The 56,504-nt window shown below is 74.4% G+C and carries 55 protein-coding genes (1 of these 55 cut by a window edge); 16 read left to right on the forward strand and 39 right to left on the reverse strand.

Annotated features, from left to right (window positions below; genetic code table 11):
- Positions 1-45: 45 nt before the first annotated feature.
- Both EDD33_RS10385 and EDD33_RS10390 read left to right on the forward strand, forming a co-directional pair.
- On the forward strand, positions 46-681 hold the full coding sequence (locus EDD33_RS10385; RefSeq protein ID WP_170169782.1) for a TetR family transcriptional regulator: 636 nt from the start codon (positions 46-48) through the stop codon (positions 679-681).
- A gap of 10 nt (positions 682-691) precedes the next feature.
- Entirely contained in the window at positions 692-1,561 is an 870-nt protein-coding gene (locus tag EDD33_RS10390) for an LLM class flavin-dependent oxidoreductase (protein WP_123390654.1), read from the forward strand.
- A 4-nt stretch (positions 1,562-1,565) separates the two neighbouring features.
- On the opposite strand, the gene EDD33_RS10395 is transcribed toward EDD33_RS10390, so the two are convergent.
- A complete protein-coding gene (locus EDD33_RS10395) occupies positions 1,566-3,029 on the reverse strand; it encodes a S8 family serine peptidase (protein ID WP_123390655.1) in 1,464 nt (487 codons plus the stop codon).
- A gap of 63 nt (positions 3,030-3,092) precedes the next feature.
- A complete protein-coding gene (gene rpe, locus EDD33_RS10400) occupies positions 3,093-3,761 on the reverse strand; it encodes a ribulose-phosphate 3-epimerase (RefSeq protein ID WP_123390657.1) in 669 nt (222 codons plus the stop codon).
- Positions 3,762-3,787: 26 nt separating this feature from the next.
- Here rpe and EDD33_RS10405 point away from each other — a divergent pair, with 26 nt between their 5' ends.
- Positions 3,788-5,059 carry a YeeE/YedE family protein gene (locus EDD33_RS10405; protein ID WP_246003458.1) on the forward strand — a complete coding sequence of 424 codons (1,272 nt, stop codon included), beginning with the start codon at positions 3,788-3,790 and terminating at the stop codon, positions 5,057-5,059.
- A gap of 4 nt (positions 5,060-5,063) precedes the next feature.
- Here EDD33_RS10405 and EDD33_RS10410 read toward each other — a convergent pair whose 3' ends face one another.
- From EDD33_RS10410 to def, 4 genes are read right to left on the reverse strand one after another with little or no spacing between them, the layout of a single operon-like run.
- Positions 5,064-6,422 (reverse strand): RsmB/NOP family class I SAM-dependent RNA methyltransferase, encoded by a 1,359-nt coding sequence (locus EDD33_RS10410; RefSeq protein ID WP_123390659.1) that lies wholly within the window; start codon positions 6,420-6,422, stop codon positions 5,064-5,066.
- Positions 6,419-6,844, reverse strand: coding sequence for an MmcQ/YjbR family DNA-binding protein (locus EDD33_RS10415; RefSeq protein ID WP_123390660.1), 426 nt, complete (start codon positions 6,842-6,844; stop codon positions 6,419-6,421). Before EDD33_RS10415 ends, EDD33_RS10410 begins: the two co-directional genes overlap by 4 nt.
- A complete protein-coding gene (gene fmt / locus EDD33_RS10420) occupies positions 6,841-7,800 on the reverse strand; it encodes a methionyl-tRNA formyltransferase (RefSeq protein ID WP_123390662.1) in 960 nt (319 codons plus the stop codon). Before fmt ends, EDD33_RS10415 begins: the two co-directional genes overlap by 4 nt.
- Positions 7,801-8,346: a peptide deformylase gene (gene def / locus EDD33_RS10425; protein WP_123390663.1), complete on the reverse strand. Its 546-nt coding sequence runs from the start codon at positions 8,344-8,346 to the stop codon at positions 7,801-7,803.
- Positions 8,347-8,446: 100 nt separating this feature from the next.
- Here def and EDD33_RS10430 point away from each other — a divergent pair, with 100 nt between their 5' ends.
- Positions 8,447-9,712, forward strand: coding sequence for an MFS transporter (locus EDD33_RS10430; RefSeq protein WP_170169783.1), 1,266 nt, complete (start codon positions 8,447-8,449; stop codon positions 9,710-9,712).
- On the opposite strand, the gene EDD33_RS10435 is transcribed toward EDD33_RS10430, so the two are convergent.
- The 11 genes from EDD33_RS10435 to carA form a co-directional block, all read right to left on the reverse strand.
- Positions 9,709-11,787, reverse strand: a complete 2,079-nt coding sequence (locus tag EDD33_RS10435) for a primosomal protein N' (protein ID WP_246003459.1) — start codon at positions 11,785-11,787, stop codon at positions 9,709-9,711. The genes EDD33_RS10430 and EDD33_RS10435 overlap by 4 nt on opposite strands.
- A 67-nt stretch (positions 11,788-11,854) precedes the next feature.
- Complete coding sequence (metK, locus tag EDD33_RS10440; protein ID WP_123390666.1) at positions 11,855-13,057, reverse strand: methionine adenosyltransferase; 1,203 nt, start codon at positions 13,055-13,057, stop codon at positions 11,855-11,857.
- A 73-nt stretch (positions 13,058-13,130) separates the two neighbouring features.
- On the reverse strand, positions 13,131-14,363 hold the full coding sequence (gene coaBC / locus EDD33_RS10445; RefSeq protein ID WP_342773611.1) for a bifunctional phosphopantothenoylcysteine decarboxylase/phosphopantothenate--cysteine ligase CoaBC: 1,233 nt from the start codon (positions 14,361-14,363) through the stop codon (positions 13,131-13,133).
- A gap of 55 nt (positions 14,364-14,418) precedes the next feature.
- Complete coding sequence (rpoZ, locus tag EDD33_RS10450) at positions 14,419-14,754, reverse strand: DNA-directed RNA polymerase subunit omega (RefSeq protein ID WP_056543292.1); 336 nt, start codon at positions 14,752-14,754, stop codon at positions 14,419-14,421.
- A 43-nt stretch (positions 14,755-14,797) separates the two neighbouring features.
- Complete coding sequence (gene gmk, locus EDD33_RS10455) at positions 14,798-15,370, reverse strand: guanylate kinase (RefSeq protein WP_123390670.1); 573 nt, start codon at positions 15,368-15,370, stop codon at positions 14,798-14,800.
- Complete coding sequence (mihF, locus tag EDD33_RS10460; protein ID WP_123390672.1) at positions 15,367-15,684, reverse strand: integration host factor, actinobacterial type; 318 nt, start codon at positions 15,682-15,684, stop codon at positions 15,367-15,369. The genes gmk and mihF overlap by 4 nt, the downstream gene beginning before the upstream one ends.
- Before the next feature lie 129 nt (positions 15,685-15,813).
- Positions 15,814-16,257, reverse strand: coding sequence for a hypothetical protein (locus EDD33_RS10465; protein WP_123390674.1), 444 nt, complete (start codon positions 16,255-16,257; stop codon positions 15,814-15,816).
- An 8-nt stretch (positions 16,258-16,265) separates the two neighbouring features.
- Positions 16,266-17,102 carry an orotidine-5'-phosphate decarboxylase gene (gene pyrF / locus EDD33_RS10470; protein ID WP_123390675.1) on the reverse strand — a complete coding sequence of 279 codons (837 nt, stop codon included), beginning with the start codon at positions 17,100-17,102 and terminating at the stop codon, positions 16,266-16,268.
- Entirely contained in the window at positions 17,099-18,172 is a 1,074-nt protein-coding gene (locus EDD33_RS10475; protein WP_123390677.1) for a quinone-dependent dihydroorotate dehydrogenase, read from the reverse strand. Before EDD33_RS10475 ends, pyrF begins: the two co-directional genes overlap by 4 nt.
- Positions 18,169-21,498, reverse strand: coding sequence for a carbamoyl-phosphate synthase large subunit (gene carB, locus EDD33_RS10480; protein ID WP_123390679.1), 3,330 nt, complete (start codon positions 21,496-21,498; stop codon positions 18,169-18,171). Before carB ends, EDD33_RS10475 begins: the two co-directional genes overlap by 4 nt.
- On the reverse strand, positions 21,498-22,646 hold the full coding sequence (gene carA, locus EDD33_RS10485; protein WP_123390680.1) for a glutamine-hydrolyzing carbamoyl-phosphate synthase small subunit: 1,149 nt from the start codon (positions 22,644-22,646) through the stop codon (positions 21,498-21,500). The genes carB and carA overlap by 1 nt, the downstream gene beginning before the upstream one ends.
- 114 nt (positions 22,647-22,760) lie before the next feature.
- Here carA and EDD33_RS10490 point away from each other — a divergent pair, with 114 nt between their 5' ends.
- The gene (locus EDD33_RS10490; RefSeq protein WP_123390682.1) at positions 22,761-25,301 is read left to right on the forward strand and encodes a LuxR C-terminal-related transcriptional regulator; all 2,541 of its coding nucleotides are present in this window, start codon (positions 22,761-22,763) and stop codon (positions 25,299-25,301) included.
- An 80-nt stretch (positions 25,302-25,381) separates the two neighbouring features.
- Entirely contained in the window at positions 25,382-26,236 is an 855-nt protein-coding gene (locus tag EDD33_RS10495; RefSeq protein ID WP_123390683.1) for a class I SAM-dependent methyltransferase, read from the forward strand.
- 12 nt (positions 26,237-26,248) lie between these two features.
- Here the strand turns inward: EDD33_RS10495 and EDD33_RS10500 are convergent, their stop codons facing one another.
- From EDD33_RS10500 to pyrR, 3 genes are read right to left on the reverse strand one after another with little or no spacing between them, the layout of a single operon-like run.
- Positions 26,249-27,529, reverse strand: a complete 1,281-nt coding sequence (locus EDD33_RS10500) for a dihydroorotase (RefSeq protein ID WP_123390685.1) — start codon at positions 27,527-27,529, stop codon at positions 26,249-26,251.
- Complete coding sequence (locus tag EDD33_RS10505; RefSeq protein ID WP_123390687.1) at positions 27,526-28,461, reverse strand: aspartate carbamoyltransferase catalytic subunit; 936 nt, start codon at positions 28,459-28,461, stop codon at positions 27,526-27,528. The genes EDD33_RS10500 and EDD33_RS10505 overlap by 4 nt, the downstream gene beginning before the upstream one ends.
- Positions 28,458-29,084: a bifunctional pyr operon transcriptional regulator/uracil phosphoribosyltransferase PyrR gene (gene pyrR / locus EDD33_RS10510; RefSeq protein WP_123390689.1), complete on the reverse strand. Its 627-nt coding sequence runs from the start codon at positions 29,082-29,084 to the stop codon at positions 28,458-28,460. The genes EDD33_RS10505 and pyrR overlap by 4 nt, the downstream gene beginning before the upstream one ends.
- A 121-nt stretch (positions 29,085-29,205) precedes the next feature.
- Between pyrR and EDD33_RS10515 the strand changes: the two genes are divergently transcribed.
- From EDD33_RS10515 to EDD33_RS10525, 3 genes are read left to right on the forward strand one after another with little or no spacing between them, the layout of a single operon-like run.
- Complete coding sequence (locus EDD33_RS10515; protein WP_211332508.1) at positions 29,206-30,426, forward strand: MFS transporter; 1,221 nt, start codon at positions 29,206-29,208, stop codon at positions 30,424-30,426.
- 9 nt (positions 30,427-30,435) lie between these two features.
- Positions 30,436-31,401 (forward strand): aminotransferase class IV, encoded by a 966-nt coding sequence (locus EDD33_RS10520; RefSeq protein WP_123390693.1) that lies wholly within the window; start codon positions 30,436-30,438, stop codon positions 31,399-31,401.
- A complete protein-coding gene (locus EDD33_RS10525; RefSeq protein ID WP_211332509.1) occupies positions 31,398-32,135 on the forward strand; it encodes a sulfotransferase-like domain-containing protein in 738 nt (245 codons plus the stop codon). Before EDD33_RS10520 ends, EDD33_RS10525 begins: the two co-directional genes overlap by 4 nt.
- A 6-nt stretch (positions 32,136-32,141) precedes the next feature.
- Here EDD33_RS10525 and EDD33_RS10530 read toward each other — a convergent pair whose 3' ends face one another.
- From EDD33_RS10530 to efp, 8 genes are read right to left on the reverse strand one after another with little or no spacing between them, the layout of a single operon-like run.
- Positions 32,142-32,918 (reverse strand): enhanced serine sensitivity protein SseB C-terminal domain-containing protein, encoded by a 777-nt coding sequence (locus EDD33_RS10530; protein ID WP_123390694.1) that lies wholly within the window; start codon positions 32,916-32,918, stop codon positions 32,142-32,144.
- The gene (locus EDD33_RS10535; RefSeq protein ID WP_123390696.1) at positions 32,915-34,270 is read right to left on the reverse strand and encodes a dihydrolipoyl dehydrogenase family protein; all 1,356 of its coding nucleotides are present in this window, start codon (positions 34,268-34,270) and stop codon (positions 32,915-32,917) included. Before EDD33_RS10535 ends, EDD33_RS10530 begins: the two co-directional genes overlap by 4 nt.
- The gene (locus EDD33_RS10540; RefSeq protein WP_123390698.1) at positions 34,267-34,896 is read right to left on the reverse strand and encodes a hypothetical protein; all 630 of its coding nucleotides are present in this window, start codon (positions 34,894-34,896) and stop codon (positions 34,267-34,269) included. Before EDD33_RS10540 ends, EDD33_RS10535 begins: the two co-directional genes overlap by 4 nt.
- The gene (locus EDD33_RS10545) at positions 34,893-35,696 is read right to left on the reverse strand and encodes a DUF1206 domain-containing protein (RefSeq protein ID WP_123390699.1); all 804 of its coding nucleotides are present in this window, start codon (positions 35,694-35,696) and stop codon (positions 34,893-34,895) included. Before EDD33_RS10545 ends, EDD33_RS10540 begins: the two co-directional genes overlap by 4 nt.
- Positions 35,693-36,769, reverse strand: a complete 1,077-nt coding sequence (locus tag EDD33_RS10550; protein ID WP_123390701.1) for a GNAT family N-acetyltransferase — start codon at positions 36,767-36,769, stop codon at positions 35,693-35,695. The genes EDD33_RS10545 and EDD33_RS10550 overlap by 4 nt, the downstream gene beginning before the upstream one ends.
- A 59-nt stretch (positions 36,770-36,828) precedes the next feature.
- On the reverse strand, positions 36,829-37,506 hold the full coding sequence (locus EDD33_RS10555) for a hypothetical protein (RefSeq protein WP_123390702.1): 678 nt from the start codon (positions 37,504-37,506) through the stop codon (positions 36,829-36,831).
- Between the two features lie 3 nt (positions 37,507-37,509).
- A complete protein-coding gene (gene nusB / locus EDD33_RS10560; protein ID WP_123390704.1) occupies positions 37,510-37,920 on the reverse strand; it encodes a transcription antitermination factor NusB in 411 nt (136 codons plus the stop codon).
- Complete coding sequence (gene efp, locus EDD33_RS10565; RefSeq protein WP_123390706.1) at positions 37,920-38,483, reverse strand: elongation factor P; 564 nt, start codon at positions 38,481-38,483, stop codon at positions 37,920-37,922. Before efp ends, nusB begins: the two co-directional genes overlap by 1 nt.
- A gap of 114 nt (positions 38,484-38,597) precedes the next feature.
- On the opposite strand from efp, the gene EDD33_RS10570 reads away from it, so the two are divergent.
- From EDD33_RS10570 to EDD33_RS10580, 3 genes are read left to right on the forward strand one after another with little or no spacing between them, the layout of a single operon-like run.
- On the forward strand, positions 38,598-40,115 hold the full coding sequence (locus tag EDD33_RS10570; protein ID WP_123390708.1) for a family 14 glycosylhydrolase: 1,518 nt from the start codon (positions 38,598-38,600) through the stop codon (positions 40,113-40,115).
- Between the two features lie 46 nt (positions 40,116-40,161).
- On the forward strand, positions 40,162-41,442 hold the full coding sequence (locus EDD33_RS10575) for an alpha/beta hydrolase (RefSeq protein ID WP_123390710.1): 1,281 nt from the start codon (positions 40,162-40,164) through the stop codon (positions 41,440-41,442).
- A gap of 14 nt (positions 41,443-41,456) precedes the next feature.
- A complete protein-coding gene (locus EDD33_RS10580) occupies positions 41,457-42,101 on the forward strand; it encodes a class I SAM-dependent methyltransferase (protein WP_123390711.1) in 645 nt (214 codons plus the stop codon).
- Here the strand turns inward: EDD33_RS10580 and EDD33_RS10585 are convergent.
- The 6 genes from EDD33_RS10585 to EDD33_RS10610 all read right to left on the reverse strand — a co-directional run bounded on the left by EDD33_RS10585 (position 42,078) and on the right by EDD33_RS10610 (position 47,395).
- Positions 42,078-43,187, reverse strand: a complete 1,110-nt coding sequence (locus tag EDD33_RS10585) for a prenyltransferase (protein WP_123390713.1) — start codon at positions 43,185-43,187, stop codon at positions 42,078-42,080. The two genes, EDD33_RS10580 and EDD33_RS10585, sit on opposite strands and share 24 nt — an antisense overlap.
- Positions 43,184-43,906: a class I SAM-dependent methyltransferase gene (locus EDD33_RS10590; RefSeq protein WP_123390715.1), complete on the reverse strand. Its 723-nt coding sequence runs from the start codon at positions 43,904-43,906 to the stop codon at positions 43,184-43,186. The genes EDD33_RS10585 and EDD33_RS10590 overlap by 4 nt, the downstream gene beginning before the upstream one ends.
- Positions 43,900-45,162 (reverse strand): glycosyltransferase family 4 protein, encoded by a 1,263-nt coding sequence (locus tag EDD33_RS10595; protein ID WP_123390717.1) that lies wholly within the window; start codon positions 45,160-45,162, stop codon positions 43,900-43,902. The genes EDD33_RS10590 and EDD33_RS10595 overlap by 7 nt, the downstream gene beginning before the upstream one ends.
- 118 nt (positions 45,163-45,280) lie before the next feature.
- Positions 45,281-46,276 (reverse strand): NAD(P)/FAD-dependent oxidoreductase, encoded by a 996-nt coding sequence (locus EDD33_RS10600; RefSeq protein WP_123390719.1) that lies wholly within the window; start codon positions 46,274-46,276, stop codon positions 45,281-45,283.
- Between the two features lie 37 nt (positions 46,277-46,313).
- Complete coding sequence (locus EDD33_RS10605; RefSeq protein WP_123390721.1) at positions 46,314-46,877, reverse strand: hypothetical protein; 564 nt, start codon at positions 46,875-46,877, stop codon at positions 46,314-46,316.
- The gene (locus tag EDD33_RS10610) at positions 46,874-47,395 is read right to left on the reverse strand and encodes a hypothetical protein (RefSeq protein WP_148077052.1); all 522 of its coding nucleotides are present in this window, start codon (positions 47,393-47,395) and stop codon (positions 46,874-46,876) included. Before EDD33_RS10610 ends, EDD33_RS10605 begins: the two co-directional genes overlap by 4 nt.
- Positions 47,396-47,563: 168 nt before the next feature.
- Here EDD33_RS10610 and EDD33_RS10615 point away from each other — a divergent pair, with 168 nt between their 5' ends.
- Positions 47,564-48,238: a potassium channel family protein gene (locus EDD33_RS10615; RefSeq protein WP_246003460.1), complete on the forward strand. Its 675-nt coding sequence runs from the start codon at positions 47,564-47,566 to the stop codon at positions 48,236-48,238.
- Positions 48,239-48,259: 21 nt separating this feature from the next.
- Here the strand turns inward: EDD33_RS10615 and EDD33_RS10620 are convergent, their stop codons facing one another.
- The 4 genes from EDD33_RS10620 to uvrB are packed head-to-tail and all read right to left on the reverse strand — an operon-like array spanning position 48,260 to position 52,456.
- Positions 48,260-48,703: a VOC family protein gene (locus EDD33_RS10620; RefSeq protein ID WP_123390724.1), complete on the reverse strand. Its 444-nt coding sequence runs from the start codon at positions 48,701-48,703 to the stop codon at positions 48,260-48,262.
- Between the two features lie 24 nt (positions 48,704-48,727).
- Positions 48,728-50,005, reverse strand: a complete 1,278-nt coding sequence (locus tag EDD33_RS10625) for an MFS transporter (protein ID WP_246003461.1) — start codon at positions 50,003-50,005, stop codon at positions 48,728-48,730.
- A gap of 37 nt (positions 50,006-50,042) precedes the next feature.
- Complete coding sequence (locus tag EDD33_RS10630; RefSeq protein ID WP_123390726.1) at positions 50,043-50,333, reverse strand: DivIVA domain-containing protein; 291 nt, start codon at positions 50,331-50,333, stop codon at positions 50,043-50,045.
- Positions 50,330-52,456 carry an excinuclease ABC subunit UvrB gene (gene uvrB, locus EDD33_RS10635; RefSeq protein ID WP_123390728.1) on the reverse strand — a complete coding sequence of 709 codons (2,127 nt, stop codon included), beginning with the start codon at positions 52,454-52,456 and terminating at the stop codon, positions 50,330-50,332. Before uvrB ends, EDD33_RS10630 begins: the two co-directional genes overlap by 4 nt.
- 88 nt (positions 52,457-52,544) lie before the next feature.
- Between uvrB and EDD33_RS10640 the strand changes: the two genes are divergently transcribed.
- The 3 genes from EDD33_RS10640 to gabT all read left to right on the forward strand — a co-directional run bounded on the left by EDD33_RS10640 (position 52,545) and on the right by gabT (position 56,096).
- Positions 52,545-53,786 (forward strand): phospholipase D-like domain-containing protein, encoded by a 1,242-nt coding sequence (locus EDD33_RS10640; RefSeq protein WP_211332510.1) that lies wholly within the window; start codon positions 52,545-52,547, stop codon positions 53,784-53,786.
- Complete coding sequence (locus EDD33_RS10645; protein WP_211332511.1) at positions 53,783-54,658, forward strand: SCO6745 family protein; 876 nt, start codon at positions 53,783-53,785, stop codon at positions 54,656-54,658. The genes EDD33_RS10640 and EDD33_RS10645 overlap by 4 nt, the downstream gene beginning before the upstream one ends.
- A gap of 67 nt (positions 54,659-54,725) precedes the next feature.
- On the forward strand, positions 54,726-56,096 hold the full coding sequence (gene gabT / locus EDD33_RS10650) for a 4-aminobutyrate--2-oxoglutarate transaminase (protein WP_123390730.1): 1,371 nt from the start codon (positions 54,726-54,728) through the stop codon (positions 56,094-56,096).
- Between the two features lie 214 nt (positions 56,097-56,310).
- Here the strand turns inward: gabT and EDD33_RS10655 are convergent, their stop codons facing one another.
- Positions 56,311-56,504 carry the 3' portion of a LysR family transcriptional regulator gene (locus EDD33_RS10655; RefSeq protein ID WP_246003462.1) on the reverse strand. Its footprint extends 739 nt past the window's final position, so 194 of the gene's 933 nt are visible here — the last part of the coding sequence; its start codon lies off the right edge, out of view; its stop codon occupies positions 56,311-56,313.

Consider the following 56,504-nt stretch of genomic DNA (forward strand, 5'->3'; position numbering starts at 1 on the left):
AGGTGCCGCGGAGAGCTGTCGGTGGTGCGCGGCATCATCGAGCCCGTGCCACACCTCATCGACGGCGACGAACGCGCCGCCGTGCTCGCCGCCGCGTGCGACCGGATCCTGGAGCAGCAGGGCCCGGCCGGGCTCACCGTGCGGGCGATCTCGCGGGCCAGCGGCATCAGCACGTCGTCGATCACGCACCACCTGCAGGACCGAGAGCGACTGGTCCGCGTCTGCGCCCACGTCTCGGCCACGGCACGCACGACGGTGCTGACGGCTGCGGTCATCGAGCACGGTCCGCTGGGCGTGCTGCCTCGCGACCACCACGACCTCCCGGCCACCCGCACCTGGCTGGGCTGGCTGGAGGTGGGACGGACCGATCCCTCCGTCGGTCGGTGGTTGCAGGGTCCGCGGCGGCAGCAGCTGGCCGTGCTCGCGCGGTCGCTCGACCACCGGGTTCCGCCCAGCTCGCTGGTCGGGCTGGAGGCCCTCGTCGAGGGGCTGCGGGTCTCGCTGTGCCTGCCCGGCAGCACGCTCGACGTGGACGCGGCGCAGGCGTGCCTCGCCGATCGTCTCCTCGAGCTGACCGGCTCCGTCGTCGAGCCGGGGCGGCCGTGGGTGGCCCGGGAGGACTGGGCGTTCCCCTACGTGCCCGGGGAGCGACGGGTGTCGCCGTACTTCGTGGACTCCTAGGCTCAGCCCCATGCGATTCGGGCTGACGATCCTGCCGGACCTCCCGTGGGCGGAGGCAGCGCCGCGGTGGCGGGCCGCCGAGGAGCTGGGGTTCGACCACGCCTGGACCTACGACCACCTGGTGTGGGGCGGGCTGCCGGAGTCGCCGTGGTTCGGGACCACCCCCACGCTGACGGCCGCCGCACTGGTGACCAGCCGGATCGGGCTGGGGACGTTCGTGGCCTCGCCCAACTTCCGGCACCCCGTCGCGCTGCACCGCGACGTGCAGTCGCTGGACGACGTCTCGGGGGGTCGCTTCCTGCTGGGCGTCGGCACCGGGGGCGACCTGGACTCGCGGATCCTGGGCGCCGAGGACCTGAGCGTGCGGGAGCGCGTCGACCGGTTCCAGGAGTTCACCGACCTGCTGGTGCGGCTGCGCAGCGAGGACCACGTCGACGCCGACGGCCGCTGGTTCAGCGCGCGCGACGCGCGCACGTTGCCGCCGCTGCGTCACGTGCCGCTCCTGGTGGCCGCCAACGGACCCCGGTCGCTGCGGTACGCCGCGCGCACCGGCGACGGCTGGATCACCACCGGAGGTCGGGCCCAGACGCTGGACGAGTGGTTCGACGGCCTGGCCGCGGCCCGTGCGACGCTCGAGGCCGAGCTCGAGCGGGTGGGGCGGGACCCGCGCCACGGGGCGGCGTACCCGCGCTACCTCAACCTGGACTCCTCGCCCCGGTTCTCGCTGGAGAGCGCGGAGCTGTTCGAGGAGATGACCGGTCGCGCGGCGGAGCTCGGGTTCACCGACGTGATCACGCACTGGCCGCGGGCGCAGGCGCCGTACGCAGGCCGGGAGGCCACCCTGGAGCAGGTGGCCTCCCGGCTCGCCGGACTGCGGTGACTCCCTAGCGCACCGCCTGCGCCGCGGCGACGACGTCGACCAGGCCGTAGCCCTTGTCGACGCTGGTCGTGCCGAGCGCACCGTTCTCGTAGGCGGCGCCGTCGGCGTACTTGTACGCCGTGGTCTTGAGCGCCTCCTCGACCTGGGCCGGGGTCGCCTGCGGGTTGGCCTGGAACAGCTGGGCCACGATGCCGGCGACGTGCGGGGCGGCCATGGAGGTGCCGCTGATCGTGTTGAAGGTGCCGATGTCGGTCAGGCCGGGACCGTTCCCGGGGTCGAACCCGGTCGAGCAGATCGGCAGGTAGGGGCGGCAGGAGGAGGTGATGTTCTCACCGGGCGCCGAGATGTCGGGGTAGGTCGCCTGGTCACCGGTGCGGCCGCGCGAGGAGTACTCCGAGACCGTGCCGTCGCGGGTGCCGTTGTCGAGGTCGAAGTACGACGCGACCGAGAGCACGCCGGGGGTCGGGTCCTGGCCGGGCGGGTTGGAGAGGTTCTCCGAGCCGTCGCCGCCGTCGTTGCCGTTGGCCCAGACGGTGAGGACACCTTCGGCCGCGAGCGCGCGCTGCAGCTTGACCGTGGCCGACTGCGGGTCGAAGGTGCCGCCGCCGGTCGGGCCGTAGGAGTTGTTGGTGACCTTGATCGGCGGGCAGGTCGCGGCGGGGACGCCGGCGCCGCAGGGCGCCTCGTGGTTCTCCAGCACCCAGTTCAGCGCCGCGTCGGCACCGAGGATGACCAGGGCGGCACCGGTCGAGATCGAGACCAGCTTGGCGTCCTTGGCCGCGCCCTGGAGCTTCTCGCCCGAGCTGAGCGTGGTGGGACGCCCGGCCACGATGCCGTTGACGTGGGTGCCGTGACCGCCGACCGAGAGGGTGTCGGTGTCGACGAAGCCGGGCACGCGCTGCACGGTGCACAGCGACTCGGTGGGGTCGCACAGCGTCTTGAGGTTGGCCACGACGGCGCTGGAGCCGTCGGCCTCCTCGAAGTACGGGTGGGTCGGGTCGACGCCGGAGTCGATGACCCCGACCGAGACGCCCTTGCCGGTCAGCGGGCTGCCGTCGGCGCCGGTCTGGGTCTGCTGCGCCTCGATGCCGCGGGTGGCGGTGTGGGAGGTCTCGTCGAAGAACCGGATCGGCTGCTCGCCGGCCTCGACGTACTCCACGCCGGGCCGGCTGCGGACGTCCTCGATCTGGGCCTTGGTGCCGCGGGCGGCGACGACGCCGATCTTGTCGAACGAGCCGACGCGGCTCAGGCCGGCGTCGGCGACCGCGGACCGCGCGGCGGCGAGCTCGGTGCCGTGCACGAGCACGGTGCTCGCGCCGGTCAGGCTCGGCAGCGTCGTCGCGAGGTACGGCGAGACGTCGGCCGACGACGCGGGGTCGGCCGCCGAGGCTGCGGTGGGGGCGGACAGGCCGAACGCGAGCACCGCTGCTGCAGCGCCGGCGAGAGTCGTGGTGGAGCGACGACGCACGGTTTCTCCCTCGGGTCGGCCACCGTCGAGCACGATCCCCGAACGGTCGGAGGCCCGGGTGGCTTACTCCCCCAACGAGGCAGCGTGCGCCAGGTCACGCAGCTCGCGCACCACCGCGTCGGGGTCCTCGGCGGAGTAGACGGCCGACCCCGCCACGAAGACGTCCGCCCCGGCCTCCGCGGCGCGCTCCACGGTCTCGGCCGACACGCCGCCGTCGACCTGCAGCCACAGCTCCAGCCCCGCGGCCGAGACCAGCTCGCGGGCGCGGCGGATCTTCGGCAGCACGAGGTCGAGGAACTTCTGGCCGCCGAAGCCCGGCTCGACGGTCATCAGCAGCAGCATGTCGAGCTCGCCGAGCATCCCCTCGGCCGCCTCCAGCGGCGTGGCGGGCTTCAGCGCCATCGAGGCCCGGGCCCCCTGGGCGCGCAGCTCGCGGGCCAGCCGCACCGGGGCCGCGGCCGCCTCGAGGTGGAAGGTCACCGAGCCGACGCCGGCCTCGGCGTACGCCGGCGCCCAGCGGTCGGGGTCCTCGATCATCAGGTGCACGTCGATCGGCAGCGTGCTGTGCTGCGCCAGCGCCTCGACGACCGGCAGCCCCAGGGTGAGGTTGGGCACGAAGTGGTTGTCCATCACGTCGACGTGCACCCAGTCGGCGCTCGGGATGCGTGCCACCTCGTCGGCGAGTCGGGACAGGTCGGCGTTCAGGACGCTGGGGGTGATCTGGATGCCCATGGTGACGCCGATCCTAGGCTGGCGGGGTGACCTCCACCCTCGACCGCACGCCTCCGGTCCGTCCGGCGTCCCAGGCGCCCACCGCAGGACCACCCCAGCTCGGCATCGCGCTCGCCGGCCTCGTGGGCGCGCTCGCCCTGGGCACGCTGGTCTGGCAGCGCTCGGGCCAGGTGCCCGCCGTGCTCTTCGGGATCGGCGCCGCGCTCGGGTTCGTGCTGTTCCACAGCCGCTTCGGCTTCACCTCGGCCTGGCGGCAGCTGGTCTCGGTGCGCCAGGGCGCCGGCCTGCGCGCCCACATGCTGATGATCGCGGTCGCGGCGACGCTGTTCGCCCCGATCCTGGCCAACGGCGTCGCCTGGAACGACGTCCCGGCCGCCCCGTCGCTGGCCCCGCTGGGCTTCGGCGTCGTGGTCGGCGCATTCCTGTTCGGCGTCGGCATGCAGCTCGGCGGCTCCTGCGCCTCGGGCACGCTGTTCGCCGTGGGCAGCGGCCAGACCGCGATCCTGATCACGCTGGGCGGCTTCGTCGCCGGCTCCACCCTCGGGGCGCTGCACTCCCCCTTCTGGACCGACGACCTGCCCAGCCACCCGCCCGTCTCGCTCACCACGGTGCAGCCGTTCGGCCACCTCGGCGCCTGGGTCCTCACCATGGCGGTCGTCGGCGCGATCGTCGGGCTGACCTACGCCCTGGCCCGCGGCCGGGGTGGCCGGGGGGCTCGGCCGGTGCCCCCGGTCGACCGCGCCCCCGTCGCCCGCGGCGCGGCCCGGGCCGTGCGCGGCTCGTGGCCGTTGTGGGTGGGCGCGCTGCTGCTGGCCGGGCTCAACGCACTGACCCTGTGGGTGTCCGGGGGCGCGTGGGGCGTGACCTTCGCCTTCAGCCTCTGGGGCTCCAAGCTGCTCGACGCCCTCGGGGTCGACGTGATGTCGTGGACGTTCTGGCAGGACCCCGCCAACGCCGCGAAGTACCAGGCCGGCTTCCTGGCCGAGAAGACCTCGGTGATGGACCTCGGCATCATCCTCGGCGCCCTCGTCGCCTCGGCGCTGGCCGGCGCCTTCGTGGTGCACCGTCGCATCCCCGGTCGGCTCGCGCTCGGCGCGGTCGTCGGCGGGATCATGATGGGGTACGGCGCGCGGATCGCCTTCGGCTGCAACATCGGCGCCTACTTCGGCGGCATCGCGTCCTTCAGCCTGCACGGCTGGCTCTGGGGTGCGATGGCGCTGCTCGGCACCGTGGCCGGGCTGCGGCTGCGCCCGCTGCTGGGGATGAGCAACCCCCGGCCGACCGACTCGGTCTGCTAGCGGGTCAGGTCGGCTGGTCGGGCTCCCGTCGCCGCAGCACCGCGAGGAACATCGCGTCGGTGCCGTGGCGGTGGGGCCAGAGCTGGACCGCGCCGGGCAGGTGGGCGCTGGCGGCGTCGGAGACCTCGGGCAGCAGCGGCGCCGCCTCCTCCAGGCGTACGTCGGACCGGTCGGCCAGCACCTCGGAGACGACCCCGGCCGTCTCCTGCACCACCGGCGAGCAGGTGGCGTAGACGACCACCCCGCCCGGCCGCACCGAGTCGAGCGCCGCGTCGAGCAGCGCCCGCTGCAGCGGCACCAGCGCGTCGAGGTCGGAGGGTTGCCGGCGCCACCGGCTCTCCGGGCGGCGGCGCAGCGCCCCGAGCCCGGAGCAGGGCGCGTCGACGAGCACCCGGTCGAAGGACCCCTCGGCCCACGCGGGCCGGGTGCCGTCGCCGACGACCACGTCGCCGGTCGTGGCCCGCAACGCCTGCCGCACCAGGAGGGCGCGGTGCGGGAGCCGCTCGTGGGCCAGCAGGCGCGCGCCGCGCCGGTCGGCCAGCGCGGCCAGCAGCGCGGCCTTGCCGCCGGGGCCGGCGCAGAGGTCGAGCCAGCGCTCGTCGCGGCCCGCGACCTCGGCCCGGGCCAGCGCGAGTCCGACGAGCTGCGACCCAGCGTCCTGCACGCCGGCACGCCCGTCGCGCACGGCCGGCACCTCGCCGGGGTCGCCGCCGTCCATCGCGACGGCCAGCGGCGAGGTCGCGAGCGGGGTGCCGCCCGCCACCGTCCCGAGCAGCTCCTCGACGGAGGCGAGACCAGGACGCGCCACCAGCGTCACCGCCGGGCGCTCGTTGTCGGCGGTGAGCAGCGCCTCGAGCTCCTCGGGCCGGCCCAGCGCCCGCGCCAGCTCGACGACGATCCAGGAGGGGTGCGAGGTGCGGACGTCCAGCGGGGCGTCGAGCTCGTCGAGCCAGGCCTCCAGGGAGCGGGTCGAGAGCCGCCGCAGCACCGCGTTGGTGAAGCCGGCCGGCTTGTGTCCCACCCGGGTGCGGACCAGCTCGACGGTGGAGGCCACGGCCGCGTGGTCGGGCACCCGCATCGCCAGCAGCTGGTGGGCGCCCAGGCGCAGCGCGTCGCGCACCGCGGGGTCGGGCGGCCTCCCCGTCAGGTGGTCCAGCAGCGCGTCGTACGTCCCCTGGCCGCGGAGCGTGCCACCGACCAGCTCGGTCGTGAACGCCGCGTCGCGGCCGGTGATCGCACGCTCGCGCAGCAGCCGGGGCAGCACCAGGTTGGCGTAGGCGTCGTCCTCGCGGACCGCCACCAGCACGTCGTACGCCGCGAGCCGGGGTGCGTCGACCTTGGCCCGGGGGCTGCTCCGCGTCACGCGTCGTGCTCGCGGACGAGCCGGGGCGGCGCCGCAGTGCGCCACGCGTCGGTGAGCAGCTCGGCCAGCTCGTCCCGGGTGACCTCGCCGATCCGGGACAGCCGCACCAGCACCGAGGTGCTGCTCCGGAAGTGGTCGATGTCGAAGAACGGCCCGTCGTCCTCGACCAGCGCGGCCTTGGCGCCGGCGTCGGGGGTGCGCAGCACGAGCAGGTCGTCCCACTCCTCGCCGGTGTCGGGGTCGGTGGCGGTGGCGTGCGGGCGGCGGTAGAGCACGAAGCCGCGGCCCCGGTCGTCCTCGCGACGCGTGGCGTGGGACTGCACCAGCCAGGTCGGGACGTCGCCCCACGAGGTGCCGAACCAGGTGCCGGGCAGCGCCTCGCAGATCTCGTCGACGTCCTCGGGACGGGCCGCGCGGCTCACGCGACCGGCCCCCCGAGCCGGGTGCCGGGCTCGAGGCGTACGCCGCGGGCCCAGTCGGCCGCGTCCATCTCCTGCTTGCCGAACGGCCGGACCCGCCCCAAGCGGACCGGGCCTGTGCCGGTGCCGACGAGGACGTCGCGCTTGCCGACCTCGAGCACGCCCGGCTCCAGGCCGGGCCGCCCACCGGTCTCCCCACCGGGCGGGCCGACGGGACGGACGGGTCCGAGCTTGAGCCGCTCGCCCGCCACCGTCGTCCAGGCTCCCGGGAACGGCGTGCAGGCGCGCACGCGGCGGTCGACGGCCACCGCGGGCTCGGCCCACACCACCTCGGCGTCCGCGGGGGTGATCTTGGGCGCCAGGCTGACGCCGTCGGCGGGCTGCTCGCGCTCCTCCAGCGTGCCGTCCTCGATGCCGTCGAGGGTCTGCACCAGCAGGCCGCTGCCGCCCTCGGCGAGCCGGTCGAGCAGCGCGCCGGCGGTGTCGTCGGGACGGACGGTCTGCGTCATCAGGCCGTACGTCGGCCCGGCGTCCAGCGCCGGGACGATCCGGAACGTGGTCGCCCCGGTCACCTCGTCGCCGGCCCAGATCGCGTGCTGCACGGGAGCGGCCCCCCGCCACGAGGGCAGCACCGAGAAGTGCAGGTTGACCCAGCCGTGGGGCGGGATCTCGAGCGCGGAGGCGGGCAGCAGCGCGCCGTACGCCACCACGGGGCAGCAGTCGGGGGCCAGCGCCCGCAGCTCGGCCTGGAAGTCGGGCTCACGCGGGTGCGCGGGCTTGAGCACGGGGACGCCGAGCTCCTCGGCCCGCCGCCCGACGGGCGAGGCGACCAGCCGGCGGCCGCGACCGGCGGGGGCGTCGGGACGGGTGACCACGCCGACCAGCTCGTGGCGGCTGGCGGCCACCGCCTCCAGCGCCGGGAGGGCGACCACGGGGGTGCCGGCGAAGACGACGCGCACCTAGATGCCCAGACCGTTCGTGGCGTGGGGCGAGAGCCTGACCTGCGGGCGGTCCTCACCGAACCACTCGGCCTCGCGGATCCAGCGCATCGCCTCCCGGCGGGCCTCGCGGTCGAGCCGGTCGACGAAGAGGATCCCGTCGAGGTGGTCGGTCTCGTGCTGGATCGCCCGGGCCAGCTTGGCGGTGCCCTCGACCAGCAGCGGCTCGCCGTGGAGGTCGAAGCCGTGGGCCACGACCTGGGCGGCACGACGGCAGTCGATCGAGAAGCCGGGGATCGACAGGCAGCCCTCCTCGCCGTCCTGGGTGTCCTCGGACAGCGTCAGCCGCGGGTTGACCAGGTGGCCCAGCTCGCCGTCGACGTGCCAGGTGAAGACCCGCAGGCCGACCCCGATCTGCGGTGCGGCGAGCCCCGCGCCGGGCGCGTCGAGCATCGTCGCGGTCAGGTCGTCGACCAGGGTGCGCAGCTCCTTGTCGAAGTCGACGACCTCGGTGGCCGGGGTGCGCAGCACCGGGTCGCCGAACAGGCGGATGGGCCGGACGGGCACGAGCGGTCTCCTCGCAGGGGACGGTGACGACGGACCCCCCGAGTCTAGGGACCCCCGGACCCGGTTGACGCGGGGCGCGGGTGCGGGCACGGTGCCCGCCATGGGGTCCGGGGCGAGCCGCGGTCTGGAGCGGCGGCTGCTGGCGTGGCAGGCGCTCGACGAGGCGATGCCGGTCTTCCCCGTCTACGCGCTCCTCTTCGCCGACGCCGGGCTCTCGGTGGGCCAGATCTCGGTGCTGCTGGCGCTGTGGTCGGTGGTGGGGATCGTCCTGGAGGTCCCGTCGGGCGCCTGGGCCGACACCGTGTCCCGGCGGGGGCTGCTGGCCCTCGGCGCGGTGGTGTACGCCGCGGCGTTCGCGACGTGGGTGCTCCTCCCGACCTTCACCGGCTTCGCGGCGGGCTTCGCGCTCTGGGGGCTCTCGGGAGCACTGACCTCGGGCACCTTCCAGGCGCTGGCCTACGACGAGCTCGCCGCCCGGGGCGCGCGGCACCGCTACGCACACGTGATCGGGGTCGGGCAGGCGCTGGCGGTGGCCGCGATGACGGTGACCACCCTGCTGGCCGCGCCGCTGCTCGCCGTGGGCGGCTACGACCTCGTCGGCTGGGCCAGCGTCGGCGTGTGCCTCGTCCAGCTCGCCGTGGTGGCGCGGTTGCCCGCGGCTCCCCCGGTGGTCTCGGCGGTCGCGCTGGAGGACGCGGACGACCCCGACGACGTCGAGCTCGAACCCCTCGGGCCACCCCGGCAGGACGGCGCCTGGACCCGGTGGCGCACGGCCCTGCGGACGGGCCTGGGCGAGGCGACCACGTCGGCCCTGGTGCGGGGGGCGGTGCTGGCCAGCGCGACCGTGCTGGCCCTGCAGGTGCTGGACGAGTACTTCGGGCTGCTCTTCCGCGAGCAGGGCGCCGCACTGGTGGTGGTGCCGCTGCTGGTGGGCCTGGTCGGGGCGGGCGAAGCGGTGGGGGCGCTGGTCGCCACGCGCGCGACCGGCTGGTCCCCCCGCCGTGCGGGCTCGGTGGTGGCGGTGGCCGGGATCCTGGTCGGAGCGGCGGCCCTGGCGGGCGACGCCCTCGTCGCCGCGCTGGCGCTGACCGTGGGCTACGGCCTGGTGCAGCTCTCGGTGGTGCTCGCCGAGGTGCGGCTCCAGGACAGCATCGAGCACGACGCCCGCGCCACGGTGGTCTCGACGTCCAACGTGCTGGCCGAGCTGCTCTCCGTGGCGGCGTACGTCGGCTTCGCGCTCGCCCCCGCCGACGGGGTCGCCCGACCGGTGCTCGTGCTGGCGGCCGTCACGGTCGTGCTCGGCGTGCTGGTCGCCCGCTGGCTCCCGCCCGCCGTGCCGGCCGCTCCCGCTCGGTCGGGGCGCTAGCCCAGCTCGGCCGGGTCGACCTCGACGCGCAGGTGGGGCAGCTTGCGGGTCGACCGCCGGGCCTGCAGGTCCTGCAGCGCCCGCGACAGTGCCGCGCCGCCCGAGCGCGGCACCCGCAGCACGTAGCGCTCCTGGTCGACGTCGGCGGTGCTGTCGCGCGGCGGCGGGACCGGCACCGGGCCGAGCACCTCGGCACCGGGCGGGAGCTCGAGTGCGGCGAGGCCCTGCTCGAGGTCGGCGGCGGTGCCGGTCAGCGTCGCGACGCGCGAGGCCGGCGGGAGGTGGGCGGAGTGGCGCTCGTCGATCTCCCGGCGGGCCAGGCCGCCGGGGTCCCAGCGCACCAGCGCCTGCAGCCCGGGGTGGGCGGGGTCGCCGACGGCCATCACGCGCCCGCCCTCGGAGGCGGGTCGGACCAGGGCAGCGGCGTTGGCCCAGCGGCGTACGGCCTCCTCGGTGGCGCGGAGGTCGGCCCGCCCCAGGAGCAGCCAGGTGTCGAGCAGCAGCACCGCGGCGTAGCCGCCCTCGGCGGGCGGCTCCGCGCCCGGCGTGGCGACGACGACGGCCGGTGCCGAGGACACCTGGTCGAGCACCCGCTCGCCCGAGGACGACTGCCGCACGGCGACGCCCGGCAGCGCGCGGCCGATCTCCTCCGCCGTGCGGGCGTCGCCCAGCACGGGCGCGCGCAGGCCGGCGTGGCCGCACTCCTCGCACCGCCACCCGGGCGCCGCCGTCGCGCACCACGCGCACTCCAGCGGCCGGCCGGGACCACGCTGGCGCAGGGGCCCGCGGCACACGGTGCACGTCGCCGACGTGAAGCAGCGCTCGCAGACCAGGCGGGTGGCGTAGCCGACCCGCGGCGCCTGCACCAGCACCGGGCCGTCGGCGACGGCCTCGCGCAGCAGCCGCAGCGCCTGCGAGGGCAGCCGGGTGCGGGCGCCCGGGTCACGCGACTCCGCCAGCGGGTCGGCGCCCGCCACGTCGACGGCGATCCGCTCGCGCACCGTCTCACGGGGTGCGGCGACCTCGCGGGCCCAGCCGGTGCGCAGGAGGTACTCCGCCTCGACGCTGCGCGCGTGGCTGGCCAGCACCGCCGCGCACCCCGTGGCCTGGGCGCGCAGCAGCAGCACCTCGCGAGCGTGGGGGTACGGCGCCCGCGGCTCGTCGTGGAGGTCGTCGCCGTCGTCCCAGATGGCCACCAGCCCAAGGTCGCGGACCGGCGCGAAGGCGGCCGCCCGGGTGCCCACCACGATCGGCACCGCGCCCCGGCTCACGGCCAGGAAGGCGCGGTAGCGCTTGGCGGGGCCGGCGTCGGCGGCCAGCACCACGTGGCCACCCGCGCCCAGCCGTGCGGTCAGGGCGGCGTCGAGCCGGTCGAGGTCACGCCGGTCGGGCACGCAGACGAGCGCGCCGCGGCCCGACGCGGCGGTCGCGACGGCCGCGTCGGCGAGCAGGGCCGCGCCGTCGTCGCCCGGCAGCACGGTCCACACCGCGCGGGGCGACTCAGCGGCCGCCAGCCCGGCGACGAGGTCCGCTCCCCCGGCGTAGGCCGACCAGGCCCGCGGCTCCGGCGCGTCGGGGACGGGTGCGGCCTCGCGGGGCGGCTCCTTCTCCACGCTCGCGTGGCGCGCGGGAACCGCGAGGCGCAGCACGTCGGAGCGGGTGCCGGCGTAGCGCGCAGCCACGTCGCCGGTCAGCGCGGCCACCTCCGGCAGCAGCACCGGCTCGGCGGAGACCACCCGGCGCAGCGGCTGCAGCCGCCCGGTGTGGGTGGTGGTCGCGGCCCGCTCGAGGACGAAGCCGTCGACGTCCTGACCGGCGAAGCGCACCTTGACCCGCACGCCGGGCTGCGCCGACGCGGCCAGCGGCGCGGGCACGGCGTAGTCGAAGGGCCGGTCGAGGTGCGCCAGCGGCACGTCGACCAGGACGCGGGCGACCGGGTCGACCTCGGCCACCGGGTCGGGGGTGCGCTCCTGGGGGGGCTTGGTGCGGCGCACCACCTCGCGGACCCGGGCCGGCGCGGGCAGCAGCGCGAGCTGCTCCTCGGCCGGGTCGGGAGGGGGCGAGGGGTCGGTCACGGCTGCATGCTCGCAGCCGCGACCGACAGGCCCTCGACGAGCCCGGGCTCCGAGCGGGGCGGCGTCGTCAGACGCCGGCGACCTTCTTCAGCGCCTCGGCGCGGTCGGTGCGCTCCCAGGTGAACTCGGGCAGCTCGCGACCGAAGTGACCGTAGGCCGCGGTCATGGCGTAGATCGGGCGCAGCAGGTCGAGGTCGCGGATGATCGCCGCGGGACGCAGGTCGAAGACCTCGAGCACGGCCTTCTGGATGACCTCGTCGGAGACCACGCCGGTGCCGAAGGTCTGCACGAACACGCCGACGGGCTGGGCCTTGCCGATGGCGTAGGCGACCTGGACCTCGGCACGGCGGGCGAGTCCGGCGGCGACGATGTTCTTGGCCACCCAGCGCATGGCGTACGCCGCGGAGCGGTCGACCTTGGAGGGGTCCTTGCCGGAGAAGGCACCGCCGCCGTGGCGGGCCATGCCGCCGTAGGTGTCGACGATGATCTTGCGACCGGTGAGGCCGGCGTCGCCCATCGGGCCACCGACCACGAAGATGCCGGTCGGGTTGACCAGGACGCGGTGGTCCTCGGACGGGATGTCGAAGCTCGCGAGCACCGGGTCGATGACGTGCTCGACGATGTCGGCCTCGAGCTGCTCGAGCGAGACCTCGGCGGCGTGCTGGGTGGAGAGCACCACGGTGTCGACGCGGACGGGACGGTCCTGGTCGTCGTACTCGATGGTGACCTGGGTCTTGCCGTCGGGGCGCAGGTAGGGCAGCGTCCCGTCCTTGCGCACGGCGGTCAGCCGCTCGGAGAGCCGGTGGGCGATGGTGATCGGCAGCGGCATCAGCTCGGGGGTGTCGTCCGAGGCGTAGCCGAACATCAGGCCCTGGTCGCCCGCGCCCTGCTTGTCGATCTCGTCGGCCGAGGAGCCGACCCGCGACTCGTGGCCGTGGTCGACGCCGGCGGCGATGTCGGCGGACTGGCCGCCGATGGCGACCTGGACACCGCACGAGGCGCCGTCGAAGCCCTTGTCGGAGGAGTCGTAGCCGATGTCGAGCACCTTCTGGCGGACCAGCTCGGCGACGGGGGCGTAGGCGGTGGTGCGCACCTCGCCGGCCACGACGACCAGGCCGGTCGTCAGCAGCGTCTCGACGGCCACGCGCAGGGTGCGGGTGTCCTCGTCGTGCGCGAGGAGGTAGTCCAGGACGGTGTCGCTGATCGCGTCGGCGATCTTGTCGGGGTGACCCTCGGTCACCGACTCGGAGGTGAAGAGACGTCCGGTCACGGGTAGCTCCTGGTGGTGGAAGATCGGGGTTCGGCAGCGAACGGTTGAGCCTAACCGAACCGGCCTGGTGGGCTTACGGCGTCTCGGTGCGTGTCGGGCCCGGGCGGGCCGCCTCGCGGAGGGCGACGACGCGGTCCCACACGACGTGCGCCAGGGCCGACTTGGAGCCGCGCGGCACGGGGGCCGCTCCCCCGTCGCGGTCGAGCACGACGGCCTCGTTGTCGTCGCTGCCGAAGACCGCGCCGCCGCCCACGTCGTTGACGACCAGCAGGTCGCAGCCCTTGCGGGCCAGCTTGGCGCGGGCGTGGTCCATCACCGAGCCGGCGGCGTCGCCGGTCTCGGCGGCGAAGCCCACGACGACCGTGTCGGGGCGCGGCCGGTGGGTCACCAGCCCGGCGAGGATGTCGGGGTTCTGCACCAGGTCGATGCGCGGGGACGACCCGTCCTCGGACTTCTTGATCTTGGTCGCCGACGCCTCGGCGGGACGGAAGTCGGCCGGGGCGGCGGCCATCACCACCGCGTCGGCGGCCGCGGCCGCCTCCAGCACGGCGTCGCGCAGCTCGGCGGTCGTCTCGACGTGACGGACCTCGACCCCGGCCGGGTCGGGCAGGGTGACGTTGGCGGCCACGAGCGTGACCTCGGCGCCGCGGACGGCGGCGGCGCGGGCCAGGGCGTAGCCCTGGCGGCCCGAGGACCGGTTGCCGATGAAGCGGACCGGGTCGAGGTACTCGCGGGTGCCACCGGCGGAGACCACCACCCGGGTGCCGGCGAGGTCGAGCGCGGCGCCCCCGGCGGTGTGGCGGGCCAGCACCTCGGTGGCGAGGGCGAAGATCTCGGCCGGGTCGGGCAGCCGTCCCTTGCCGGTGTCGGCGCCGGTCAGCCGGCCCTCGGCCGGCTCGACGACGACCACGCCCCGCTCGCGCAGCGTGGCGACGTTGGCCCGGGTCGCCGCGTTCTCCCACATCTCGGTGTGCATCGCCGGGGCGAGCACGACCGGGCAGCGGGCGGTCAGCAGCGTGTTGGTGAGCAGGTCGTCGGCCAGCCCGTGGGCGGCGCGCGCCATCAGGTCGGCCGTGGCGGGCGCGACGACGACGAGGTCGGCCTCCTGGCCGATCCGCACGTGCGGCACCTCGTGGACCTGGGTCCACACGTCGGCACTGACGGGCTTGCCCGACAACGCCGCCCAGGTGGGGGCACCCACGAACTCCAGCGCCGAGGCGGTCGGCACGACGGTGACGTCGTGGCCGGACTCGGTGAACCGGCGAAGCAGCTCGCAGGCCTTATACGCAGCGATCCCGCCGCTCACGCCGAGGACGACACGAGGGCGGGATCCACCGGTGGTGGTCACCGGCAGCAGCTCATCAGGAGACGGGCTCGTCGCTGGAGCCGGCGGCGGCGGCCTGGTCGACGGCGAGCGCCTCGGCCGCGGCCTCCTCGGGGTCGATGTCCTCGCAGGTCAGCAGGTCGTCGTTGATCTCGCGCAGCGCGATCGAGAGCGGCTTCTCCTGCACGTGGGTGTCCACGAGCGGGCCGACGTACTCCAGCAGGCCCTCGCCGAGCTGGGAGTAGTAGGCGTTGATCTGGCGAGCCCGCTTGGCGCTGTAGAGGACCAGCTTGTACTTGGAGTCGGTCTTCGTCAGCAGGTCGTCGATCGGGGGGTTGGTGATCCCCTCGGCGACAGGTCCGGACGCAGTCATCAAAGCCTCATTCACGTAGACGCAAGGTGGAGCAGGGCAGGCCTCAGCGGCCGCCCAACCCCATCAACTCTACCAATCGTCGGCCGGCATCCGGAATCCGCCGGTTGACGACCGTCTCGTCGAACTCCGGCTCGGCCGCCAGCTCCTCGCGGGCGCTGTCCAGGCGTCGCTCGCGCTCGGCGGCGTCCTCGGTCCCGCGGCCGACGAGCCGGTTGACCAGCTCCTCCCACGACGGCGGAGCGAGGAACACGAACCGGGCCTCGGGCATGCGCTCGCGGACCTGCCGGGCGCCCTGGAGGTCGATCTCGAGCAGCGCCGGCCGGGCCTGGGCCAGGGCGTCCTCGACGGGGCCGCGCGGGGTGCCGTAGCGGGAGCCGCGGTGGACCACGGCCCACTCCAGGAGCGCGTCCTCGGCGACGAGGCGGTCGAACTCCTGGTCGTCGACGAAGTGGTAGTGGACGCCGTCCTGCTCACCGGGCCGGCGTTGCCGGGTGGTGGCGGAGACCGAGATCCAGACCTCGGGGTGGTGCTCGCGGACCCAGGCGGTCACGCTGCCCTTCCCCACGGCGGTGGGGCCGGCCAGGACGGTCAGGCGCGAGGGCGGGTCCTGCGTCACGCGCCGGAGAACTCCTCGACGAGCGCCGCCACCTGCTTGGCGCCCAGGCCGCGCACGCGACGGCTCTCGGAGATCTGCAGCCGCTCCATCACCTGGCGGGCACGGACCTTGCCGATGCCGGGCATCGACTGCAGCAGCTCGCTGACCCGCATCTTGCCGATGACCTCGTTGTGGCGGCTCTCCTCGATCACGTCGGCCACGGTGTAGCCGGAGTTCTTGAGCCGGTTCTTGACCTCGGCGCGCTCACGGCGTGAGGCGGCGGCCTTGTCGAGTGCTGCCTGGCGCTGTTCGGGCGTGAGGGGCGGCAGGGCCACGGAGGGTTCCTCGTTCTTCCTGCCCGGCGGGGGCGGGCACGTGGTGTGGGGGCGCGGCACGGACGGCGCGCGGGGAGTGCGTTGCACAGTAGTCACGTCCTTCGACGGGCTGCAACGCGGCCCCGGTGCTCACAGCCCGAGGTTGACCTTGCACACGTCACGGCCCTGCTGCTCGATGCCGGAGGCGGCCGAGACGACCTCCTCGGAGCGGATCTGGTCGGCCGCCGCGACGACGTCCCGGCGCTCCGAGGGGCTCAGGCCGGCGGGCGGCTCGCCTCCCTGGAAGTCCTCCGCGGAGACGTCGGCGGAGCGCAGTGCGCGGTCGAGGTCCTCCAGGGCACCCAGGAACGTCTGCCACTCGTCGGTGAGGTCCGAGGGTGCCTTCTCCCCCAGCCCCTGCAGCAGCTCGAGGTTGTCCAGCAGCGCGGTCGGGGAGCTCGCCGAGACCATGGCGGAGAGCTGCTCGCGGTCCAGGCGCAGCTGGGCGCAGTAGTCCTCGGTGGTGGGCTCGCCGCAGCCCGCCAGCGGCAGCGCCAGGAGCAGGCCGGCCACCACGGCGGCGACCCGTCCCACGGGCGTCCTCACGCGACGTCCCGCAGCGCGGCCAGGTCCTCGGCCACGGCCCGGGCGGCGGCGGCCAGGGCGGCCGGGTCGGGGCCCGCGCGCAGGATCTCCCGGGAGCTCGAGGCGAGCACCAGGCGCGAGGCCGGCCCGAAGATGCGGCGTACGTCGGCCACGGTCCCGCCCTGGGCACCCAGGCCGGGCACGAGCAGCGGGCCGCCGACGTCGAGGTCCTCCTCGGTGCGGCCGATGGTGGCGCCGACGACCGCGCCGAAGCTGCCCAGCGGACCCTCCTCGCCGGCGTTGAGGCCGCGGAGGTGGTCCAGCACGCTGCCCGCCACCGTCTGGCCGGCCGCGGTGACGGCCTGCTGGAACGGCGGCGCCTCGGGGTTGGAGGTCAGGGCCAGGACGAAGACGCCCGCCCCGTGGGCCCGGGCGGTGTCGAAGAACGGCTGCAGGCTGCCCGTGCCCAGGTAGGGCGAGACCGTGAGGGCGTCGGCGGCCAGGGGCGAGCCGGGGTCGAGGTAGGCCTCGGCGTACCCCTGGGCGGTGGAGCCGATGTCGCCGCGCTTGACGTCGACGACGGTGAGGGCGCCCGCCTCCCGCGCGGTGGCGAGGACCCGCTCCAGCACGGCGACGCCGGCGGACCCGAACCGCTCGAAGAACGCGGACTGCGGCTTCAGCGCGGCCACGACGGGGGCGAGGGCCTCGGTGGCGCCGAGGGCGAACCGCTCGAGCCCGGCGACGGTGTCGGGCAGGCCCCAGGCCTCCAGCAGCGCCGGGTGGGGGTCGACGCCGGCGCACAGCGGTCCGTGGACGTCGACCGCCGCGGCGAGCCGGGCGCCGAACGGCGTCATGCGGCCACCTCGGCCCGCGCCCGGGCGACGCCGCGGTTGATCCGGCGCGCCCACCCCGGGCCCTCGTAGACGAAGCCGGTGTAGCCCTGCAGCAGGTCGGCACCCGCGTCGAGCCGGGCCAGGGCGTCCGCGACGGTGGTGATGCCGCCGACCCCGATGATCGTGGGCTCGGGACCGAGCCGGTCACGGAGCAGGCGGGTGACCTCCTGGGCACGCGCGCGCAGCGGCGGTCCGGAGAGCCCGCCTCCCCCGGCGGCCTCGACCGCGCCCCCGGGGCTGGCCAGCCCGTCGCGGGAGACGGTGGTGTTGGTGGCCACGACGCCGTCCAGGCCCACGGCCAGCGCGAGGTCGGCCACGGCGAGCACGTCGTCGTCGGCGAGGTCGGGGGCGATCTTGACCAGCAGCGGCACGTGGGTGCTCGAGACGTCGTCGGCGCGGCGGCGTACGGCGCGCAGCAGCGGCTCCAGCCGCTCCACCGCCTGCAGGTGGCGCAGCCCGGGGGTGTTGGGCGAGGAGACGTTGACGACCAGGTAGTCGGCGTACGGCGTGAGCAGCCCGGCGCTGGTCTCGTAGTCGGCGACGGCCTCGTCCTCGGGCACGACCTTGGTCTTGCCGATGTTGACGCCCAGGGGTACGCCGGACCGGCGACCCGTCATGTCGAGGCGGCGCTCGGCCAGCCGCCGGGCCACCGCCACCGCCCCGTCGTTGTTGAAGCCCATCCGGTTGACGATGGCGCGGTCGCGGGGCAGCCGGGCCAGCCGCGGCCGCGGGTTGCCGGGCTGGGGCTGCGCGGTCACGGTGCCGATCTCGACCGAGCCGAAGCCGAGGTTGGCCAGCGCGTCGATGCCGACGCCGTTCTTGTCGAAGCCCGCGGCCAGGCCCAGGACGCCGGGGAACACCAGCCCCATCGCCTCGACCTCGCCGCCGGCGCGGCCGGCGCGACGGGCCCCCGACTGCAGCGCGTGGGTGACCGGGCGGGCCCGACGGATCGCCGTGAACGCGAGCTCGTGGGCCCGCTCGGCGTCGGTGCGGACCAGCACCCGGTCGAAGAGCCGGTGGTACAGCGTCACCCCGCGGCTCCCGGGGTCTCCGGCTCCCCGGCGGCCCGTCGCGCCCAGTCCTGCAGCGACCGGACGCCGATGTCGGCCGCCCGCATCGCCTCGATGCCCTGCACCGCGGCCCCGAGCCCCTGCACCGTGGTGATGCACGGGATGTTGCCCAGGATCGCTGCGGTGCGGATCTCGTAGCCGTCCAGCCGCGGCGACCCGCCACCGACCGAGGTGCCGTGCGGGGTGTTGACGATCAGGTCGACCTCGCCGTCGAGGATCCGCCCGACGATGGTCCTCTCCCCCGACGCCGCGTCGCCCTCGCTGTACTTGCGGACCACGGTCGCCGAGACGCCGTTGCGTCGCAGCACCTCCGCCGTGCCCTGGGTGGCGAGGATCTCGTAGCCGAGGTCGGCCAGGCGCTTCACCGGGAACACCATCGTGCGCTTGTCGCGGTTGGCCATCGAGACGAAGACCCGGCCCGAGAGCGGCAGCGAGCCGTAGGCGGCCGTCTGCGCCTTGGCGAAGGCGGTGCCGAAGTGGCCGTCGAAACCCATCACCTCGCCGGTCGAGCGCATCTCGGGACCGAGCACGGTGTCGACGTTGTGGCCCTCGAGCGTCTTGAAGCGGTTGAAGGGCATCACCGCCTCCTTGACCGCGATCGGCGCGTCGCCGGGCAGGTCGCCACCGTCGCCCTCGGCCTTGAGCAGGCCCTCGGCACGCAGCCCCGCCACGGTCTCGCCCAGCATGATGCGGGCGGCGGCCTTGGCCAGCGGTGTGGCGGTCGCCTTGGAGACGAACGGCACCGTCCGGCTGGCGCGCGGGTTGGCCTCGAGGACGTAGAGCACGTCGGAGCCGAGCGCGAACTGGATGTTGAGCAGCCCACGGACCCCGACGCCCTTGGCGATGGCCTCGGTGGCGGTGCGGATCCGGTCGATCTCCTCCTTGCCCAGGGTGATCGGCGGCAGCGCGCACGAGGAGTCGCCGGAGTGGATGCCGGCCTCCTCGATGTGCTCCATCACGCCGCCGAGGTAGAGGTCGGTGCCGTCGTAGAGCGCGTCGACATCGATCTCGACCGCGTCGTCGATGAACCGGTCGACGAGCACCGGGTGCTCCGGGCTGATCTCGGTCGCCCGCTGGATGTAGCCGGCCAGTGCGCCGTCGTCGTAGACGATCTCCATGCCGCGGCCACCGAGCACGTACGACGGCCGCACCAGCACCGGGTAGCCGATCGTGGCGGCGATGTCGCGCGCCTCGGCGTACGTCGTGGCCATGCCGTGCTTGGGGGCCGGCAGCCCGGCCTCGGCCAGCACCCGCCCGAAGGCACCGCGCTCCTCGGCCAGGTCGATGGCGGCCGGCGGCGTGCCCACGATCGGCACCCCGGCGTCCTCGAGGCCCTGCGCGAGGCCGAGCGGCGTCTGGCCGCCGAGCTGGCAGATGACGCCCGCGACGGGTCCGGCGGCGCGCTCGGCGTGGACCACCTCGAGCACGTCCTCCAGGGTGAGCGGCTCGAAGTAGAGCCGGTCGGAGGTGTCGTAGTCGGTGGAGACCGTCTCGGGGTTGCAGTTGACCATCACGGTCTCGTAGCCGGCGTCGTGCAGCGCGAGGCTGGCGTGGACGCAGGAGTAGTCGAACTCGATGCCCTGGCCGATCCGGTTGGGGCCCGAGCCGAGGATGATCACGGCCTCGCGCTCGCGCGGCGCGACCTCGGTCTCCTCGTCGTAGGAGGAGTAGTGGTAGGGCGTCCTGGCGGCGAACTCGGCGGCGCAGGTGTCGACGGTCTTGTAGACCGGCCGGACGCCGAGCGCGTGGCGCACGCCGCGCACGACCGGCTCCTTCATGTCGCGGATCCGGCCCAGCTGGGCGTCGGAGAAGCCGTGGCGCTTGGCCAGCCGCAGCAGGCCCGGGGTCAGCTCGGGAGCCTCGATGACCTGCTGCGCGACCTCGTTGATCAGCACCAGCTGGTCGACGAACCACGGGTCGATGCCGGTGGCCTCGTGGACCTCCTGCGGCGTCGCCTCGGCGCGCAGCGCGTCCATCACCTTGCGCAGCCGGCCGTCGTGGGGGGTCGCCACCTCGGCCAGCAGCGCGTCCTTGTCGAGGGCGACGGTGCGGTGGCTCCAGTCGAAGACGGCCTTCTTGTCCTCCAGCGAGCGCAGTGCCTTCTGCAGCGCCTCGGTGAAGTTGCGACCGATCGCCATCGCCTCGCCCACGGACTTCATGTGGGTGGTCAGCGTCGGGTCGGCGGCCGGGAACTTCTCGAACGCGAACCGCGGCACCTTGACCACGACGTAGTCCAGCGACGGCTCGAAGGAGGCCGGGGTCTCCCGGGTGATGTCGTTGGGGATCTCGTCGAGGGTGTAGCCGATCGCGACCTTGGCCGCGATCTTGGCGATCGGGAAGCCGGTGGCCTTCGAGGCCAGCGCGGAGGAGCGCGAGACGCGGGGGTTCATCTCGATCACCACGACCCGGCCGTCGGCGGGGTTGACGGCGAACTGGATGTTGCAGCCGCCGGTGTCGACGCCGACCGAGCGGATGATGCCGATCGAGAGGTCGCGCAGGTGCTGGTACTCGCGGTCGGTCAGCGTCATCGCCGGGGCGACGGTGATCGAGTCGCCGGTGTGGACGCCCATCGGGTCGAGGTTCTCGATCGAGCAGACGATCACCACGTTGTCGGCGGTGTCGCGCATCACCTCGAGCTCGTACTCCTTCCAGCCGATGATCGACTCCTCGAGGAGCACCTCGGTGGTCGGGCTGGCGGCCAGGCCGGACCCGGCGATGCGCCGCAGGTCCTTCTCGTCGTACGCCATGCCGGAGCCGGTGCCGCCCATGGTGAAGCTGGGTCGCACCACCATCGGCCACCCGAGGTCCGCCGAGGCCTCGAAGCACTCCTCGAGGGTGTGGCAGACCACCGACCGGGCGACCTCGCCGCCGAGCTCCTCGACGATCCGCTTGAAGGACTCGCGGTTCTCGCCGCGGTTGATGGCCTCGATGCTGGCGCCGATCAGCTCCACGCCGTACTTCTCCAGGACGCCGGCGGCGTCGAGCGCCATCGCGGTGTTGAGCGCGGTCTGGCCGCCGAGCGTCGCGAGCAGCGCGTCGGGGCGCTCCTTCTCGATGACCTTCTCGACGAACTCGGCCGTGATCGGCTCGACGTAGGTCGCGTCGGCGAACTCCGGGTCGGTCATGATCGTGGCCGGGTTGGAGTTGACCAGGACCACCCGCAGGCCCTCGGCCCGCAGCACGCGGCAGGCCTGGGTGCCGGAGTAGTCGAACTCGCAGGCCTGGCCGATCACGATCGGGCCGGACCCGATGACCAGCACGCTCTGGATGTCGGTGCGCTTGGGCATCAGGCGTCCTTCCCGTCGGACATCAGGTCGGTGAACCGGTCGAAGAGGTAGGCGGCGTCGTGGGGGCCCGCGGCGGCCTCGGGGTGGTACTGCACCGAGAAGCTCCGCAACCGGCCGTCCTCCCCGCGCAGCTCCAGGCCCTCGACCACGTCGTCGTTGAGGCAGACGTGGGAGACGGTGGCCTCGCCGTACGGCGTCGCGGTCGAGCCCTCGAGCGGGGCGTCGACGGCGAACCCGTGGTTGTGGGCGGTGACCTCGACCTTGCCGGTGGTGCGGTCCATCACCGGCTGGTTGATGCCGCGGTGGCCGTAGGTCAGCTTGTAGGTGCCGAAGCCCAGGGCCCGGCCGAAGAGCTGGTTGCCGAAGCAGATCCCGAAGTAGGGCAGGCCGCGCTCGAGCGCCCCCTGGAGCAGCTCGACCTGGTCGGTCGTCGCCGCGGGGTCACCCGGGCCGTTGGAGAAGAACAGGCCGTCGGGCTGCACCGCGAGGACGTCGTCGAGGGTCGAGGTCGCGGGCAGCACGTGGACCTCGACGCCGCGGGCGGCCAGCATCCGCGGGGTGTTGGCCTTGATGCCGAGGTCGAGGGCGGCGACGGTGAACCGCTTCTCGCCGACCGCGGGCACGACGTAGGCCTCCGCGGTGGTGACCTCGTCGGCGAGCTCGCTGCCGGCCATCTGCGCAGAGGCGAGGACCCGCTCCAGCAGGGCGGCGCTGTCGGAGGTCTCGGTGGAGATGCCGACGCGCATCGCCCCGCGCTCGCGCAGGTGGCGGGTCAGCGCGCGGGTGTCGATGCCGCTGATGCCCACGACGCCCTGCTCGCGCAGCTCGTCGTCGAGGCTGCGCACCGACTGCCAGTTGGAGGGCACCCGGGCGGGGTCGCGCACGACGTAGCCGCTCACCCAGATCCGGCGCGACTCGGGGTCGTCGTCGTTGACGCCGGTGTTGCCGACGTGCGGGGCGGTCATCACGACCACCTGGCGGTGGTAGGACGGGTCGGTCAGCGTCTCCTGGTAGCCGGTCATGCCGGTGGAGAACACCGCTTCGCCGAAGGTCTCCCCGGGGGCGCCGTAGGCCTCGCCGTGGAAGGTCCGGCCGTCCTCGAGCACGAGGATCGCGGGGCCCGGACGGGTGGGGGCATGCAGTGGCACGCCGTACCTCCTTCTCCGCCTCACGGGACGGATCGTTAAAGGATGCCGATCGCGGACGACCCTACCAGCGCCGGAGGCGTTGTCAGCCGCCCGTCCGGAGGGGATGCTGGCCCGGTGGGCGGGGTGCTCGTGGGACGCACCGAGGAGCTGGCCCGGCTCCGGGCCTGGCTCGACCAGCGCTCGGCGGACCCGGGCCCGCCGGGTGGACCGCGCTCCGGCGCCGCTCCCCCGCTGCTGCTCGTGAGCGGCGACGCCTGGGTCGGCACGACCGCGCTGGTCGACGCGGCGGTGGCGGCGTACGACCCCTCGCTGGTGGTGCGCCTGGACGACCTCCACCTGGCCGACGAGGAGACCGTGCGCGGACTGCCGGACCTGGCCCGCGGGCTGGCCGGCGGCCCGGATCACGGGCCGAACCACGGGCCGGCGGCGGTGGTGGCGACGTACCGGCCCGCCGCCCTGGCGCGCGACCATCCCCTCCGTCCCGTCCGGGCCGCGCTGCGGCACGCGGGGCTGGTGACCGAGCTGCGGCTGGGGCCGCTGGCCGACGCCGACGCCCGGCGCCTGGTCGCCGACCGGCTGGGTGAGGCTGCCGACCCCGGACGGGTGGAGGACGTGGTGCGCCGCGCCGACGGGCTGCCGTTCCTGCTCCTGGCGCTGGCTCAGGAGGACGACGCCCTGCCCGAGACCGTCCGCGACCTCGTCGCCCTGGAGCTCGAGCGGCTCGACGACGCGGGCCGGGAGGCCGTGCTGCTGGCGGCCGTCACCGGTCCGGTCGTCGAGCCGCGCCACCTCGCTGCGCTGCTCCCGGGCGGCTGGCCCGAGGAGCTCGAGGCCGGGGAGCACCTCGCGCGCGACGTGGACGGCGTGCTGCGGTTCCGGCACGACGTGGTCCGCGAGGCGGTGCGCGACCAGGTGCCGCCGGCCCGGCGGCGCGCCTGCGCGTCGCGGCTCGCCGACCGGCTGCTCGCGACCGGGTCGCACCGCGAGGCGCTCGCGCTGCTGGACCCGCTGGTCGCCTCCTGGCCCGCCCACGAACCCGGCCACGAACCCGGGCGGGTCCGGGCGCTGACCGCGCTGGCCGGCGCGGCCGAGGGCTGCGGCGAGCACCGGACCGCCGTGGCCGCCCTCGTCGAGCTGCTGGAGCAGGCGCCGGGCACCGGGGCCACTGGGGCCACCGGGGCCACCGGGGCCACCGGGGCCCGGGCGGGGTTGCTGTCCCACCTCGCCACGCAGCACGAGCTGCTGGGCCAGTGGTCGGTCGCGGTGGCCGAGCGCGAGTCCTGCGCCCGCCTGCACGAGGACGCCGGGCGCCCCGCGGAGGCCGCGGTGGAGCGGCTCGCCGTGGCGGTCCACCTGCGCTCGGCCGCGAGCCTCCGCGCCGCACTGGAGGTCACCCGGCTCGCCGAGCGCGACGCCCTGCGGGCCGACCGGTTGGACCTGGTGTGCCGCGCGCAGGCGCTGCACGGCAACCTGCTCGCCCGGACCGAGCACGGCGCGGAGGGGGTGGCGCAGGTGCGGGCCGCGCTCGACCGGGCGCTGTCGGCGGGGCTGGTCGCCCCCGCGGCCGAGGCCTACCAGAGGCTGGCGGACGCGCTGGAGCACACCGGCGACTACCGCTCCGCGGGCCAGGCGTACGACGCGGCGTACGCCTTCTGCCGGCACGGGGACCAGGACGTCACCGCCCAGGTCTGCCGGGCCTGCGCCGCGGTCGTGATGCTGCACGGCGGTCGCTGGGACACCGCGCTCGAGGTGTGCGCCGAGGTGTCCCACGACCCCGCCTCGCCACCGCCGGCCCGGGCCGCCGCCGAGGTGGTCGTGGGCCTGGTCGAGACCTTCCGGGGCCGGGTCCGCGGGCCGCGGGCGGCGCTGCTCGGCGCGCGTCTCACCGGGGTGCGCATCGACCTGTTGCCCGTCGACCTGCTGGCCTCGTGGGGGCTGTCGCTGCTCGACCGGCACGCGGGTGACGACGCCGGGGCCGTCGCCGGGCTGCAGCGGGTCCTGCAGCGCTGCGAGGACAGCGAGGAGCGGCACTACTGCGTGCCGGTGCTCCAGGACGCGGTCGGCCTGTTCGCCCGGCTCGGCCTGGTGCGCGAGGTGGCGCGCGCGACCGCGCTGCTGGCCCAGGCCGACCTCGGGCACCAGCCCGACGCCCGGATCGCGCTGGGCGTGGCCCTCGCCGAGACGGCGGCGCTCGAGGGCGACGTCCCGGCCGCCGTGCCGCACCTGCGGCAGGCGCTCACCCTGGGCGCAGCCGAGGAGCTGCCGCTGGCCGACGTGGCCGTACGCCGCCGGCTCGCCGCCCTGCTCCCCGGTCGCGACCGGGACGAGGCCGTCGAGTTGCTCCGGCAGGCGCAGCGGACCGCCCGACGCCTCAAGGCCCGGCTGCTGCTCGAGCCGCTCGGCCGCGAGCTGGCGGCACTGGGCGGGAGCCCGGCCGGTGCCGGTGACGACGCGCTCAGCGCCCGCGAGCGCGAGGTGCTCGGCCTGGTCGGCAGCGGGCTGACGAGCCGCGAGATCGCCGCCCGGCTGTTCCTCAGCGTCCGGACCGTCGAGATGCACGTGCGCCACGCGATGACCAAGCTCGACTGCCGCACCCGCACCGAGGCGGCGATGCGGCTGGCGCGCGACGACGTGCACGGGCACCCGACCCCGTAGTTCTCCGGTATCCCCCGGTCCGCGCCGCTGCGAGCGTGGCAGGGCCGCGAGCTCCGCGGCACCACGACCCGGAGGCCCCCATGAGCCAGCAGACCCGTCCCTCACCCGTCGCCGACCCCGCCGACCCCGCAGATCGGGCCCTCAAGGCCCGGCACCGCTCGATGTGGGCGCTCGGCGACTACCCGGCCGTGGCCCGCGAGGTCATCGCCGGGCTCGGCCCCGTGCTCGTGGAGGCCACCGGGGTCGGGCCCGGCGACCGCGTGCTCGACGTCGCGGCCGGCTCCGGCAACGTCGCGGTCCCGGCGGCCCGGACCGGAGCCCGCGTCGTCGCCTCGGACCTGACGCCCGAGCTGCTGGAGGTGGGCAGGCGTCAGGCCGAGGCCGAGGGCCTGGTGCTCGACTGGGAGGAGGCCGACGCCGAGGCGCTGCCGTACGCCGCCGCCGAGTTCGACGTCGTGCTCTCCTGCGTCGGCGTGATGTTCGCCCCGCACCACCACGCCGCTGCGGACGAGCTGGTCCGGGTCTGCCGCCCGGGCGGCCGGATCGGCCTGGTGAGCTGGACGCCCGAGGGGTTCGTGGGTCAGCTCTTCGCCACCATGAAGCCCTACGTCGCCCCGCCGCCGGCCGGCGTCCAGTCGCCGCCGCTGTGGGGCCGCGAGGACCACGTCACCGAGCTGCTCGGCGACCGGGTCACCGACCTCCGCACCGAGCGACGCACCCTGGAGGTCGACGCCTTCGGGGACGCCGCCGGCTTCCGGGAGTTCTTCAAGCGCTGCTACGGGCCGACCATCGCGGCGTACCGCGGGCTCGCGGACGACCCCGACCGCACCGCGGCCCTCGACGCCGACCTGGTCGACCTCGCGCGGCGCTCCAGCACCGGCCCGGACGGCGCGATGGGCTGGGAGTACCTGCTGGTCACCGCCACGCGGACGTGACCGGCGGCGCCGTCAGACCAGGGCACCGTCCAGCACCGTCGGCCGACCACCGAAGACGGTCGCCACGACGGCGCCGGTGAGGCTGCGACCGTGCCACGGGTTGTTGCGCGACAGCGACACCGAGGCGTCGCGGTCGACGGTCACGGCCGCGGTCGGGTCGACCAGGGTGAGGTGGGCCGGTGAGCCGACGGCCAGGGAGCCGCCGTGGCCCTCCAGGCCGGCGATCCGGGCGGGGGTCTGCGACATCACGCGGGCCACGTCGGCCCAGCCCATCCGGCCCGCGGCGACCATGACCTCGCTGACGACCGACAGCGCCGTCTCCAGGCCGAGCATGCCGAAGGCGGCGTCGCCGAAGGCGTGCTCCTTGTCGTGGCGCGCGTGCGGGGCGTGGTCGGTGGCGACCGCGTCGACCGTGCCGTCGGCCAGCGCCTCGCGCAGGGCGTGCACGTCCTCGTCGGGACGCAGCGGCGGGTTGACCTTGTAGACCGGGTCGTAGCCGCTCAGCAGGTCGGTGGTCAGCAGCAGGTGGTGGGGCGTCACCTCGGCGGTGACGTCCACGCCCTGGGCCTTGGCCCACCGCAGCACCTCGACCGAACCGGCCGTGGAGACGTGGGCGACGTGCAGCCGGCTGCGGGTGTGCCGGGCGAGCATGACGTCGCGCGCGACGATCGTCTCCTCGGCGATGCCGGGCCAGCCGGTGAGGCCGAGGCGACCGGACAGCTCGCCCTCGTGGCAGCACGCGGAGGGACCGGCCAGGTCGGGGTCCTGCGAGTGCTGCGAGACGACGCCGCCGAAGGCGCGGACGTACTCCAGCGCCCGGCGCATCACGCGCGGGTCGTGCACGCAGCGGCCGTCGTCGCTGAACACCCGGACCCGGGCGCGCGAGCGGGCCATCAGCCCGAGCTCGGCCAGCTCGTGGCCCTCCAGGCCGCGGGTGACCGCACCGACGGGCTGCACGTCGACCAGGCCGGCGGCACGGCCGAGGTCGAGCACCCGCTCGGCGGCCTCGGCGGTGTCGGTGACCGGGCTGGTGTTGGCCATCGCCAGGACGGCCGTGAAGCCGCCGACGGCCGCGGCCCGGGAGCCGGTGAGCACCGTCTCGGCGTCCTCGCGGCCCGGCTCGCGCAGGTGGGTGTGCAGGTCGACCAGCCCGGGGAGGGCCACCAGGCCGTCGGCGTCGAGGGTGCGGGCGCCGGCGGGCGCCTCGTCGACGAGCACCCCGTCGGCGACGTACAGGTCACGCGGCTCGCCCCCCAGGACGGCGGCGCCGGTGATGACGAGCGGCTCGCTCACGCGACGCTCCCTTCCCCTGCGAGCAGGTGGTAGAGCACGGACATCCGGATCGCGACACCGGCCGAGACCTGGTCGAGCACGGCCGAGCCGGCGGCGTCGGCGGCGTCCGCGGCGATCTCGAGGCCGCGGTTCATGGGACCAGGGTGCAGGATCGGCGTGTCCTCGCGCAGCAGGCCGAGACGGTCGCGGGTCAGGCCGTAGCCGACGGTGTACTCCCGCGCGGTGGGGAAGAAGCCGCCGCTCATCCGCTCGCGCTGCACGCGCAGCATCATCACGGCGTCGGCGGTCGGCAGCACCGCGTCCAGGTCGTACGACGTGGCGAAGCCGGTCGCCTCCGACCACGCCGTGACACCGGCCGGCATCAGCGTCGGGGGCGCCACCACGGTGACCCGCGCACCCAGCTTGGTGAGCAGCGCGACGTTGCTGCGGAAGACGCGGCTGTGGGTCAGGTCGCCGACGATGGCGACGTGGCGACCCTCGAGGGCGCCGAGCCGCCGGGTGAGCGTGTAGGCGTCGAGCAGCGCCTGGGTGGGGTGCTCGTGGGTGCCGTCGCCGGCGTTGACGACGACCGCGTCGGTCCACTGCGAGACCTGCTGCGCCGCGCCGCTGGCCATGTGGCGGATCACCAGCCCGTCCACGCCCATCGCCGCGACGGTGAGCACGGTGTCGCGCAGGCTCTCGCCCTTGCTGACGCTCGATCCCTTGGCCGAGACGTTGATGACGTCGGCGGAGAGCCACTTGCCGGCGATCTCGAACGACGAGCGGGTGCGGGTGGAGTCCTCGAAGAACAGGTTGACGACCGTGCGGCCCCGCAGCGCGGGCAGCTTCTTGACCGAGCGGCGCTGCACGTCGTGCATCTCCGCGGCCGTGGCGAACAGCTCGGCGACGTCGTCGGGCGTGACGTCGTCGACCGAGAGCAGGTGCTTCCTCACGAGCCCTCCCCCGGGTGCAGCAGGGCGTCGCCCGGGCTCGGGGCGATCCGCACCACGTCGTAGCCGTCGGACTCCTCGAGCCGCACCATCACACGCTCGCTGCGCGCGCTGGGCAGGTTCTTGCCGACGTGGTCGGCGCGGATCGGCAGCTCGCGGTGGCCGCGGTCGACCAGCACCGCCAGCCGCACGGTCGCCGGGCGGCCGAGGTCGTTCATCGCGTCCAGCGCCGCCCGCACGGTGCGGCCGGAGTAGAGGACGTCGTCGACGAGGACCACGGTCTTGCCGTCGATGCCGCCGGGCGGGAGCGCGGTGGGCTGCGGCCCGCGGGCGGGCTGGCGCCGCAGGTCGTCGCGGTACATCGTCACGTCGAGCGTGCCGGTGGGCACCGCGACGCCCTCGACGCGAGCGATCCGCTCCGCGAGCCGGGTGGCGAGGTGGGTGCCGCGGGTCGGGATGCCGAGCAGCACGAGGTCGCGCGACCCCTTGTTGCGCTCCAGCAGCTCGTGGGAGATCCGGGTCAGCGCCCGGGCGATGTCGTGGGCGTCGAGGACGGTGCGGGAGCCCTCGGGCGCCTCGGGGACCTCGGCAGCGGGGTCGGGCACGTCGGCCGGGGGGTGCGCCACAGGGGCCGGACCTCCTTCTCCGCCTCACGGGACGGCTCGTTAAAGGATGTCGATCGCGAGGGACTCTAGCAGCCGGCCGACCCCGGCCCCCGCCGTCGCGACGACCTGGCACGATCGCCCGGTGCGACTCCCCCGCGGCCTCTACCGCGACCTGTACCGCGACCTGTACCGCGACCTGGCCCGCGGCCTCCCCGGCGTGCTCGCCGTGCTGATGACGGCGGGCTGGGCCGCCAACCTGTTCGCCTCGGTGATCCCGGTGCTGGCCGAGCAGGAGGGGTTCTCGACCGCGCTGCTCGACGCGGCGTTCGGCGCCTACGCGGTCGCCCTGCTGCCCGGCCTCTTCGGCGGCGGGGCGCTCTCGGACCGGGTCGGCCGGGCGTGGGTGGTGCTGCCGGGCGCCGGGCTCGTCGTCGCCGGGACGCTGGTGCTGATGGCGTTCCACGATCCCGCCGGACTGCTCCTGGGTCGGCTGGTGGTCGGCCTCGGGGCGGGACTGACCTTCGGCGCCGGCACCGCATGGGCCGGCGACCTCGGCGCGACCACCGGCACCGTGCTGGCCGGGGTGTTCCTGACGACCGGCTTCGCCGTCGGCCCGCTCTTGTCGGGCGCGCTGGCCCAGCTCGCACCCGCCCCGCTGGTGACGCCGTTCGTGCTCTCGGTCGCGCTCTCGCTGGCCGCCATCGGCTGGGCCGCGACCACCAGCGCGCCCGCGTCACGGCGGCTGCGCAACGCCGGGGGCGGACCGGTGCCCACCCTGGAGCACCACGACGCCCGCACCGCGCTGGCCTGGTCGCTGCCCGTGGGCGTGCTGGTCTTCGCGAGCGTGGCGCTGAGCATCGTCACGCTGCCGACCCGGCTGCCGCCCGCCGTCGACGGGCCCCTGCTGGTCGGCGTGGCCGCCGCGCTCGCGCTGGGCAGCGGCATCGTCGTGCAGACCGTCGCGCGCACCCGGTCGTGGGGACCCGGCGCCGGGGTCGCCGGCGCGCTCGCGGCGGCGGTCGGCTTCGCGCTGGTGGCGCTCGGCGGGGAGCGGGTCTCGCTGCCGCTGTTCGCGCTCAGCTGCGTGGTGCTGGGCACGGCGTACGGGCTGTGCCTGCGCGAGGGCCTGCTCGACGTCGAGACGCTGGCTCCGCCGGCGCGCCGGGGCACGCTGACCGGCACGTTCTACGTCGCGACCTACGTCGGCTTCGGGCTCCCGCTCCTGCTGACCTCGCTGCAGCCGGTCGCCGGCACCCGGCTCCCGGCGCTCGTGCTCGCGCTCGCCGCGCTCCTGGTGGCCGGCGTACGCCGCGCCCAGCTCGGCGGCGGCCACCCGGGCCGCCCGGGGCGCCCCGACTCCTAGGGTGACGCCATGACGAGCACCCCGACGCCGACCGGCAGCACGACCGGCAGCACCACCGGCACCCAGCACTCCTCCGGCGACCCCCGCAACGACGACGTCCTGGTGTGGGTCGACGGCGAGCTGCTCCCCCGCGCGCGGGCGGTCGTCTCGGTCTTCGACTCCGGGTTCGTGCTGGGCGACGGGGTCTGGGAGGGCCTGCGGGTCAGCGGCGGCCACCCGGTCTTCCTCGAGCAGCACCTCGACCGGCTCGAGGAGGGCGCGCGGGCGCTGCTCATCGACCTGCCGAGCCGCGAGCAGCTGACCGAGGCGGTCTACGCGACGCTGCGGGCCAACGACATGGTCGACGGCGTCCACGTGCGGCTGATGGTCACCCGCGGGGTGAAGTCGACGCCCTACCAGGACCCGCGCGTCACCGTCGGCCCCGCGACCGTGGTGGCGATCGCCGAGCACAAGGAGCCGCTCCCGGCCACCGTGACCGACGGCATCACGCTGTTCACCACCCACGTGCGGCGCGCCCACCCGGACACCCTCGACCCGCGGCTCAACGCCCACAGCAAGCTCAACGACGTCACGGCCTGCATCCAGGCCTACACCGCCGGGGCCGACGAGGCGCTGATGCTCGACCCCGACGGCTTCGTGGCCACCTGCAACAGCACCCACTTCTTCCTCGTCACCCGGGCCGGGGAGGTCTGGACCTCCGACGGCCGCTACTGCCTGGGCGGCATCACCCGCGCCAACGTGCTCGAGGTCTGCCGCCGCCACGACCTGCCCGCGCGCGAGCGGACCTTCAGCCTCACCGACGTCTACAACGCCGCCGAGGCGTTCGTGACCGGCACCTTCGCCGGCGTCGTCCCGGTGCGCACCGTCGACGGCCGCACCATCGGCACCGGCGTCCGCGGCCCGGTCGTGGAGCGGCTGCAGGGGCTCTACCAGGAGCTCGTCGCCGAGGACGTGGCCTCCCGGGGGGCCCGGTGACCACCACCGGCGCGGGGCGGCCCACCGTCCGGGTCGCGATGTGGAGCGGCCCGCGCAACCTCTCGACCGCGATGATGCGCTCCTGGGAGAACCGGCCCGACACCGTCGTGGTCGACGAGCCGCTCTACGCGGCGTACCTCCTCGCGACCGGGCTCGACCACCCCGGCCGCGAGGAGGTGATCGCCTCCCAGCCCACCGACTGGCGCCGCGTCGTGGCCGACCTCGGCCGGCCCGTCGGTGCCCCGGTGCACTACGCCAAGCACATGACGCACCACCTGCTGCCCGACATGGAGCTCGACTGGGTCGCCGGGTTCCGCAACGTGCTGCTGGTGCGCGACCCGGCCGAGGTGGTCGCCTCCTACGTCCGCTCGCGGGAGAGCTGCGAGCCCGAGGACATCGGGCTGCTGCAGCAGGAGCGGCTGCTCGAGGTGCTGCCCGACGACGTCCCGGTGGTCGACGCCGGCGACTTCCTGCGCGACCCGGAGGTGCACCTGCGGTGGCTGTGCGGCTGGCTGGGCATCCCCTTCACCGAGCGGATGCTGCGCTGGCCCGCCGGTCCGCGCGACTCCGACGGCGTCTGGGCGCCGCACTGGTACGACGCGGTGCTGCGCTCGACCGGGTTCGAGCCCTGGCGGCCGCGCGAGGTCGGGCTCGGGGCGCACGACCGCGCCGTCGCCGAGGCCTGCCGGCCGGCGTACGACCGGCTCCGGGAGCGTCGGCTGCGCCTGGTCTGAGGGGCCTCAGCCGGTGAGGAAGGGCGGCACGTGCGCGGTGAGCAGGGTGGCGCCGGGCGGACCGACGGTGACGTCGAGGGTGCGGCCCTCCAGGGCGCCGACGCACGCCTCGACCACCGGCAGCACCTCCTCGCGGGGTCGGGCGGTCGTGACGCCGAGCAGGTAGCCCTGCATGCCGTCCTCGTAGCGGATCCACCCCAGCGACGCCGTCGCGACCCCACCGAGGGCGGTGAACCCGTCACGCAGGCGCTCCACCAGCCCCTCGGGGACGTACGCCGGCTCGCCGACCTCGACCGAGGAGCCCTGCTGCGCGACCCGGTGGGTCGTGCCCGGGTCGACCCCGGCGAGCAGGTCGGACATCTCGGCGACGAAGAACTCCTTGCCGTGCCGGTTGGCCGGGTTGAGCACCAGGCCCAGGTTGTGGCCGACCAGCTGGCGCATCAGGTCGCGCCCGGTCGTGCCCCGCACCTCGAAGCCGGGCGGCATCTCGCCCTGGGTCTGGGTCCACTGCCGGCCCCACCAGGCCCCACGCACGGGGTGGGTGAAGGCCAGGCCGGCGCGACGGCGCTCGGCCAGCTCGGTCACGAGCGGCACGAACCCGCCGTCCTGCACGGTGCCGGGCACGCCGACCGAGGCGTCCATGAACGCCGCCACGAAGGCGGGGCCCGCCTCGCGGTCCTCGGGGTGGTCGGCCGCGTGGACGAGGAGCTGCTCGAGCGCGTTCTGCGGCCCCGGCTCCTGGGGGCCGTCGGGCGGACCGGGGGTGGCTCCGAGGGCGCTCACGCGTCGAGGTCCTTGAGGGCTTCCTCCACGGCGCGGTGCATCGTGGGGTAGGCGTAGATCATCGAGCGCAGCGTCGCCGTCGGGATCTCGGCGTGCACCGCGGTGGTGAGCATGCCCAGGACGTCGCCGCCGGTCGGGCCCATCACGGTGGCCCCGACGAGCACGCCGCGGTCGGCGTCCTCGACCACCTTGACCAGGCCCTGCGCGCGGTTGATCCAGCCGCGGGAGTTGGCCGCCATGTCCTGGGTGCCGACGCGGACGCGGAGGCCGGCGTCGCGGGCCTGCTGCTCGGTCATGCCGACGCCGCCGACCTCGGGGTCGGTGAAGGTCACGTGCGGCACCGCGCGGTAGTCCGCGCGCGGCGCGTCGTCCTGCGCGAGGACGTCGGCGACGCAGATCGCCGACTGGTACATCGACAGGTGGGTCCAGGCGCCGTGGCCGGCCACGTCGCCGATGGCCCACAGGCCCTCACCGGCCCGCATCCGGTCGTCGACCTCGATGCTGTGAGCGGCCGGGTCGAGCCCGACGGTCTCCAGGCCGAGGTCGTCGAAGTTGGGACGGCGACCGGCGGCGACGAGCAGCTTCTCGGCCTCGACGGTCTGGTCGGCCAGCCGGACGCTGAAGCGACCCTCGGCGTAGGACACCTGCTGGATGTCGACGTCGGTGAGCACCTGGATGCCCTCGGCGGCGAAGACCGAGCCGAGCAGGTCCCCGGTCTCCGGCTCCTCGGGGCCCAGCAGCCGGGGGCCCCGCTCGAGCACGGTGATCCGCGTGCCGAACCGGGAGAACGCCTGGGCGAGCTCGGCTCCGATGGGACCGCCACCGATGACGACCATCGACGCCGGGGCCGACTCGGCGCGCAGCACCTCGCGGTTGGTCCAGTACGGCGTGTCCGCCAACCCGTCGACCGGGGGTGCGCTCGGCGACGTGCCGGGGTTGAGCACCACCCCGCGCCGCGCCTCGAACACCTCGCCGCCCACCTCGACGGTGCGCGGACCGCTGAGACGGGCGTGGCCACGGACGAACCGCACGCCGGCGTCCACGAGCCGGTCGACGGCGACCTGGTCGTCCCAGCCGTCGGTGGCCTCCTCGCTGATCCGGCGGGCCACCACCGCGAAGTCGGGGCGCACCTCGACGGTGCCGGCGAGGTCGGGCACCCGTCCGGCCTCGGCGAGCGCGTCGGCCGCCCGGATGATCATCTTGCTCGGGATGCAGCCGTAGTAGGGGCACTCGCCGCCCACGAGACGCTCGTCGATCCCGACCACGTCGAGACCCGCACCCGCCAGCTGTGTCGCCGTCGCCTCGCCACCGGGGCCGAGCCCCACCACCACCACGTCGCACGTCGTCGTCATGCCCGTGAGTCTGGCACCTCGACGGTGGTCGTCACCGCGGTGACCGAGGGCCGTTCGGGCGTCGAGCCGAAGCCGAACCCGGGCTCGGGGGCGACCGGCGCCAGCGTCCCCAGCTCGTGGCCGCGCCAGCGGCCGACCAGCCCGGTCACGGCGTGCAGGTCGGTGGCGCCGTAGAACTCGCGGCGGCCGTGGCCGGCGCTCCCCCGCGTGCGCACGCCGCGCAGCGCGACCCGAGCGACGGGGTCGGTCAGGCCCGACCACCACGGGGCGGTGGCGAGGCGGCGCGGGACGAGCCGCAGCAGCCGGCCCAGCGGCGTACGACGGCCGAGGTCGAGCTGCAGCGAGAGCTCGGGGCCCTCGACGCGCCACGCCCCACCGGAGACCTGCACCGCCACCGGCCCGATCACCACGCGGTCGAAGCGGTAGGTCAGCGCCACGAAGTCGGCGACGGCGGGGTCGGGAGCCAGCAGCACGCGGGTGCCGTCGGCCTCGGCCACCATCACGTCGGCGAACGGTCCCAGCGGGCTGCACGGCCAGTGGCCCACCACGACCCGGACGCCGCTGCTCGAGCCGACCCCGGCGATCTGGCCGGCGAACCGGTGGCGGGTGCGCCCTGCCCGGCTCACCGGTCGTGGTGGCGGGCGAGGACCAGGCACCAGGCGCCGAAGCACCACAGGCCCACGCCCACGAGCGCGATCAGCACGGCGCCGTAGGGCTCCTGGAGCACCTGCTGCAGCGCCTGGTCGAGGCCACCGCCCTTGCCGGAGCGGTGGGTGACGCCGGCGACCACCGTGAGCAGGCCGACCAGCACCAGGGAGAGCCCCTTGCCGACGTGGCCGACCTGGCCGACCCTCACGAAGGCGGTGCCGAGGTCACCGGCCTGGCCGCGGGCGGTGATCTCGTCGGTGAAGGCGCGGGTCCAGCCCTTGCGCAGCAGCGTCGCGGCGTACGCCAGGACCCCGAGGCCCGCGAGCGCGACCAGCCACTGCCCTCCCGGCCAGCCCATCACGGTGGCGGTCCAACCGCCCGACCTCCCCGATCCGGACCCGAGGGCCACCTTGACCGCGGTGAACCCGATGACGGCGTAGACGACGGCCTTGCCGATCGAGACGACCCGCTTCCTGGTCCGCTGGTCGCCCTCGTGCCGGTGGCCGAACCCGGCCTCGACCACACGCCAGACGACGAGCAGCAGCATGCCCAGGGCGACCGCCCACACCATGGTGCGGCCGAACGGCTGGCGGGCCAGGGTGTGGAACGCGCCGTCGGTGCTGGCGTCCTCGTTGGGGCCGCCGAGGGCGAGCTGGACGCAGAGCCAGCCCAGCAGCAGGTGCACCACGCCGTACGCGACCATCCCGGCCCGGACCAGGTGGTCCATCGAGGTGCTGCGCTCGGCCTGCTCCCCCAGGGCCTGGACGTCGTCGTTCACGACGTCGCGCCGTCCGGCTGCTCGATCTCCAGGTCGCGGAACCACGACTCGGTGACGTAGTCGGTGGTCCACCCCATCGAGGTGTAGAGGCCGTCGGCGCCCGTCGGGGAGTCGTCGTCGACCTCGAGCCCGACCCGGTCGCGGCCGCGGCGCGCGGCGTCGGCGATCACGGTGTGGAGCAGCGCCTTGGCCACGCCCCGGCCCCGGGCGTCGCGGTGGACGCCGATGTAGTCGACGTAGCTGCCCTCGTGCCCCGCCGGGCCCTCCGGCAGCACGGTGCTCACCACGGCGCCGGCGGCGAGCTGGCGCCCGTCGACCTCGACGAAGGCCAGCCACCAGTGGTCCCAGCGGTGGCCGGGGTCCTCGCGCAGCCGCTGCACGAACTCGGGGAAGCTCTCGCGGTAGGAGTTGAAGTGGTCCTCGAAGGAGCTCTCCAGCATCTCGTGCACGATCTGCAGGTCGCCGGCCACCGGCAGGTCGTTCTCGTGGCTGTCGACCCGGCGGATGGTGACGCCCTCGCGCGGCGCGGGCAGCTCCTCGGCCTCCGAGGGCAGCACCGGTCGCGACATCTGCAGCCAGGTGCGGCGCAGCTCGTAGCCGGCGTCGCCGAGCCAGCGGCGCTGCACCTCGTCCTCGGCGAAGGGGCTCGCGTCGAGCCGGGTCGCGGTGGTAGCGCGCAGCCGGCAGATCTCCGTCGCCTGCTCCGCGACGAAGGCGTACGCCGCCCCGGCGACCCGGTCCTGCGTGGCCCGGTCGAGCCCGCGGTCGAGGTAGACGTGCAGCATGGTGCGGCCCGCCGCCCGGTCGTGGACCACTACCCAGCCGCGCACGCCGCCCTCGGGGTCGACCAGCACGACCTGCCGACGGGTCCAGGACGCGGGCCCGGCGACCTCGGACTCCACCGCCTCGCGGTCCACCGAGGCCGAGCCGGTCCAGGGCCGCTTGTCGGCGGCGCGGAGGTCGACCAGCGCACCGAGGTCGTCGAGCTGCGGCAGCCGGGCCGTCCAGCCGTCGGGGAGACCGGCCAACGAGCGCGGGGACGAGGTGGGGTCGGCGGGCTGCGGCGAGGTCACCGGGGCATTGTGCCGGAGTGGTGCCCGGCCGCGCGCGACTCGGGGCCCCGGCGGCGCGTTCAGCCGCACAGCGCGAGGAGCTGACGGGCGACCGGGTCGCGGCGGGCGGCCGCCCTGCCCGTCGCGTCGCAGGCCACCCGGCCGGTGGTGAAGCGCTCCACGAGCAGCCCGGTGCCCACGACGTCGGCGGCCGAGCCGTCGGTCGTGCTCGGCGGCCCGCAGACCCGGGCGGTCCAGTCGAAGGGGCGGGCCCGCGTCGCGGCGTACGCCACCACCCGACGGGGGCGCTGCGCCGCCCGGGACACCTGCAGCCGCGTCGCGAAGGTCTCCGACAGCGGGCCGGTCGACCCGCCCGGGAGGGCCGCTGCCACCCGACGCAGCACGTCCGCGTCGACGCGGCCGCCGTCGGGGGCCCGCACCCCGGGGCGCAGGTCGAGCACCCGCCGCAGCGTCACGGGCACACGACCCCGTCGGCCCGGCCCGAGGGTGAGCGGCAGCGCGTAGAGGACCACCCGCGTCCCCCGGCGTACGTCGGTCCGCTCGGTGGGCTCGAACCCGGCGACCGCGCAGGCGGCGACGGTGCCCGACGGGGAGGACGAGGAGGACGCCGGGTCGGTCGGCCCCTCCCCGGGCCGGTCGGTGCCGGCACACCCGAGCAGCCCGGTCAGCAGCGCCACCACGAGCGCGGCCACGAGCGCGGCCGGCAGCGGCCTCGGCCGCGCCGCCCGACCGTGCACCGGCTAGGCCTGGCCGACCAGCTGCTCGCGGTCGCGGACGATGTTGCCCAGGACACCGTTGACGAAGGCGGGCGACTCGTCGGTGGACAGGTCGCCGACCAGCTTCAGGGCCTCGGAGACCGCGACCGCGTCGGGCACGTCGTCGACGAAGAGGATCTCGAAGACGGCCAGGCGCAGCACGTTGCGGTCCACGGCCGGCATCCGCCGCAGCGTCCAGCCCTGGGCGTAGTCGGTGATCACCTCGTCGAGGCGGTGCCGGTGCTCGTAGACGCCGTCGACCAGCCGCTGGGTGTACTCGTTGACGGGGCCGTTCTCGGCCTGCTCCGCGAGCAGCTCGGCCGCCGGGCGGGAGCGCATGTCCGCGGCGTACACCGCGTCGAGCGCCCGCTTGCGGGCCTTGGAGCGGGCTGCCATCAGGAGCTGACGCGACCCAGGTAGGAGGAGTCGCGGGTGTCGACCTTGATCCGCTCGCCGGTGGTGATGAACAGCGGGACGCTGACCTGGGCACCGGTCTCCACGGTGGCGGGCTTGGTGCCGCCGGTGGAGCGGTCGCCCTGCAGGCCGGGCTCGGTGTAGGTGACCTCGAGCTCGACCGAGGCCGGCAGCTCGATGTAGAGGACGCGGCCGTCGTTGGTGGCGACGATCGCCTCCTGGTTCTCGAGCATGAAGTCGGCTGCGCCGCCCACGATCTCGGGGGCGACCTCGAGCTGGTCGTAGGTGCCGGTGTCCATGAAGACGTAGGACGTGCCGTCGTTGTAGAGGTACTGCATCGTCCGCTTGTCGACGGAGGCGACCTCGACCTTGACGTCGGCGTTGAAGGTCTTGTCGACCGTCTTGCCCGACTCGATGTTCTTGATCTTGGTGCGCACGACCGCGCCGCCCTTGCCGGGCTTGTGGTGCTGGAACCACATGACCTGCCAGAGCTGGCCGTCCAGCTTGAGCACCATGCCGTTCTTGAGGTCGTTCGTCGTCGCCATGCGGAGGATCTCGCGTCTCTTCGAGGGGTCGTGGGGGCGCCGGCCCGACCTGGGGTCGCACAGGCACAGCGGCCGAGTCTAGCCCGTGCCCGCTCCGCGACTTAGGGTGGCGCGATGCGCATCGCCCCGTTCTCACGGACGGTCCCCCGGCTCCTGGCCGGGCTCACCGCCGCCGCCCTCACCACGACCCTGTTCGCGGCCCCCGCGGACGCGGCCCCCGATGGTCCCCGCCCGCCCGGCAACGTCGCGCAGGGCAACCCCGACTTCACCGCCAACGTGATGGCGCCCCTGAAGGTCACCGACTGGGCCGACTTCCGTCACGACCTCGACGTCGTCGACTCCTACGGCGTCGACGCGGTCAGCGTCGACGTCTGGTGGGGTGACGTGGAGAAGCGCGACAACCGCTTCGACTGGGCCTACTACGACCGCGTCTTCGCCGAGATCACGCGGGCGGGCCTCGACATCGCGCCGATCCTGTCCTTCCACCAGTGCGGCGGCAACGTCGGCGACGACTACACCAGCCTGCTGCCGTCGTGGCTGTGGCCGAAGTACGCCGGCCGCTCCTACCGGGGCGTCAAGATCGGGCCGAACGGCCTGCAGCACCGCAGCGAGCAGGGCAACTACTCCCCCGAGACCGTCTCCGGCTGGGCCGACAACCTGGTCGCCGGGGAGTACCGCGACTTCACCAAGGCCTTCACCCGCCACTTCGACGGCAGGTTCGGGCGGGACGTGACCGAGGTCAACGTCTCCCTCGGCCCCTCCGGCGAGCTGCGCTACCCCTCCTACAACAGCCACGACACCGGCTCGGGCTACCCGACGCGTGGCGCGCTGCAGTCCTACTCGCCACTGGCCAAGCAGGACTTCCGCCGCTGGACGTTGCGCAAGTACGACAACCTGCGCAAGGTCAACCGGGCGTGGGGCACGAGCTTCCGCACCCGCACCCAGATCGCCCCGCCGCGCGACGCCGACGCCTTCTTCGAGGACGGCACCTACGCGAAGCAGCGCTACGGCACCGACTTCGTCGACTGGTACAACGCCTCGCTCGTGGACCACGGCCGGCGGATGCTGACCACCGTCACCCGGGCGCTGGGAGACGGCTTCCGCTACGCCGACATCGGCTACAAGGTGCCCGGCATCCACTGGCAGATGGGCCAGGGCTCGCCGTACCCCCGCGCCACGGAGGTCACCACCGGGCTGATCCGGACCAGCGTCGACGAGCAGGCCTGGTCCACCGGGCACGGCTACGCCCGCATCATCGAGCTCGCCGGCCGCGTCCCCACCCGTCGCGACGTCAAGATGCACTTCACCGCGCTCGAGATGGACGACAACGACCCCGGGGAGCCGTTCAACGGTCAGCGCCCCTACTCCCTGGCCAAGACCCTGGTCGGCTGGATCGGGGACTACGCCGCGCGCGTCGGCACCGACCTCAAGGGCGAGAACGCCCTCAACGGCGGGCTCTACTCCGAGCAGGGCTGGGCCAACATCCAGGAGGCCTTCGACCGGTGGGGCTACCTCGGCCTGACCGTGCTGCGGATGCAAGACGTCTCCCGCGACGAGGACGAGATCGCCGACTCGCCCTACCCGCTGCCGATGCAGTGGTACGCCGCGTTCATCGAGCGCCAGCGGGGCTGACGAGACGCCTCCCACGCTACTGAACCACGTTCGGTAGCGTGGGGGCATGTCGCTCCGCCACCGGCAGCTGCTCGCCCTCGCCCTGACCGCCAACGCGCTGCGCCCGCTGCGCCGCGTCGGGGCCGGGGTCCCGGCCTTCGTCGCCGGCTGGATGACCAGCGAGCTGGCCCCCCAGCTGCTCGCGACGACGGCGCTCGACGCCGCGGCCGAGCTGACGCTGCGGCGCGGCCGGCGCGGCCGCACCGACCGGGCGGGCCTGGCCCTGGCCGCGGTCACGGCCGCCGGCCTGGGGCTGATGGTGCGCGAGTCGCTGAGCGCGGCACGCCGCATCGAGTCCACGCTCGACGACGGCCTGGGCACCGACTACCTCGACGTGCTCGACGAGCCGCCGACCCGCGAGGACCTGCGGCTGCACCTGCGCGAGCTCGCGCACCCCTTCCGCCTCGACGACCCGGGGGTCGAGGTGGTCCGCGACGTCTCCTACGTGCCCGGGGTCGAGGCCCGTCGCGCGCGGCTGGACGTCCACCGCCCCGTCGGCGTCGACCTCGACCGGGCGCCCGTCCTGGTGCAGGTGCACGGCGGCGCCTGGACGCTCGGCAGCAAGGAGACCCAGGGCCTGCTGCTGATGAACCGGATGGCCCGGCGCGGGTGGGTCTGCGTCGCGGTGAACTACCGGCTGGCCCCCAAGCACCCCTTCCCGGCGCAGGTCGTCGACGTCAAGCACGCCCTGGCCTGGGTGCGCGAGCACATCGGGGAGTACGGCGGCGACCCCGACTACCTCGTCCTCACCGGCGGCTCCGCCGGCGGTCACCTCGCCTCCCTGGCCGCGCTCACGCCCCACGAGACGCAGTGGCAGCCCGGGTTCGAGGACGCCGACACCAGCGTCGCGGCCTGCGTCCCCTTCTACGGCGTCTACGACGTGGGCGGGCTGACCGGGGACCGGCCGGCCGTCGCCATGCGCGACAAGTTCCTCGGACCGAAGGTGTTCCAGCGCGACCCGGCCGAGGACCACGAGATCTTCGAGCAGGCCTCGCCGCTGGCACGGGTCACCCCCGAGGCGCCGGACTTCTTCGTGCTCCACGGCGACGCCGACACCCTCGTCGACGTCCGGCAGGCCCGCGCGTTCGTCGCCCGGCTGCGCGAGGTCTCCCGCGCCAGCGTGACCTACGCCGAGCTGCCGGGCGCCCACCACGCCTTCGAGGTCTTCAGCTCGATCCGCAGCCAGCACACCGTGCGGGCCGTCGAGCGGTGGCTGCTGCACCACCGCGCCGTGTGGAGCCGCGAGCGGACCGAGCAGGGTCCCGGCACCACCTCGGCGAGCGCGTGAGCACCGGATCGCCGATGGACGCGGACCTCCTGGAGCACGCCCGTGCCGCCACGGGGTTCATGCCCGAGGACGAGGGCGACCTGCTGCACCGCACGGCGGTGGCCCACCTCGCCGACGGCCCCGGCCTCGAGGTCGGGACCTACTGCGGCAAGTCCGCGATCTACCTCGGCGCCGCCGCCCGGGCGAGCGGCAGCGTGGTGTTCACCGTCGACCACCACCGCGGCTCGGAGGAGAACCAGGCCGGCTGGGAGCACCACGACACCTCCCTGGTCGACCCCCGCACGGGTCTGATGGACACGCTGCCCCGCTTCCGGCGGACCCTGCACGACGCCGGGCTGGAGGCCGAGGTGGTCGCCGTGATCGGCCGCTCCACCACCGTCTCGGCGCACTGGCGCACCCCGCTGGCGCTGCTGTTCGTCGACGGCGGGCACGCCGAGGAGCACGCGCAGGCCGACTACAGCGGGTTCGCGCGCTGGGTGCAGCCGGGCGGCGCGCTCGTCGTCCACGACGTCTTCGAGCACCCCGAGGACGGCGGCCAGGCACCGTTCCACGTCTGGGAGCGGGCGGTCGCCGGCGGCTGCTTCACGCCGGTGGAGACGGTCGGGTCGATGCGGGTGCTGCGGCGCAGCGCCGGCTCAGCGGGCGAGGACGTCGGCTGAGGCGCCCTCGGCGCACCCGCACTCCAGGGCCAGCTCGTCGAACGGCGGCGCCAGGTCCTCGCCGCGCATGATCCCCGAGCCGGGCGTGGTCCGCGACAGCGCGTCGACGGCCAGCACCACCGCGGCCGCGGTGTAGGTCGTCTCCTCGCGCGGCCAGACCACCTCGTCCTCGTAGACGTAGCCGGTCCAGTAGCCGCCCTCGTCGTTGCGCAGGTGCTGCACGTCGGCCAGCAGCCGGGTGGCGCGCTCGTGGTCGTCGAGGCAGTCCAGCGACAGCACCAGCTCGCAGGTCTCCGCGCCGGTCACCCACGGGTTGGTGTCGACGCAGCGGATGCCCAGCCCGGGCACCACGAAGTCGTCCCAGCGGGCGTCGACGAGCGCGCGGCCGGGGGCCCCGCGGACCGCGCCGCCGAGCACCGGGTAGTACCAGTCCATGGCGAAGGTGCGCTTGTCCAGGAACAGGTCGCGGTGCTCGCGCAGCGCGTGGCCCAGGCGCCCACCGGCCAGCTCCCAGTCGGGCTGCGGCTCCCCCACCAGCTCGGCGAGCGCCACCCCGGCGCGCAGCGCCTGGTAGATGCTCGACGACCCGGCGACGAGGGCGTCACGGTTGACGCGGGCGGGTCGGTCCCCGTCGTACTCCTGCGACCAGGCGATGCCGCCCCAGGGCAGCTGCAGGCCCACGACGTAGTCCAGCCCGGCGCGGACGACCGGCCACAGCCGCTCGACGTAGTCCAGGTCGCGGCGCAGCCGCCAGTGGTGCCACAGCCCCACGGCGAGGTAGGCGCACATGTTGGTCTCTCCGCTCGCGTCCTCGACGCGGCCCTGCACGATCCGCATCGGCCACGAGCCGTCGGCGCGCTGCCACCGCGCGCACCAGTCGTACGCCGCCTCGGCGGTCGCCACCTCGCCGCCGACCAGCGCGCCCATTGCCGCCTCGACGTGGTTCCAGACGTCGGTCTGGGCGCCGGGGCTCCACGGGATCGCGCCGTCGGGCTCCTGGGTGCGGGTGATCGAGCGGGCGGTGGCCACGACCTGCGCGGCGCTCAGCAGCCCGGGCAGCTCCGGGACCGGGTGCGTCCCGCTCATGCCGGCTTGCGGAGGTAGAGGACCATGCTCTTGCCGATCAGCGGGTTCAGCGCCCGCTCGGCGGCCCGGGTCAGCACGCTGACGCCGCGGGTCCGCATGATGTCCCAGACCAGGAGCTGGTGGTAGCCGCGCACGAGCGGGTGGCGCTCCTTGGTGGTGCCGACGGCGCACTTGATCCACCAGTACGGCGCGTGCAGCGCGTGGGCGTGGTCGGTGCCCTCGTGGACCATGCCGGCGGCCTCGAGCTTGCCGACCAGCTCGGTGCCGGTGTAGATCCGGATGTGCCCGCCCTCGTTGGCGTGGTACTCGTCGGAGAGCGCCCAGCAGATCCGCTCGGGCAGCCACCGGGGCACCGTGACGGCCATGGTGCCGCCGGGGCGCAGCACGCGCACCAGCTCGCGGATGGCGGTCACGTCGTCGGGGATGTGCTCGAGCACCTCGGAGGCCACCACCCGGTCGAACTCGCCGTCGGCGAACGGCAGGCCCAACGCGTCGCCCTGCTTGGTGTCGGCCTCCGCGCCGGCCGGCACCTCGCCGGCCTCGCGCATCGCGGCGAAGATCTCCGAGACGCCCGACAGCTCGTCGGCATCCTGGTCGAGCGCGATCACGTCGGCGCCGCGGCGGTACATCTCGTAGGCGTGGCGTCCTGCGCCGCAGCCCATGTCGATGACCCGCTCCCCGGGCCGGAGCCCGAGCCGGTCGAAGTCGACGGTCAGCATCCTGCGTCCTCCTGTGCGTGCTCCGGTCCGGGCGTCCGCGCCCGCACCACGTCCTCGTACGCCGCGACGGTCGCCTCGGCGACCGCCCGCCAGCTGAACCGCTCCAGCACCCGGCGGCGCCCCGCGGCACCCATCCGGGTCCGGCGGTCGGGGTCGTCGAGCAGCGCGGCGAGCGCCAGCTCCAGCTCGCCCACGTCACCGGGGGCGACCAGGTCGGCACACTCCCCGTCGGGGCCGACGACCTCGGGGATGGCCCCGGCGCGGCTGACCACCAGCGGCGTCTCGCAGGCCATCAGCTCGGCCGTCGGCAGCGAGAAACCCTCGTAGAGCGAGGGCACGCAGGCCAGCTCGGCCGAGCCCATCACCTCGACCAGCTCGGCGTCGCTCAGCCCGTGGACGAACGACACGTGCTCGGCGATCCCGAGGCTCTCCAGCAGCTGCTCGGTGCGGCCGCCCGGCACCGGGCGGGTGACCAGCAGCAGGTGCACCTCGCGCTCGACGCGGAGCTTGGCGAAGGCCTCGAGCAGCGTCGCGATGCCCTTCATCGGGGCGTCGGCGCTGGCCATGGCCAGGATCCGTCCCGGCACCCGGGGGGCGGTCGGCGGCACGAAGCCGGCGTCGACGCCCAGCGGGATCACCGTCACGTCGTCGCCGTCCACGCCGAAGTCGCGCACGATGTCGCGGCGGCTGGACTCCGAGACGGTCACGATGCGCTCGCAGGCCCGGGCCACCGCTCCCTGCATCCGCAGGAAGGAGTACCACCGGCGCAGCGTCAGCCGGCGCCGACGGCTGGGGGCCGCGGCGAGGTCGACCTCGCGGTCGACGGTGATCGGGTGGTGGATGCTCGTCACCATCGGCAGCAGCCGCTGCACGTCGAGCATGCCGTGGCCGAGCGTCTGGTTGTCGTGCACGACGTCGAAGTCGGCGACGCGCTCGGCCAGCACCCGTGCCACCCGGCGGCTGAAGGTGCGCGGCTCGGGGAACCCGGCCGTCCACATCTCCAGCACCTCGCTGACGTCGACCAGGTCGCGCAGCTCCGAGGGCCGCGGCGTGCGGAACGGGTCGGGCTCGCGGTAGAGGTCCAGGCTGGGCACCGCGGTCAGCCGCACCCCCGGGTCGAGCTCGGGGTAGGGCTGGCCGGAGAAGACCTCCACGCTGTGGCCCAGGGCGACCAGCTCACGGCTGAGGTGCCGGACGTAGACCCCCTGGCCGCCGACGTGCGGCTTGCTGCGGTAGGACGTCAACGCGATGCGCACGAAGGGAGCCTCCTTGGGCGGTGAGGGCGGGGCGAGCGTAACTGAACGCGTGTCGATAGCCGGACGGCGGTCTCGGGCCCGTCGAGCCCGGGTCCCCGCCGGCCGAGCGCGTCGAGACCTAGGAGTCCTCGCTGCTGTGCCCGGGGAAGACGTGGGCGTCGGGGTCGATGAGGACGGCGGCGTTGTTGACCGCCGTGGCGACCTCGCCGAAGCCGACCGCGATCAGCCGGACCTTGCCCGGGTAGTCCGTGATGTCACCGGCGGCCAGCACCCGCGGCAGGTTGGTCCGCATCGAGGTGTCGACGGCGACGTGACGACCGGAGAACTCCAGGCCCCACTCCTTCATCGCGCTCAGGTCGGCCACGAAGCCGAGCGAGGCGACCACCGACTGCGCCGGTCGGGTGCTGACCTCGCCGTCCTGGGTGGTGATCTCGACCGCCTCGACGTGGTGCTCCCCCAGCAGCCTGGTCACCTGGGCCCTGGTCACCACCTCCACGCGCGAGGCCAGCACCGCGTCGACGGTGGCCCGGTGGGCGCGGAACTGGTCGCGGCGGTGCACGAGGGTCACCGAGGCCGCGATCGGCTCGAGGTGGTGGGCCCAGTCGAAGGCGCTGTCGCCGCCGCCGACGATGACGACGTCGCGGCCGGCGTACTCGGCGAAGGACGGCACGAAGAACACCAGCCCCCGGTCCTCCCAGCCCTCGCCGGCCGGCAGCGGCCGGGGCGTGAACTTGCCGATGCCGGCGGTCACGACGACGACCTTGGCGGTGATCGTGGTGCCGTCGTCGAGCTCCATGACCGCGCCGGCGTCGTCGGTCTTGAGCACCGTCGCCGTCCGGCCCAGGAGGTACGTCGGTCGCGCGCTCGCCGCCTGCTCCACCAGCTGCTCGACCAGCTCGCGTCCCTTCACCGCCGGGAAGCCGGCGACGTCGAGGATGGTCTTCTCGGGATACATCGCCGAGACCTGGCCGCCGAGCTCGGGCAGCGAGTCGACGACGGTGACGTCGAGCCCGCGGAAGCCGGCGTAGTAGACGCCGAACAACCCGGCCGGGCCCGCGCCCACGATCAGCACGTCGGTGTCGATCTCGCGGCCGCCACCACCGGGGTGCTCCATCGGGCTCCTCCTCGCCGTCGTCGGGGGTCCGGGTCGCCTAGAAGGCGTCCATCCGGGACACGCGCCACTCTCCCCCATCGCGCGTGACGGTGACCAGCACCCGCACCTGGTCGACGCGGCGGGTCGGCGTCAGCGGGCTGCTGGTGACCTGGTCGACGAAGACCAGGGCCACGACGCGGTCCGGCGACGCCGAGGACACCGCGGTCTCCCGGACCCGGGCCTCCAGGCGCACCCGCTCGGCGAGCGTCTCGCTCTTCACCTGCGCCATCTGGGCGTCGTACTGGCTGCGGAAGCTGGGGGCGAGCAGCGTCCGGGTCGCCCTCACCTCGGCGTCGAAGCCGCGGGCGTCGTAGCCGAGCACCTCCTCGGCGAGCCTGGCCACCGCACGGCCCCCCGACTCGCGGGCGGGGACCGAGCTGATGGCGCGCTCGGCGGTCGGCAGGTCCGCGGTGCGACCGGCGCCGTGCTGCCACCACCAGCCCAGCCCGGTCGCCAGGGCCAGCACCGCGCACAGCAGCACCAGGACGACGCTCGTGCCGGGGCCGCGGCCGGGGCCCCGGCCGCGTGGCGCCGCGGGCGCCTGCTCGTCGGGGCGCGTCACCGGACGAACTCCAGCTGCTCGGTGAGCCAGCGGCCGTCGCGCTCGACCATCACCAGGCGCAGCCGGTGCTGGCGCAGCTGCTCGCGTCCCCGCGACTGGTCGTTGGTGACCCGTGCGTCGGCGGCCACCAGCACCTCGGCGGTGCTCGAGGTGACCCGGCCGAGGGCGACCGCGCGCACGACCGCGCGAGCGGTGACGTCCGACGCCGCGGTGCGGGCCACGAGCCGGGCGCGGCCGGCGTCGTACTCGTCCCGGAAGGTGCCGGTCGCGCCGTCCATCACCTGCGCGACCACCTCGGTCATCGCCTCGTGGTCGACGGTGAGGAAGGCCTCGACCTCCGCCGAGGCGGCCTCGGTCACCTCCCACTGCTGCCGCGACAGCTCGCGGGCAGCGCCGTCGCCGGTGCCGCCGGTCGCCGGCCGGGTCCACACCACGACCGCGGTCGCCACCAGGGCGAGGGCGAGGAGGCCCAGTGCGAGGTTGAGCCACCCCCACGGCACACGCCTGTCCTGCGCCACGTCGCCTCCCTCGGTGCCTGGCCGACCGACGCAGTCCCCGCCACGCGGCCGGGCCGACCGGTGAGGCTGCTGGGGCGCATCGTAGCCAGGTCGTACCCCGTGCGCTGCGTCTCAGCGACTCCCCGGTTCCGGCCGGTCGCCGGACGTCCCGCCCCTAGACTGCCGCGGGTGCCCCACGCCCCGACCGCCGACTCGCTGGCGCGACGTGCCTCGCGCCACCCCTCGGCGCTGCTGCTCACCGCCCAGCTGACCGCGGTCGTGGCCTACCCCTTCCTGGACCAGACCCGGGTCGGGGCCGCCGTGCTCGGCGTGATCTCGATGGTGGCGGTGGGCCTGGCCATCGGCGTGGTGCGCAGCACGCCCGCGCTCTCGGTGGTCGCGGTCGCGGTCGGCCTGCCCGCCGTGGTGCTGACCCTCGTGGAAGCGGCGACTCCCGACACCCAGTGGGTGGCGCTGGTCAGTGCGCTCCTGCACGCGCCGTTCTACTTCTACGTCGCCTACAGCACCATCAAGTACCTCTTCCACGACGACCGCGTCACCACCGACGAGCTCTACGCCATCGGGGCCGCCTTCACGGTGGTGGCGTGGGGCTTCGCCTACCTCTACGTCGCCGTCGAGATCGTCTTCCCGGGCTCCATCGAGCCGGTCGCCGCCTCGGGGGCGGGGCGCTTCTTCGACATGCTCTTCTTCTCCTTCACCAACCTGACCAGCGTCGGGCTCTCCGACATCCTGCCCGTCGGCGACCACGCCCGGTCGCTGGTGATCCTCGAGCAGGTGGCCGGGGTGCTGTACGTCGCGATGGTCATCTCGCGCCTGGTCGCGATGACCGTCCGCAACCGCTGACCGCGCTCGGCGGACCCGGGGTCAGTCCAGGCAGAACTCGTTGCCCTCGGGGTCGGCCATCACGATGAACCCCAGCTCCATCCGGCCGTCGGGCTCCACGCGGTGGTCGCGCGTCGCCCCGAGCGCCACCAGCCGCTCGCACTCCGCCTCCAGGGCCGCCATCCGCTCGTCGCCGGCCAGGCCGGGCGCCGAGCGCACGTCGAGGTGGAGCCGGTTCTTGGCCGCCTTCCCCTCCGGGACGCGTTGGAAGAACAGCCGGGGTCCGGACCCGCCCACGGGCCGGGCCGCCGACCGGCTGTTCCACAGCTCCTCGGGCACGCCCCACGACCGCAGCGCGTCCTCCCAGGACCCGAAGCCCGAGGGCGGCGGCTCGACCTCGTAGCCGAGCGCCTCGCACCAGAACGCGGCGAGCGCACCGGGGTCGGCGGCGTCGAAGGTGACCTGGACCTCGCGCAGGGTGCTCATGCGGCCCACCCTCCCCCCGAGGTCTCAGCCGGTCAACGACGCCTCACGGTCCTGGAGCACCCGGGCGCGGGCCCGGCCCCGGTAGCGCCAGACCTGCACCAGGCCGAGCAGCCAGAGCGGGAACTGCGCCGACATCGCCCAGCGGAACGCCTCGGGCGTGTAGGCCGTGCTGGCGCCCGGCGTGCGCCAGTCGAGGACGAGCCCGATCACCACGACCATCACCAGGCTGGCGTAGAAGCCGCCCTGGTTGATGATCCCGGTGGCGCTGGCCAGCCGGTGTGCGGGGTTGGAGGTGCGGCCGACGTCGAAGCCGATCACCGAGGCCGGACCGCCGACACCGGTCACCAGCACGAGCACCACCAGCACGGCGAACGGTGCCGGCCCCGGCCAGGCGAGCACCACGGTCCACACGGCGACGATGGAGGAGACGATCACGAGCACCACCGTCGAGCGGTGCCAGGGGTGGACGCTGACCAGCCAGCCCAGGACCGGGCCGGAGAACATCATGGTCACCACCATCAGGGTGAGCAGGAGGCCGGCGGCGGCCGAGGACTGCTCCTCGCCGCGCACGAAGAACGGGTAGCCCCAGAGCAGGCTCATCGTCGTGGCGCTGAACTGGGTGCAGAAGTGCATCCAGAACCCCAGCCGGGTGCCGGGGTGGCGCCACGACGCCGCCAGGCTGGCCCGGACCGAGGCGAGCGACATCGGGGCGCCACGCAGGTTGCGGCCCGCCGGGGTGTCGTGCAGCACCACGAGCAGCGCCACGGCCAGCACGATCCCGACGCCGCCGGCGACCAGGTAGGCGCGGGTCCAGCCGAGGTTGGCCAGGGCCCACGTCATCGGGACGGCGGCGGCCACGGCGCCGGTCTGGCCGAGCGTGCCGGTCACCTGGGTGACGAACGGGATCCGCCGCAGCGGGAACCAGCTGCTCACCAGGCGCAGCAGGCAGATGAAGGTCATCGCGTCCCCCATGCCGACCCCGGCGCGGGCGACCAGGGCCAGCGGGTAGCTCTCGGCGAACGCGAACACCGTCTGCCCGACGGTCATCAGCACCAGCCCGGACAGCATCACGCTGCGCGAGCCGAAGCGGTCGACCAGCAGGCCGACGGGGATCTGCATGCCGGCGTACACCAGCAGCTGGAGCATGGTGAAGGTCGCCAGCTGGGCGGCGGAGATGCCGAAGCGGTCGGTGGCGACGAGCCCGGCGACGCCGAGCGAGGAACGGTGGAACACCGCCAGCACGTAGACCGCGAGGCCGACGCCCCACACGGTCCAGGGGCTGCGCAGGGCGGTCGTGCTCACCGGTCGGATCGTACGCCGCGCCGGGGGTCGGCCCGGCCTAGGGCAGCGCGAGCACCAGGTCGGCCAGGAAGCGGTCGACCTCGTCGATGGCGTAGCCCTCGCGCAGTCGGACCCGCCGCAGGGTGGCGCCGTCGATCAGCGGCCGGATCCGTCGGCCCGCCGTCGCTGCCTGCTGCACCGCGTCGAGCAGCGCGTCGACCTCCGACATGTCGTAGCCCTGCCGGAGCCGGACGGGCGTGAACCGCGCCGCCTCGATCCGGTCGACGACGGCCCGGCCCCTCGCGTTGCCCGTGTCCTGGTTGCCCGTGTCATGGTCGTCCGTGCTCATCGCGTGGCCTCCATCATCTGGCGCAGCTCCTTCTTGAGGTCCTGGACCTCGTCGCGGATCCGGGCCGCGACCTCGAACTGCAGCTCGGCGGCGGCGTTGTGCATCTGCTCGGTCAGCTGCTGCACCAGCTCGGCGAGGTCGGAGGACGGGATGCCGGCGGTGTCGGGGGCCTTCTCGTGGACCTTGTCCATCCGGGACAGGCCCGGGACCGGGGCCTTGCGCGACTTGTCGCCCCGGGCGCCGGTGCCCTGCCAGGTCGCCAGCAGCTCGGCGGTGTCCTCGTCGTCGCGCGCCAGCATCTCGGTGATGTCGGCGATCTTCTTGCGCAGCGGCTGCGGGTCTACGCCGTGCGCGGTGTTGTAGGCCACCTGCTTGGCACGGCGGCGGTTGGTCTCGTCGATGGCCTTCTCCATCGAGGGCGTCACGCGGTCGGCGTACATCACGACCTGCCCGGAGACGTTGCGCGCGGCGCGGCCGATGGTCTGGATCAGCGACTTGTCGGAGCGCAGGAAGCCCTCCTTGTCGGCGTCGAGGATCGCGACCAGCGACACCTCGGGCAGGTCGAGGCCCTCACGGAGCAGGTTGATGCCGACGAGGACGTCGTACTCCCCCATCCGGAGCTCGCGCAGCAGCTCGATGCGGCGCAGCGTGTCGACCTCGGAGTGGAGGTAGCGGCACCGCACGCCGTTCTCGAGGAGGTAGTCGGTGAGGTCCTCGGACATCTTCTTGGTCAGCGTCGTGACCAGCACCCGCTCGTTGCGGTCGACACGGGCGTTGATCTCCGACATCAGGTCGTCGATCTGGCCCTTGGTCGGCTTGACGACGACCTCGGGGTCGATCAGGCCGGTCGGGCGGATGATCTGCTCGACCACGTTGTCGATGCCGCCGCCCTTGGCGATCTCGTAGTCGCCCGGGGTCGCGGAGAGGTAGATCGTCTGGCCGATGCGGTCCAGGAACTCCTCCCACCGCAGCGGCCGGTTGTCCATCGCGCTCGGCAGCCGGAACCCGTGGTCGACGAGGTTGCGCTTGCGCGACATGTCGCCCTCGTACATGCCGCCGATCTGGGGCACCGCGACGTGGGACTCGTCGACGACGAGCACGAAGTCCTCGGCGAAGTAGTCGAGCAGGCAGTTGGGGGCGCTGCCGCGCGGGCGGCCGTCGATGTGCATCGAGTAGTTCTCGATGCCCGAGCACGACCCGACCTGGCGCATCATCTCGATGTCGTAGGAGGTGCGCATCCGCAGCCGCTGGGCCTCCAGCAGCTTGCCCTGGCGCTCGAACAGCGCGACCTGCTCCTCCAGCTCCTTCTCGATGCTGGCGATGGCGCGCTCCATGCGCTGCGGGCCGGCGACGTAGTGGGTGGCGGGGAAGACGTAGATCTCCTGGTCGTCGGTGATCACCTCGCCGGTGACCGGGTGCAGCGTCATCAGCCGCTCGATCTCGTCGCCGAAGAACTCCACGCGCACGGCGTGCTCCTCGTAGACCGGGAAGATCTCCAGGGTGTCGCCGCGCACCCGGAAGGTGCCGCGGGTGAAGGACAGGTCGTTGCGGGTGTACTGGATCTCGACCAGCCGGCGCAGCACGCCGTCGCGGTCCATCTCCTTGCCGACCTTGAGCCGGAGCATGCGGTCGACGTACTCCTGCGGGGTGCCGAGGCCGTAGATGCAGGACACCGTCGAGACCACGATGACGTCGCGCCGGGTCAGCAGCGAGTTGGTCGCCGAGTGGCGCAGCCGCTCGACCTCCTCGTTGATGGAGGAGTCCTTCTCGATGTAGGTGTCGGTCTGGGGGACGTAGGCCTCGGGCTGGTAGTAGTCGTAGTAGGAGACGAAGTACTCGACCGCGTTGTCGGGGAACAGCTGGCGCAGCTCGTTGGCGAACTGGGCGGCCAGCGTCTTGTTGGGCTGCATCACCAGCACCGGGCGCTGCACCTGCTCGGCCACCCACGCCACCGTGGCCGTCTTGCCGGTGCCGGTGGCACCCAGCAGGACGACGTCCTTCTCCCCGCCGCGGATGCGCTCGGTGATCTCGGCGATGGCCGCGGGCTGGTCGCCGGCGGGCTGGTAGTCGGACTGCACGTCGAACGGCGCCACCCGGCGCTCGAGATCGGTCACGGGACGCATGCCAGGAGCCTACGGCCGCCCACCGACAACCCCGTCGGTCGTCTGGGAGACTGCGCCCGTGCAGCGCCGACACCTCCCCCTCGTGAACATGTCCCACCCCGTGGCCATGCTGGCCCGCCGGTTCGTCATGGTCACGTTCGGGATCCCGGTCCTGGTGGCGGTGGCGATGAGCCTGGTCGACTCCTACCGGCGGCGCGGCAAGAAGCCCAAGCCGTTCCCGACGCGGACGGCCGCGCAGACCCCGGTCGGCGGCGGCACCGTCACGACGTACTCCTTCGGGCAGGACCTCTACGACGACATGCTGCGCGCCATCGAGGGCGCCCGGTCGCAGGTGCTCCTGGAGACCTACATCTTCAAGGGCGACGCCCTCGGCGCGCGGTTCAAGAAGGCGCTCGTCGACGCGGCCGACCGGGGCGTGGAGGTGCGGGTGATCTACGACCAGTTCGCCAACCTCGTGGTGCGGCTGCCGTTCAAGCACTTCCCGCCCCACGTCAAGGTGCTCGCCTTCCCCGTCTACTCGGCCGGCTGGCGGTTCTTCGACCTGCGTCGCTACGGCCGCGACCACCGCAAGATCCTCGTGGTCGACGACGAGGTCGGGTTCGTGGGCGGCTACAACCTCGGGGCGGCGTACGCCACGGAGTGGCGCGACACCCACTGCCGCATCACCGGCCCCGGCGTCGCCGACCTGACGCGTGCCTTCGCCGACTTCTGGAACCTCCACCGGGAGAAGCGGTTCCGCCGCTCGGAGTCGCCGATGCTGATCTCGGCACCCTCGCAGTGGGAGCCCAAGATCCGGGTGCACCGCAACGTGCCGCGGCTGTGGATGTTCCCGATCCGGTCGATGTACCTCGAGGCGATCAACCGCGCGCAGCGCAACGTGTGGCTCACCAGCGCCTACTTCATCCCCGACGAGGACTTCGTCGCCACGCTCGTCCACGCCGCCCGCCGCGGCGTCGACGTGCGCGTCCTGCTCCCCGCCAAGTCCAACCACATCGTGGTGGACTGGATCTCCCGCGGCTACTTCCGCCAGCTGCTCGAGGCCGGCATCAAGATCCACCGCTTCCGCGACGCGATGGTGCACGCCAAGACCGCGACCGTCGACGGCAGCTGGAGCACGATCGGCACCGCCAACGTCGACCGGCTCTCGATGACCGGCAACTACGAGATCAACGTCGAGATCATCGACGACTCCCTGGCGCGGGAGATGGAGCGGATCTTCTCCACCGACCTCACCAACAGCCTGGAGCTGACGTTGCACGAGTGGCAGGCGCGCGACGTCTACGCCCGGTTCACCGAGTTCGTCCTGCGACCGCTGCGGCCACTGCTGTGAGCGCCCCCGCGGGCGCCTCGGCCGACCTGCTGCGCGCCTCGCGCCGCACCTGGGGAGCGCTGGAGACGCTGCACGTCGTCGGCTACTTCGCCGAGGAGCTCCCCGAGGAGTACGTCGCCCTCGGGCTGCACCAGCGGCTCTCCTACTTCGCCGCCCGGGGGGCCGCGCTCGGGCCGGTCGGCCCGCGCGTCACCGAGGCGACCTTCTACGTCTTCGCCCCCTGGCTGCACGACGCCGCGCTGCCGGCGGCGTGGGACCGCACCACGCCCGCCGAGCTGGTCGCGGCCCGCCGGCGCGGCATGGCCCGCGCCCTGGCCCGCACGGTCGGCGACCCCGACATCACCGAGGCGCTCGCGCTGGCCCGGCGACTCACCGACGGGCTCGCGGCGACGCCGGGCAGCGCCGCCGGCCGCCCCCTGTACGCCGCGCACCTCCAGCTCCCCTGGCCCGAGGAGCCGCTGCTCGCCCTGTGGCACGCCGCGACGCTGGTGCGCGAGCACCGCGGCGACGGCCACGTCGCCCTGCTCGTCTCCCGGGGCCTGGACCCGGTCGAGGCGACCGTGCTCGACGGCGCCTGGGCCGGCAAGGAGCGCTTCCTGCGCTCCACCCGCGGCTGGAGCGACGACGAGCTGGCCGCTGCCGAGGACCGGCTGCGCGCGCGGGGCTGGCTCGACGACGCCGCCGCCCTCACCGACCTCGGCCGCGAGCAGCGCGAGGACCTCGAGACCGCCACCGACCGGGCCGCGCTGGCCGGCTGGGAGGCCCTCGGCCTCGACGACACGGTGCGGCTGGGCGAGCTGGTGGCGCCGGTGCGTCGTTCCGTGCTCGACTCGGGGGTACTGCCCGGTCGCCTGGGCTCGCTTGCCGAGTGACCGCTCGGCGACGGACACTGGTGGCCGGACGACCGTCCCATCACTGATTCCGTTGCCGGAGGCCCCCATGACGACCGACTCCGCAGTCGCACCGACCGTTCCCCGCACCGGCGGGCCCGACCTCCCCCAGGAGCGCCGGCTCGTCACGGAGATCCCCGGACCCCGCTCGCGCGAGCTCCACGCCCGCCGGCAGGCGGCCGTCGCCGCGGGCGTCGGCAGCACGCTCCCGGTCTACGTCGCGGCCGCCGGCGGCGGTGTCGTGGTCGACGTCGACGGCAACAGCCTGATCGACCTCGCCAGCGGCATCGCGGTCACCGGCGTCGGCAACAGCGCCCCCGAGGTCGTGACGCGCGTGACCGAGCAGGTCGCGGCGTACACCCACACGTGCTTCATGGTCGCGCCCTACGAGGGCTACGTGGAGGTCTGCGAGAAGCTCGCGGAGCTCACCCCCGGAGACCACGCCAAGAAGGCGGCGCTGTTCAACTCCGGCGCAGAGGCGGTCGAGAACGCCGTCAAGGTGGCGCGCGCCGCGACCGGCCGCGACGCGGTGGTCGTCTTCGACCACGCCTACCACGGCCGCACCAACCTCACCATGGCGATGACGTCGAAGAACATGCCCTACAAGCACGGCTTCGGGCCGTTCGCGGGCGAGGTCTACCGGGCGCCGATGTCCTACCCGTTCCGCGAGGCCTCGCAGGTCACCGGGGCGCAGGCCGCCGCCCGGGCGATCGACGTCATCGAGAAGCAGGTCGGCGCCGACAACCTCGCCTGCGTCGTCATCGAGCCGGTGCTGGGCGAGGGCGGCTTCGTCGTGCCCGCCGAGGGCTTCCTACCCGCCGTCGCCGCGTGGTGCCGCGAGAACGGCGTGGTCTTCGTCGCCGACGAGATCCAGTCGGGCATGTGCCGCACCGGCACCTGGTTCGCGAGCGAGCACGAGGGCGTCGTACCCGACCTGGTCACAGTGGCCAAGGGCGTCGCCGGCGGCTTCCCGCTCGCGGCGGTCGTGGGCCGGGCCGAGCTCATGGACGCCGTCCACGGCGGCGGCCTGGGCGGCACCTACGGCGGCAACCCGGTCGCCTGCGCCGCGGCCCTCGGCGCCATCGCCACCATGGAGCAGCTCGACCTGCGAGCCGCCGCCCGGCACATCGAGGAGCTGATGACCACCCGGCTGCGCGCGCTGGCCGCCGACGTCCCGGCCATCGGCGAGGTGCGCGGGCGCGGCGCGATGCTCGCGATCGAGCTGGTCCGCCCCGGGACGACCGAGCCCGACGCCGCCCTCGCCGGACGTCTCGCCGCCGGCTGCCACCAGCGCGGCGTCCTCACCCTGACCTGCGGCACCTACGGCAACGTGCTGCGGTTCCTCCCGCCCCTGGTGATGCCCGACCACCTGCTCCACGAGGCGCTCGACGTCCTCGAGGAGGTCCTCCGCACCCTCTAGCCCGACCGGGCACTTCTGCTGACCTGGGGTACGCCGACCGGGCACTTCTGCTCACCTGGCGTACGCCGAGCGGGCACGTCTGCGCGACGCGGGTGCACGCAACTGCCCGGTCGGCGTCTCCCGGGTGCGCACAACTGCCCGGTCGGCGTCTCCTGGGTGCGCACAACTGCCCGGTCGGCGGCTCCTGGGTGCGCACGACTGCCCGGTCGGCGGCTCAGCGGGGGCGGGTGGTCCGGATCGGCTCGGCGATGGCCTGGATCCGGGCGGTGGCCAGCTCGATCATCAGCTGCGCCGCCGGGGAGAGGATCGCGTCGCGGCGGTGCACGATCGCGAGGGTGTCGTGCTGGGCGGGGCGCAGCGAGACCCAGCCGGCGTCGGGCGCGAGCCGCGGCAGCAGCTGCTCCGCGG

The sequence above is a fragment of the Nocardioides aurantiacus genome, from assembly GCF_003752505.1.
GTDB lineage: Bacteria > Actinomycetota > Actinomycetes > Propionibacteriales > Nocardioidaceae > Marmoricola > Marmoricola aurantiacus.

Excerpts from the sequence above, each read along its gene's own strand:
- EDD33_RS10390 (WP_123390654.1), top strand. The coding sequence starts at position 692 with ATGCGATTCGGGCTGACGATCCTGCCGGACCTCCCGTGGGCGGAGGCA.
- rpe (WP_123390657.1), bottom strand. The coding sequence starts at position 3,761 with ATGGGCATCCAGATCACCCCCAGCGTCCTGAACGCCGACCTGTCCCGA.
- EDD33_RS10430 (WP_170169783.1), top strand. The coding sequence starts at position 8,447 with ATGGGGTCCGGGGCGAGCCGCGGTCTGGAGCGGCGGCTGCTGGCGTGG.
- rpoZ (WP_056543292.1), bottom strand. The coding sequence starts at position 14,754 with ATGACTGCGTCCGGACCTGTCGCCGAGGGGATCACCAACCCCCCGATC.
- pyrF (WP_123390675.1), bottom strand. The coding sequence starts at position 17,102 with ATGACGCCGTTCGGCGCCCGGCTCGCCGCGGCGGTCGACGTCCACGGA.
- carB (WP_123390679.1), bottom strand. The coding sequence starts at position 21,498 with ATGCCCAAGCGCACCGACATCCAGAGCGTGCTGGTCATCGGGTCCGGC.
- EDD33_RS10495 (WP_123390683.1), top strand. The coding sequence starts at position 25,382 with ATGAGCCAGCAGACCCGTCCCTCACCCGTCGCCGACCCCGCCGACCCC.
- EDD33_RS10520 (WP_123390693.1), top strand. The coding sequence starts at position 30,436 with ATGACGAGCACCCCGACGCCGACCGGCAGCACGACCGGCAGCACCACC.
- EDD33_RS10535 (WP_123390696.1), bottom strand. The coding sequence starts at position 34,270 with ATGACGACGACGTGCGACGTGGTGGTGGTGGGGCTCGGCCCCGGTGGC.
- nusB (WP_123390704.1), bottom strand. The coding sequence starts at position 37,920 with ATGGCAGCCCGCTCCAAGGCCCGCAAGCGGGCGCTCGACGCGGTGTAC.
- efp (WP_123390706.1), bottom strand. The coding sequence starts at position 38,483 with ATGGCGACGACGAACGACCTCAAGAACGGCATGGTGCTCAAGCTGGAC.
- EDD33_RS10570 (WP_123390708.1), top strand. The coding sequence starts at position 38,598 with ATGCGCATCGCCCCGTTCTCACGGACGGTCCCCCGGCTCCTGGCCGGG.
- EDD33_RS10575 (WP_123390710.1), top strand. The coding sequence starts at position 40,162 with ATGTCGCTCCGCCACCGGCAGCTGCTCGCCCTCGCCCTGACCGCCAAC.
- EDD33_RS10580 (WP_123390711.1), top strand. The coding sequence starts at position 41,457 with ATGGACGCGGACCTCCTGGAGCACGCCCGTGCCGCCACGGGGTTCATG.
- EDD33_RS10585 (WP_123390713.1), bottom strand. The coding sequence starts at position 43,187 with ATGAGCGGGACGCACCCGGTCCCGGAGCTGCCCGGGCTGCTGAGCGCC.
- EDD33_RS10590 (WP_123390715.1), bottom strand. The coding sequence starts at position 43,906 with ATGCTGACCGTCGACTTCGACCGGCTCGGGCTCCGGCCCGGGGAGCGG.
- EDD33_RS10600 (WP_123390719.1), bottom strand. The coding sequence starts at position 46,276 with ATGGAGCACCCCGGTGGTGGCGGCCGCGAGATCGACACCGACGTGCTG.
- EDD33_RS10620 (WP_123390724.1), bottom strand. The coding sequence starts at position 48,703 with ATGAGCACCCTGCGCGAGGTCCAGGTCACCTTCGACGCCGCCGACCCC.
- EDD33_RS10630 (WP_123390726.1), bottom strand. The coding sequence starts at position 50,333 with ATGAGCACGGACGACCATGACACGGGCAACCAGGACACGGGCAACGCG.
- uvrB (WP_123390728.1), bottom strand. The coding sequence starts at position 52,456 with ATGCGTCCCGTGACCGATCTCGAGCGCCGGGTGGCGCCGTTCGACGTG.
- EDD33_RS10640 (WP_211332510.1), top strand. The coding sequence starts at position 52,545 with ATGTCCCACCCCGTGGCCATGCTGGCCCGCCGGTTCGTCATGGTCACG.
- gabT (WP_123390730.1), top strand. The coding sequence starts at position 54,726 with ATGACGACCGACTCCGCAGTCGCACCGACCGTTCCCCGCACCGGCGGG.